The sequence below is a fragment of the Rhizobium sp. T1470 genome (genome assembly GCF_042140505.1).
Classification (GTDB): Bacteria; Pseudomonadota; Alphaproteobacteria; order Rhizobiales; family Rhizobiaceae; genus Rhizobium; species Rhizobium favelukesii.
On sequence record NZ_CP148094.1, the window covers coordinates 741,140 to 798,810 of the forward strand.

General features: G+C 58.8%; 48 protein-coding genes and 3 pseudogenes (2 of these 51 running past the window's edge). 26 read left to right on the forward strand and 25 right to left on the reverse strand.

What is annotated here, in order from left to right:
- The 4 genes and pseudogenes from tnpB to WGT02_RS38055 all read left to right on the forward strand — a co-directional run.
- Nucleotides 1-260 carry the 3' portion of an IS66 family insertion sequence element accessory protein TnpB gene (gene tnpB / locus WGT02_RS38040; RefSeq protein WP_208245196.1) on the forward strand. The gene continues 94 nt to the left of window position 1, outside the view, so only the last 260 of its 354 coding nucleotides appear in the window; the start codon falls outside the window, past its left edge; the stop codon is at nucleotides 258-260.
- A gap of 45 nt (nucleotides 261-305) precedes the next feature.
- Nucleotides 306-1,964, forward strand: coding sequence for an IS66 family transposase (locus WGT02_RS38045; protein ID WP_208245348.1), 1,659 nt, complete (start codon nucleotides 306-308; stop codon nucleotides 1,962-1,964).
- Between the two features lie 2 nt (nucleotides 1,965-1,966).
- Entirely contained in the window at nucleotides 1,967-2,551 is a 585-nt protein-coding gene (locus WGT02_RS38050) for a plasmid pRiA4b ORF-3 family protein (RefSeq protein WP_208245634.1), read from the forward strand.
- A 221-nt stretch (nucleotides 2,552-2,772) separates the two neighbouring features.
- A pseudogene (locus WGT02_RS38055) lies at nucleotides 2,773-3,515 on the forward strand (SDR family oxidoreductase).
- Nucleotides 3,516-3,704: 189 nt separating this feature from the next.
- Here WGT02_RS38055 and WGT02_RS38060 read toward each other — a convergent pair.
- Together WGT02_RS38060 and WGT02_RS38065 are read right to left on the reverse strand one after the other, a co-directional pair.
- Complete coding sequence (locus WGT02_RS38060) at nucleotides 3,705-4,511, reverse strand: MBL fold metallo-hydrolase (protein ID WP_024314177.1); 807 nt, start codon at nucleotides 4,509-4,511, stop codon at nucleotides 3,705-3,707.
- 126 nt (nucleotides 4,512-4,637) lie between these two features.
- Nucleotides 4,638-5,345, reverse strand: coding sequence for a GntR family transcriptional regulator (locus tag WGT02_RS38065; RefSeq protein WP_024314176.1), 708 nt, complete (start codon nucleotides 5,343-5,345; stop codon nucleotides 4,638-4,640).
- Between the two features lie 108 nt (nucleotides 5,346-5,453).
- Here WGT02_RS38065 and WGT02_RS38070 point away from each other — a divergent pair, with 108 nt between their 5' ends.
- The 6 genes from WGT02_RS38070 (at nucleotide 5,454) to WGT02_RS38095 (ending at nucleotide 12,508) form a co-directional block, all read left to right on the forward strand.
- A complete protein-coding gene (locus tag WGT02_RS38070) occupies nucleotides 5,454-5,879 on the forward strand; it encodes a hypothetical protein (protein ID WP_208245512.1) in 426 nt (141 codons plus the stop codon).
- A gap of 128 nt (nucleotides 5,880-6,007) precedes the next feature.
- Nucleotides 6,008-7,516, forward strand: coding sequence for an ABC transporter substrate-binding protein (locus WGT02_RS38075; RefSeq protein WP_208245510.1), 1,509 nt, complete (start codon nucleotides 6,008-6,010; stop codon nucleotides 7,514-7,516).
- Between the two features lie 66 nt (nucleotides 7,517-7,582).
- The gene (locus tag WGT02_RS38080; protein ID WP_024314174.1) at nucleotides 7,583-8,506 is read left to right on the forward strand and encodes an ABC transporter permease; all 924 of its coding nucleotides are present in this window, start codon (nucleotides 7,583-7,585) and stop codon (nucleotides 8,504-8,506) included.
- Nucleotides 8,503-9,450, forward strand: a complete 948-nt coding sequence (locus WGT02_RS38085) for an ABC transporter permease (protein WP_024314173.1) — start codon at nucleotides 8,503-8,505, stop codon at nucleotides 9,448-9,450. Before WGT02_RS38080 ends, WGT02_RS38085 begins: the two co-directional genes overlap by 4 nt.
- Nucleotides 9,447-11,090, forward strand: a complete 1,644-nt coding sequence (locus WGT02_RS38090) for an ABC transporter ATP-binding protein (protein WP_208245508.1) — start codon at nucleotides 9,447-9,449, stop codon at nucleotides 11,088-11,090. Before WGT02_RS38085 ends, WGT02_RS38090 begins: the two co-directional genes overlap by 4 nt.
- A gap of 357 nt (nucleotides 11,091-11,447) precedes the next feature.
- Nucleotides 11,448-12,508, forward strand: a protein-coding gene (locus WGT02_RS38095) for an IS630 family transposase (protein ID WP_112334090.1) whose coding sequence is annotated in 2 segments (ribosomal slippage) — nucleotides 11,448-11,940 and nucleotides 11,940-12,508 — 1,062 coding nt in all. Because the reading frame shifts where the segments join, the coding sequence is not laid out codon by codon here.
- Here WGT02_RS38095 and WGT02_RS38100 read toward each other — a convergent pair.
- From WGT02_RS38100 to araD, 3 genes are read right to left on the reverse strand one after another with little or no spacing between them, the layout of a single operon-like run.
- Nucleotides 12,509-13,444, reverse strand: coding sequence for a 2-hydroxyacid dehydrogenase (locus tag WGT02_RS38100; RefSeq protein WP_208245507.1), 936 nt, complete (start codon nucleotides 13,442-13,444; stop codon nucleotides 12,509-12,511).
- A gap of 9 nt (nucleotides 13,445-13,453) precedes the next feature.
- Nucleotides 13,454-14,179, reverse strand: a complete 726-nt coding sequence (locus tag WGT02_RS38105; protein WP_208245505.1) for a ribonuclease activity regulator RraA — start codon at nucleotides 14,177-14,179, stop codon at nucleotides 13,454-13,456.
- Between the two features lie 29 nt (nucleotides 14,180-14,208).
- Nucleotides 14,209-15,939, reverse strand: coding sequence for an L-arabinonate dehydratase (gene araD / locus WGT02_RS38110; RefSeq protein ID WP_208245502.1), 1,731 nt, complete (start codon nucleotides 15,937-15,939; stop codon nucleotides 14,209-14,211).
- Nucleotides 15,940-16,198: 259 nt separating this feature from the next.
- Here araD and WGT02_RS38115 point away from each other — a divergent pair, with 259 nt between their 5' ends.
- The 4 genes from WGT02_RS38115 to glgB all read left to right on the forward strand — a co-directional run bounded on the left by WGT02_RS38115 (nucleotide 16,199) and on the right by glgB (nucleotide 26,347).
- On the forward strand, nucleotides 16,199-17,176 hold the full coding sequence (locus tag WGT02_RS38115) for a DUF72 domain-containing protein (RefSeq protein ID WP_208245500.1): 978 nt from the start codon (nucleotides 16,199-16,201) through the stop codon (nucleotides 17,174-17,176).
- A gap of 388 nt (nucleotides 17,177-17,564) precedes the next feature.
- Nucleotides 17,565-20,819 carry a maltotransferase domain-containing protein gene (locus WGT02_RS38120; RefSeq protein WP_208245498.1) on the forward strand — a complete coding sequence of 1,085 codons (3,255 nt, stop codon included), beginning with the start codon at nucleotides 17,565-17,567 and terminating at the stop codon, nucleotides 20,817-20,819.
- A 24-nt stretch (nucleotides 20,820-20,843) separates the two neighbouring features.
- Complete coding sequence (gene treS, locus WGT02_RS38125; protein ID WP_225040543.1) at nucleotides 20,844-24,143, forward strand: maltose alpha-D-glucosyltransferase; 3,300 nt, start codon at nucleotides 20,844-20,846, stop codon at nucleotides 24,141-24,143.
- The gene (glgB, locus tag WGT02_RS38130) at nucleotides 24,140-26,347 is read left to right on the forward strand and encodes a 1,4-alpha-glucan branching protein GlgB (protein ID WP_208245494.1); all 2,208 of its coding nucleotides are present in this window, start codon (nucleotides 24,140-24,142) and stop codon (nucleotides 26,345-26,347) included. Before treS ends, glgB begins: the two co-directional genes overlap by 4 nt.
- Before the next feature lie 109 nt (nucleotides 26,348-26,456).
- Here the strand turns inward: glgB and WGT02_RS38135 are convergent, their stop codons facing one another.
- From WGT02_RS38135 to WGT02_RS38155, 5 genes are all read right to left on the reverse strand, one after another.
- Nucleotides 26,457-26,723, reverse strand: coding sequence for a DUF2277 domain-containing protein (locus WGT02_RS38135; protein ID WP_024314165.1), 267 nt, complete (start codon nucleotides 26,721-26,723; stop codon nucleotides 26,457-26,459).
- A 453-nt stretch (nucleotides 26,724-27,176) separates the two neighbouring features.
- Nucleotides 27,177-29,075 carry a DNA/RNA non-specific endonuclease gene (locus WGT02_RS38140; protein ID WP_208245492.1) on the reverse strand — a complete coding sequence of 633 codons (1,899 nt, stop codon included), beginning with the start codon at nucleotides 29,073-29,075 and terminating at the stop codon, nucleotides 27,177-27,179.
- Between the two features lie 48 nt (nucleotides 29,076-29,123).
- Complete coding sequence (locus WGT02_RS38145; protein ID WP_208245490.1) at nucleotides 29,124-30,116, reverse strand: tyrosinase family protein; 993 nt, start codon at nucleotides 30,114-30,116, stop codon at nucleotides 29,124-29,126.
- A 467-nt stretch (nucleotides 30,117-30,583) separates the two neighbouring features.
- A complete protein-coding gene (locus tag WGT02_RS38150; protein WP_244656157.1) occupies nucleotides 30,584-30,787 on the reverse strand; it encodes a hypothetical protein in 204 nt (67 codons plus the stop codon).
- Between the two features lie 266 nt (nucleotides 30,788-31,053).
- On the reverse strand, nucleotides 31,054-31,329 hold the full coding sequence (locus tag WGT02_RS38155) for a hypothetical protein (protein WP_024314161.1): 276 nt from the start codon (nucleotides 31,327-31,329) through the stop codon (nucleotides 31,054-31,056).
- A 577-nt stretch (nucleotides 31,330-31,906) separates the two neighbouring features.
- On the opposite strand from WGT02_RS38155, the gene WGT02_RS38160 reads away from it, so the two are divergent.
- Nucleotides 31,907-32,845 (forward strand): hypothetical protein, encoded by a 939-nt coding sequence (locus tag WGT02_RS38160; RefSeq protein WP_208245488.1) that lies wholly within the window; start codon nucleotides 31,907-31,909, stop codon nucleotides 32,843-32,845.
- A gap of 176 nt (nucleotides 32,846-33,021) precedes the next feature.
- Entirely contained in the window at nucleotides 33,022-33,258 is a 237-nt protein-coding gene (locus tag WGT02_RS38165; RefSeq protein ID WP_024314159.1) for a hypothetical protein, read from the forward strand.
- A gap of 147 nt (nucleotides 33,259-33,405) precedes the next feature.
- On the opposite strand, the pseudogene WGT02_RS38170 reads toward WGT02_RS38165, so the two are convergent.
- The 4 genes and pseudogenes from WGT02_RS38170 to WGT02_RS38185 all read right to left on the reverse strand — a co-directional run.
- Nucleotides 33,406-33,786 (reverse strand): annotated as a pseudogene (locus WGT02_RS38170) (DUF1254 domain-containing protein); the annotation flags it as partial.
- A 184-nt stretch (nucleotides 33,787-33,970) separates the two neighbouring features.
- The gene (locus WGT02_RS38175) at nucleotides 33,971-34,513 is read right to left on the reverse strand and encodes a DUF1643 domain-containing protein (RefSeq protein WP_208245486.1); all 543 of its coding nucleotides are present in this window, start codon (nucleotides 34,511-34,513) and stop codon (nucleotides 33,971-33,973) included.
- A gap of 885 nt (nucleotides 34,514-35,398) precedes the next feature.
- The gene (locus WGT02_RS38180; protein ID WP_024314154.1) at nucleotides 35,399-35,584 is read right to left on the reverse strand and encodes a hypothetical protein; all 186 of its coding nucleotides are present in this window, start codon (nucleotides 35,582-35,584) and stop codon (nucleotides 35,399-35,401) included.
- Entirely contained in the window at nucleotides 35,581-35,748 is a 168-nt protein-coding gene (locus WGT02_RS38185; RefSeq protein WP_167371596.1) for a hypothetical protein, read from the reverse strand. The genes WGT02_RS38180 and WGT02_RS38185 overlap by 4 nt, the downstream gene beginning before the upstream one ends.
- 280 nt (nucleotides 35,749-36,028) lie before the next feature.
- Between WGT02_RS38185 and WGT02_RS38190 the strand changes: the two genes are divergently transcribed.
- The 5 genes from WGT02_RS38190 to WGT02_RS38210 all read left to right on the forward strand — a co-directional run bounded on the left by WGT02_RS38190 (nucleotide 36,029) and on the right by WGT02_RS38210 (nucleotide 42,811).
- Nucleotides 36,029-36,370, forward strand: a complete 342-nt coding sequence (locus WGT02_RS38190; RefSeq protein ID WP_024314153.1) for a hypothetical protein — start codon at nucleotides 36,029-36,031, stop codon at nucleotides 36,368-36,370.
- A 351-nt stretch (nucleotides 36,371-36,721) separates the two neighbouring features.
- Nucleotides 36,722-39,007 (forward strand): PBP1A family penicillin-binding protein, encoded by a 2,286-nt coding sequence (locus WGT02_RS38195; RefSeq protein WP_208245484.1) that lies wholly within the window; start codon nucleotides 36,722-36,724, stop codon nucleotides 39,005-39,007.
- 844 nt (nucleotides 39,008-39,851) lie between these two features.
- The gene (gene istA, locus WGT02_RS38200) at nucleotides 39,852-41,336 is read left to right on the forward strand and encodes an IS21 family transposase (protein ID WP_208244988.1); all 1,485 of its coding nucleotides are present in this window, start codon (nucleotides 39,852-39,854) and stop codon (nucleotides 41,334-41,336) included.
- Nucleotides 41,333-42,172 carry an IS21-like element helper ATPase IstB gene (istB, locus tag WGT02_RS38205; RefSeq protein ID WP_208245483.1) on the forward strand — a complete coding sequence of 280 codons (840 nt, stop codon included), beginning with the start codon at nucleotides 41,333-41,335 and terminating at the stop codon, nucleotides 42,170-42,172. The genes istA and istB overlap by 4 nt, the downstream gene beginning before the upstream one ends.
- Before the next feature lie 504 nt (nucleotides 42,173-42,676).
- Nucleotides 42,677-42,811, forward strand: a complete 135-nt coding sequence (locus tag WGT02_RS38210) for a hypothetical protein (RefSeq protein ID WP_375679983.1) — start codon at nucleotides 42,677-42,679, stop codon at nucleotides 42,809-42,811.
- A 401-nt stretch (nucleotides 42,812-43,212) separates the two neighbouring features.
- Here WGT02_RS38210 and WGT02_RS38215 read toward each other — a convergent pair whose 3' ends face one another.
- On the reverse strand, nucleotides 43,213-44,217 hold the full coding sequence (locus tag WGT02_RS38215) for an inorganic phosphate transporter (protein ID WP_024314151.1): 1,005 nt from the start codon (nucleotides 44,215-44,217) through the stop codon (nucleotides 43,213-43,215).
- Nucleotides 44,217-44,858, reverse strand: coding sequence for a DUF47 domain-containing protein (locus WGT02_RS38220; RefSeq protein ID WP_024314150.1), 642 nt, complete (start codon nucleotides 44,856-44,858; stop codon nucleotides 44,217-44,219). Before WGT02_RS38220 ends, WGT02_RS38215 begins: the two co-directional genes overlap by 1 nt.
- A gap of 121 nt (nucleotides 44,859-44,979) precedes the next feature.
- On the opposite strand from WGT02_RS38220, the pseudogene WGT02_RS38225 reads away from it, so the two are divergent.
- Together WGT02_RS38225 and WGT02_RS38230 are read left to right on the forward strand one after the other, a co-directional pair.
- A pseudogene (locus WGT02_RS38225) lies at nucleotides 44,980-45,159 on the forward strand (LacI family transcriptional regulator); the annotation flags it as partial.
- A gap of 314 nt (nucleotides 45,160-45,473) precedes the next feature.
- On the forward strand, nucleotides 45,474-46,001 hold the full coding sequence (locus WGT02_RS38230; RefSeq protein WP_208245481.1) for an NUDIX hydrolase: 528 nt from the start codon (nucleotides 45,474-45,476) through the stop codon (nucleotides 45,999-46,001).
- Between the two features lie 38 nt (nucleotides 46,002-46,039).
- On the opposite strand, the gene mctP is transcribed toward WGT02_RS38230, so the two are convergent.
- The 9 genes from mctP to WGT02_RS38275 form a co-directional block, all read right to left on the reverse strand.
- Nucleotides 46,040-47,521: a monocarboxylate uptake permease MctP gene (mctP, locus tag WGT02_RS38235; protein WP_024314148.1), complete on the reverse strand. Its 1,482-nt coding sequence runs from the start codon at nucleotides 47,519-47,521 to the stop codon at nucleotides 46,040-46,042.
- Nucleotides 47,511-47,711 carry a DUF3311 domain-containing protein gene (locus tag WGT02_RS38240; RefSeq protein ID WP_024314147.1) on the reverse strand — a complete coding sequence of 67 codons (201 nt, stop codon included), beginning with the start codon at nucleotides 47,709-47,711 and terminating at the stop codon, nucleotides 47,511-47,513. Before WGT02_RS38240 ends, mctP begins: the two co-directional genes overlap by 11 nt.
- A 199-nt stretch (nucleotides 47,712-47,910) precedes the next feature.
- Complete coding sequence (locus WGT02_RS38245) at nucleotides 47,911-48,561, reverse strand: response regulator transcription factor (protein ID WP_208245480.1); 651 nt, start codon at nucleotides 48,559-48,561, stop codon at nucleotides 47,911-47,913.
- Nucleotides 48,558-49,937 (reverse strand): cache domain-containing protein, encoded by a 1,380-nt coding sequence (locus WGT02_RS38250; protein ID WP_208245479.1) that lies wholly within the window; start codon nucleotides 49,935-49,937, stop codon nucleotides 48,558-48,560. The genes WGT02_RS38245 and WGT02_RS38250 overlap by 4 nt, the downstream gene beginning before the upstream one ends.
- A gap of 590 nt (nucleotides 49,938-50,527) precedes the next feature.
- Nucleotides 50,528-51,265 carry an ABC transporter ATP-binding protein gene (locus WGT02_RS38255; protein WP_208245478.1) on the reverse strand — a complete coding sequence of 246 codons (738 nt, stop codon included), beginning with the start codon at nucleotides 51,263-51,265 and terminating at the stop codon, nucleotides 50,528-50,530.
- Nucleotides 51,265-52,107 carry an ABC transporter ATP-binding protein gene (locus WGT02_RS38260; RefSeq protein ID WP_208245477.1) on the reverse strand — a complete coding sequence of 281 codons (843 nt, stop codon included), beginning with the start codon at nucleotides 52,105-52,107 and terminating at the stop codon, nucleotides 51,265-51,267. Before WGT02_RS38260 ends, WGT02_RS38255 begins: the two co-directional genes overlap by 1 nt.
- The gene (locus tag WGT02_RS38265; protein WP_024314142.1) at nucleotides 52,094-52,996 is read right to left on the reverse strand and encodes an ABC transporter permease; all 903 of its coding nucleotides are present in this window, start codon (nucleotides 52,994-52,996) and stop codon (nucleotides 52,094-52,096) included. The genes WGT02_RS38260 and WGT02_RS38265 overlap by 14 nt, the downstream gene beginning before the upstream one ends.
- The gene (locus tag WGT02_RS38270; protein ID WP_024314141.1) at nucleotides 52,993-54,021 is read right to left on the reverse strand and encodes an ABC transporter permease; all 1,029 of its coding nucleotides are present in this window, start codon (nucleotides 54,019-54,021) and stop codon (nucleotides 52,993-52,995) included. Before WGT02_RS38270 ends, WGT02_RS38265 begins: the two co-directional genes overlap by 4 nt.
- A 15-nt stretch (nucleotides 54,022-54,036) precedes the next feature.
- Entirely contained in the window at nucleotides 54,037-55,632 is a 1,596-nt protein-coding gene (locus tag WGT02_RS38275) for an ABC transporter substrate-binding protein (RefSeq protein ID WP_024314140.1), read from the reverse strand.
- A gap of 131 nt (nucleotides 55,633-55,763) precedes the next feature.
- Here WGT02_RS38275 and WGT02_RS38280 point away from each other — a divergent pair, with 131 nt between their 5' ends.
- From WGT02_RS38280 to kdgD, 3 genes are all read left to right on the forward strand, one after another.
- On the forward strand, nucleotides 55,764-56,474 hold the full coding sequence (locus WGT02_RS38280; protein ID WP_024314139.1) for a FadR/GntR family transcriptional regulator: 711 nt from the start codon (nucleotides 55,764-55,766) through the stop codon (nucleotides 56,472-56,474).
- A 66-nt stretch (nucleotides 56,475-56,540) separates the two neighbouring features.
- A complete protein-coding gene (locus tag WGT02_RS38285; RefSeq protein ID WP_024314138.1) occupies nucleotides 56,541-57,521 on the forward strand; it encodes a mannonate dehydratase in 981 nt (326 codons plus the stop codon).
- A 45-nt stretch (nucleotides 57,522-57,566) separates the two neighbouring features.
- A protein-coding gene (kdgD, locus tag WGT02_RS38290) for a 5-dehydro-4-deoxyglucarate dehydratase (protein ID WP_024314137.1) crosses the window boundary here: on the forward strand, nucleotides 57,567-57,671 show its start. 825 nt of this gene lie beyond the right edge of the window; only the first 105 of its 930 coding nucleotides appear in the window; its start codon is at nucleotides 57,567-57,569; its stop codon lies beyond the right edge, outside the window.

The following is a 57,671-nucleotide window of genomic DNA, read 5'->3' on the forward strand; positions in this document are numbered from 1 at the left end:
TGCAGGAGGTCTTGAAGCATGACCCGCTCGGCGGTCATTTGTTTTGCTTCAGGGGCCGGCGCGGTGACCTGATAAAATTGGTTTGGCATGACGGCCAGGGCAGTTGCTTGTTCACAAAAAGATTGGAACGCGGGAAGTTCATATGGCCTTCTGCCGAAGGTGGTGCGGTTGCAATATCACCTGCACAGCTCAGCTATCTCCTGTCTGGCATAGACTGGCGCCATCCGCAGGAAACATGGCGTCCAACGAGGGTTGGATAGCATTATTCCATTGAAAATACAGTGAGAATCTGATCGAATGACTTCATGACTGTGAAGCCTGACGATCTTCCTGCGGACCTTGCCGGCGCCTATATGGCGCTGCTGGCCGAGCGCGAGGTATTGCAGGCTGAACGTGATGTGGCGGTTGCCGAAGCTGCTAATGCGCAAGCCCTGCTGTCCGACCGCGACGCCCTGATCGCCAGTCTTGAATTGAGGATCGACAAGCTCAAGCGCGAACTGCGCGGTCAGAGCAGCGAGCGCACGGCGCGCCTGATCGACCAGTTGGAATTGCAGCTTGAGGAACTGGTCACGGCAGCTACGGAAGATGAGATTGCAGCGCAGGCTGCCGCCGCCCGGACCTCGTCCGTGCGTCCGTTTGTGCGCAAACGGCCGGTGCGAAAGCCCTGGCCGGAGGATATCGAGCGCGAGCGCGTGGTGATCGATCCTCCGATCAATTGTGTATGCTGCGGTGGCTCGCGCCTGTCTAAACTGGGTGAGGACGTCACCGAAACGCTGGAAGAGATCCCGCGCCGGTTCAAAGTGATCGAAACAGTGCGGGAAAAGTTCTCTTGCCGTGATTGTGAGGCGATCAGCCAGCCGCCAGCGCCTTTCCATGCCACGCCGCGCGGCTTTATCGGCCCTCATCTCCTGACGACGATCCTGTTTGACAAGTTCGGCATGCACAGCCCGCTCAACCGCCAGAGCACCCGGTTCAAATGCGAAGGGATCGATCTTTCGACTTCGACGCTAGCCGATCAGGTTGGTTTTGGAACATCCGCTCTCATGCCGGTTGTTGATCTGATCGAGAAGCATGTCTTTGCGGCTGAGCGGCTTTTTGGCGACGACACCACCATTCCCATCCGGGCCAAAAGCAAATGCACGACCGGGCGCATATGGACCTACGTGTGTGATGATAGGCCCTATGGCGGCGGGGCCGCGCCGGCGGCGATCTACTATGCTTCAAGCGACCGTCGGGGCGAGCATCCGCAAAAACATCTGGCCGGATATGGCGGCATTCTACAGACGGATTGTTACAACGGGTTCGAACCGATATCGGTTGCCGAAAAGAAAGAAGTGCCGATCACGTTTGCTTTTTGCCATGCCCATGCGCGGCGGAAATTCTTTGAGCTGGCCGATATCGAGAAAAGCGCCCGCGATAGCAAACGCAACGGCAGGCCGATCTCCCCGATCGCGCTGGAGGCGGTCAAACGATTTGACGCCCTGTTTGAAATCGAACGACAGATCAACGGCTTGAGTGCAGCAGAACGACTGGCCGTGCGGCAGGAAAAGAGCAAGCCTCTGTTCGACGACATGCACGAGTGGCTGAAACGCGAACGTGCCGCGCTCAGCAGATCCTCCGACCTCATCAAAGCCATGGACTACATGCTGAAACGTTGGGATGGTTTTGCCCGCTTCCTCGAAGACGGAAGAGTTTGTCTCACGAATAATGCCGCCGAGCGCGCGCTGAGAGGTATTGCATTGGGAAGGCGGAATTGGACCTTCGCCGGTTCCCCGCGCGGGGCCGATCGTGCCGCCGTCATGCTGACGCTCATTACGACCTGCCGCCTCAACGACATCGACCCGAAAGCCTGGCTCGCCGACGTCCTGGCCCGCATCGCTGATCTTCCCGCCTCTCGCCTGCACGAACTGCTTCCATGGAACTGGAAAAGTGCGTCGGCGACAGCTCATATGCTGGCGGCCTGAAGATGGCTGCCTCCGTCGTCCGCCTGAAGGTCACCCTCGATCAAGTCGATCCAATGGTGATGCGGCGTGTTGTCGTGCCATTCCGTATCAGGCTCAGTCGGCTGCACGAGGTGTTGCAGGCGGCGATGGGCTGGACCAACAGCCATCTTTATGAATTCCGCATGCGTGACGTCGGTTTTGGATTGCCTGACGAGGAATGGGGGGATGGTCCCATCGACGCTCGCAAAGTCTCGCTGCTGTCGGCAGTCCAGGACACCGGCGCGAAATCGTTCAAATACCTTTACGACTTTGGCGACGGCTGGACGCACAGCATCAAGATCGAGCGCACCTTCCCGGCAATCGGCACGGAAGGCCCGATGCTCCTCGAAGCGGCAGGACACTGCCCACCCGAGGACGTCGGTGGCCCATGGGGGTATCAGGAGTTCCGCGAGGCGCTTGTCGATCCGGCACACGAGCGACATGCCGAACTCGTCGAATGGTGGGGCGGCAGCGATTACGATCCTGGCAATGCCAACCTCAGCCAACTCAACAAAGCCGTCGACGATCTGGCTGCCAAATGGGCCCGAAGAGCGCGCCGAAAAATCTGAAGGCATGCAAAAGGACCCAACTTGAACCGTATCACTCGATCATAACCCGGCTGAAGTTCACGCGCGAGCCTTCATCCCGCGTGATTGCTCGGATGCATACAGCTGTGCGAATGCGCGCAAGGATAGGTCGACCGGCGCAGTGCCGCAGCAGCTGCCGGGATGCTATCGACGATGCGAGGAACTGCTGCTTTGAAAGACCTGAAAGGAGAGGAGTAGGACTCATGAGGATTGTTATCATTGGCGGCTCCGGCCTCATCGGGACCAAGGTTGCGGAGCGTTTGAGAAGCCAAGGACACGACGTCCTGCGGGCCTCGCCCTCAACCGGCATCAATTCTGTCACAGGTGAGGGGCTCGCCGAAGCGCTTGCTGGGAGCTGCGGTCGTCGTTGACGTGGCGAATTCCCCTTCGTTTGAAACCGACGCAGTTCTTGCGTTTTTCGAGTGCTCAACGATGAATCTGCTCGAAGCCAAACGGGACGCAGGCGTTCGCCATCACGTGGCGCTTTCAATCGTTGGTATAGAGCGTTCGCCCGATAACGGGTATTTTCGGGCGAAGCTTGCTCAGGAGGGCCTTATCAAAAACGCATTCCATACACGATCGTTCGTTCAACGCAGTTCCTGGAATTCCTTGGCGGCGTTGCCGAGTCTTCGGTTGTCGATGGAACTATTCGCGTGTCGCCCGGCGCGTTCCAACCAATCGCGGCGGATGACGTCGCGAATTTCGTTGCCGAAGCAGCGAGTGCTCGCCCTTTGAGCGGTTCCTTTGACATTGCTGGGCCGCAGCAGAAACCGATGAGTGATTTCTTGTCCCACTATCTCGCCGCGGCCGGAGATGCCCGTAAAGTGTTGCCGATCCTACGGCCAAGTATTTCGGTGCTGCCGTTGATGACGAATCATTGGTGTCCCTTGGGCCCGCCAAATTGGACCAGTTGGACTTCGACACGTGGTTCGCAAAGCGAGGCTAGTCGTTTGCCTAATTGGCCTCCGCCCGGGACGCCACGGGGCAATCTCGTCAGGCAAGGTCCAGGCGGTTTCAGGGGCTACCACAGCAAAGGCGATGGGATTGAGGGTGGGCCAGCGTTAGATTTGCATCCGACTCATCGGGCAGCAGGCACGCCGCGTCCCTTACTGTTCAGGCAAGTCTGAAAAGCTTCTCAGCTTTCAATTGCCCGTATGTACCTTTCCATCGACTGCATAACGGCACGCATGCCATCCTTTTTAATCGTGCGGCCTGCGAAGGCGCCGTAGATTGCCTCAAACGGATAGGGCCGGACTGCTTCTACAATTGCCTCCACCGTTCTGGCGTTGAGCGGGATAAGATTTGGATAGCTGCGCATGAAGCTTACATATTTGCGGTCGAGGGCGATCTGCATTGTGTCGCCCACAAAAAGAGCGCCCCGCCCACCCTCGAGCCAAGGACAGTGAAGCACCGAGCTACCAGGAAAATGACCGCCGCATCGCACAATGGTCGCCTGACCAAGCGGCATTGTGTCATCCTCCCATGAATGCAGCGCTGGATCGGATCTCTGCACCCACTCGCGGTCATCGGCATGAGCGTAGATCGGCACACCGTTAAAGATCGTGCTCCACTCGACCATCGAGGCGTAGAAATGAGGATGCGAGATAACAATCGCCGCCAGTCCGCCTGCTGCCTTGATCCGCGCCACGCATTGCTCGTCAACGAGGCTCAGGCAATCCCAGAGAATGTTGCCTGCTGGTCCATTGACGAAAAAGGCGCGCTGGCCGATCGCGAACGACGGTGAAATTTCGAGGCTGTGTATGCCCTCGGCTTCTTTCTTCCAGATAACTTCATGTGTTCGACCGATGGACGTCATATCCGTGAATTGCTGGCCTGTCTCAGGCACGAACTGCCGCTCATCTTCGCAGATCGGACACCTTTGCGGTGGTTCTTGACGCTCGTCAAACTGGGTGCCGCAAGCGGTACATATAAAGCAGATCATCTTCATATACCTGAGAGTCCAATTTCGTGTGATGTCGTCATAGAGGCGGAGGGGATGAAGATACTGACGACGGCGAAATTCACTCGTCCAACGATCGCGGAACGTTAGTGGTGGCAGGAGGCCGCCTCAGCCCATGTCGATATAGTCCGGATAGCGCTCGGCAATGTCATTGATCATCGAAAGCGTGCCTGACAGATGGATCTTCATCGCTTTTTCTGCGCCTACGGGGTCGCCGGCGGCAATGCCTTCGATGATTGCGTCATGCGCATCGACGACCCGTTGGGTGCCGACATTGAGAAGATTGAGCCGCCGAAGGCGATCGATATGGCCGCTGTGGCGGCGGATGATCGGCCAGATATGCTCAAGCCCGGCTTCTTCATAAATGATGAAATGGAAAGCTCGGTCAAGGACTAGGAAATCCGCATATTCGTTGGATGCGACCAGCGTCTTCAGCTTGGCATTGGCCGAACGCAGGCGATCGGCGACATGGCGCGCGGTTGCGCGCTCGGCGAGATTGAAGACAGCCTCCTGCTCGACGGCGCGCCGCATGAAATGTGTCTGGCGGGCAAGATTGATATCGATCTTGGAAACCAGCGTCGCATATTGCGGATAGACCGTGATGAGGCCTTCCTCCTCCAGTCGCATCAGAGCATCGCGCACCGGCGTCTGGCTGAGACCGAACTGCTTTTGCAGTTCGACGCGCGACAGGGCCGTGCCGGGAGCAAGCTCCAGGGCCAGAATGCGCTCACGAAGATATTCTACGATCTGCGGCGCAATCTGCCTCGTGCGATCAAGCCCACTGCGATGCTTGGCCGTCAGCAAATCCAAGGTCAAAGAACGATCCTTTGTTTTCATCGATCGTGTTAATGCATTAATGTGTTAGTTTAGGTCGCCATGCGCTGCATGTCCATATCGAGAGCATCGCAGAACAAGGAAAAGCTGATGCCGGAGCAGTTTCTTCCCGCAGAAACACGGCCGTCGAGCCATGCCGGCCAGATCCCTGAAGAGACAACCCCACATCCCGACAAGCTCGCGGGCCTTGTTGCGGAGAAGCCAGTGCACTTCGTCAAATACGCGATGGTGCGGCCGAACGCGGCCAACGCTGCCTATCTTAACGTCGGTTCTGCGGTCATCGGAAAGGACTTGGTTGCAAGGGCATCGGTGAATGCCACGTGCAGTTCGGTAAGCGTAAGCTTACGATCTGCACGTCGGGCGTCTGCATTGACCTGCTCGGGCATCGCGATCTGCCATAATCAAGCCTGGATCCGCAGCCGAAGGGGAGCAACTCAACTGCCCGTTGCTGGAGTTCGAGACGGTCCGCGTGCTGCCGCGCCAAAACGTGTGATTGCCGGGCCTTGGCTGAGTTGACAGTCCTGCAGCCGTTGACTAATACATTAGTGCTCTAGTGCGTATAGCCGATGGAGGATCGTAGCGGACCGCAAATCAGCGGTCTGCCGCACAAAGGAATTTTGATTTTTTGTTGAGGAGGAGAGACAATGACCATCGGTTATTCCACTGGCGCAGCAGCGCTGCTTTGCGCAGTTTTGCTTTCCGGTGCGGCGTATGCAGTTGAGGGCGAGGTTAAGATCGTGCTGCCGGAGCAGCCGGCAAACCTCGATCCCTGCCGATCGATCCGCTCCGACATCGGTCGCATCATCAATTCCAACATCACGGAAACGCTGACAGTCATCGAGCCTGAAAAGGGAACGGTCGCGCCTTGGCTCGCCGATAAGTGGGAACGGGTCAACGATCTGACGTGGCGTGTCCATCTGAAGAGAGGCGTCAAGTTCCAGGACGGTGCCGAATTCAATGCCGACGCCGTCGTCAAGTCCATTAACCGTCTCATGAATCCGAAACTCACGTGTGACAGCCGCTCGAAGTTCGGCGACGTCAAGCTGACGCCCAAGGCCGTCGATGCGCAGACCGTCGAGATCGTCTCCGACAGCCCGGTTCCAATCATGCCGACATTGCTTGGCACGGTGCAGATCGTCTCGCCGAACATGCCCTTTGACAAGGAAAGTAACAAGCCAGTCGGGACCGGTCCCTATGTCGTTGAAAGCGCATCGACCGAGGAGATCGTGCTGAAACGCGATGACGGCTATTGGGGCGCCAAACCGGACGTGACGCGTGCCACCTATGTGTGGCGCAACGAGTCGGCAATCCGCGCCGCGATGATCGAATCGGCCGAGGCAGACCTTACCCCGTCGATCGCGGTACAGGACGCCACCAATCCGCAGACCGATTTCGCATACCTCAATTCCGAAACGACGCGCATGCGCATCGATGCGCAGATTCCGCCGCTGGACGACGTGCGCATCCGCAAGGCACTCAACATGGCCATCGACTGGGATGGTATGGGCGAGGCGCTGTTCGGCAAGGACGTACTGCGTGCCTCGCAGATGGTCGTACCGGGCGTGCGCGGCCACAATCCCGACATCAAGGCCTGGACCTACAATCCCGATGAGGCGAAGAAGCTGGTCGAAGAGGCGAAGGCGGCCGGCGCTCCCGTCGACAAAGAGATCGTGCTCATCGGCCGAAACGGCTTCTTCCCCAACTCCTCGGAAAGCCTCGAAGCAATGCGCTCGATGTGGCAAGAGATCGGCCTCAATGTCTCGATCCGCCAGCTCGAGGCCGCCGACTGGGTCCGCTACCTCGACAAGCCGTTCCCGGAAGGCCGTGGCCCGACACTGTTCCAGCAGCAGCATGACAACAATACGGGCGATGCCGGCTTCACGGCACCTGTCATGTATCTGAGCGACGGCCAGTATTCGACGATCGCCGACAAGGATCTTGACGCCAGACTGAAGAAGGCGATGGCCGCGACCGGCGACGATCGTGAAAAGCTCTTCCAGAGCGTATTTGCCAAGGTCCACGACGAGATCGTCGCCGACGTACCGATGTATCATATGATCGGTTATGTCCGTGTCGGGCCGCGCCTCGACTGGAAACCCGATCTGAAGACGAACAGCGAGATCGCGCTCAGCGAAATCCACTTCAAGAACTGACTTCCACAGGGCGTGGCAGGTTTCGCTGCGCCCTTATCATTTCATTCCAGAAGGTAAGGAAACGCGGTGCTCGGCTTCATTCTCAGACGCTCGGCCCAGAGCTTCATTGCAGTGATCGGCCTGCTGATCCTGGTGTTCTTCCTTTCGAGGCTGACGGGCGATCCGGCCTATCTCTATCTGCCGCTCGACTCCTCGCAGGCCCAGCGCCAGGCGTTTTCACAGACGCACGGCTTCAACGACCCGCTGATCGTCCAGTTCGGCCGCTATCTGCTGGAACTCACAAGGCTCGATTTCGGCGAGGCGATGAGCCGCAATCGGCCGGCTATGGAAGTGGCGCTCGAAGCCTTTCCCCAGACGCTGAAGCTGGCAGTTATCGCGGTCGGCCTTTCCCTCTGTCTTGCGATCGTTGTCGGCTCGCTGGCGGCGGCGCGACCGAACAGTCTCTTCGATACGCTGGCCAGCACCGCCTCACTGGCTGGCGCCAGCGCTCCCGATTTCTGGGTCGCGATCGTCGCGATCCTCGTCTTCGCCGTCGGCCTCGGCTGGTTGCCGACGTCAGGCACGGGCACACCACTTCATTGGATCATGCCGATCTTCGTGCTGACGCTCCGTCCTTTCGGCCTGCTGGTGCAGGTGGTGCGCGGCACGATGATCAGCGCGCTCAGCTCCGCCTACGTCAAAACGGCAAGGGCCAAGGGCGTCAAGCGTTCGCAGATCATCTTCAAGCATGCGCTGCGCAATTCGCTGCTGCCGGTCATCACCGTTGCCGGTGACCTGGCCGCAAGCCTCGTCAATGGCGCCGTCGTCGTCGAATCCATCTTCGGCTGGCCGGGTATCGGCAAACTGATGATTGACGCAATCGTGCGTCGCGATTTCGCGCTCATTCAGGCGACGGTGCTGGTCACCGCAGTGGCGATCTTCGTCCTCAATATCGCGATCGACCTGATCTACGCCCGCCTCGATCCCCGCATAAGGTTTCAAACGAGATGAGTATGTCGGCCATGACAACGACCGCCGAGAAAAAACAGCACGATATCGGACGGTTCCACATCCTTCGACTGATTTCGCGCAACCGCCTGGCGCTTGCCGCGGTGATCTTCCTCGTCGTCGTGATCCTCTGCGCCGTGCTCGGACCCTGGTTGATGGGCGACCTCATCGACAAGCCGAATTTCCGCGCTCGCAATATGGCGCCTTTCAGCTTCTCGCAGGGCTGGGCCTATGTGCTCGGCGCCGATACGCTCGGTCGCAGCCTGCTCGCGCGCCTCGTCGTCGGCGCACAGAATACTCTTGGCATCGCCTTTTGCGCCGTCCTCTGCTCGATCGTCATCGGCGGCCTGCTCGGGCTGGTCGCCGGCTATTCCCGCGGCATCGCCAGCGCGATGATCTTGCGCGGCGCCGATATCGTCATGAGTTTCCCGTCGCTGCTGCTTGCGTTGATCGTGCTCTTTAGCCTCGGGCCATCGATCACCAACCTCGTTATCGTTCTCGCCATCACCCGCGTACCGATCTATCTGAGGACAACGCGCGCAGAGGTGCTTGAGGTGCGCGAGCGCATGTTCGTCAGCGCCGCCATGGCGCTCGGTGCCAGCCACAGCCGCATTCTCTTCCGGCATATCGCGCCGATCGTCGTGCCGACGCTTGTCACCATCGGCGCCATCGACTTCGCGACCGTGGTTCTGGCAGAATCCGCGTTGAGCTTCCTTGGCCTCGGCATCCAGGCACCGCAATTCACCTGGGGTGCCATGGTGGCAACTGGACGCGGCTATCTTTCGACCGCGTGGTGGATTGCCTTCTGGCCCGGCCTCGCGATCCTGTTGACCACGCTTTCGCTCAATATCCTTTCGAGCTGGTGGCGAACTTACGCCGATCCGCAGCAGCGCTGGCGCATTGAGCTCGCCCGTTCGAAGAAGGGACTTCAGGAGAAACGCACATGACCGGCACGCATCTGCTTGAGGTCAAGGACCTGACCGTCGACTTCCTGTCGCTTGGCGGCGCCTTCCGCGCGGCAAACGGCGTCAGCTTCCACATTGATGCCGGCGAGACGCTGGTCATTCTCGGCGAATCGGGCTCCGGCAAGTCGGTAAGCGCCAGCGCTGTCATGGGGCTCATCGATACTCCGCCGGGCGATATCTGCGCCGGTTCCGTCACATATCGCGGTCGCGATCTTGAAGCGATGAGCGAGGAAGCGCGCCGCGATCTCAATGGACGCAAGATCGCGATGATCTTCCAAGATCCGCTGTCGCACCTCAACCCCGTTTACACGATCGGTTGGCAGCTCGCCGAGGTCTTCAGCGCCCATGGCGTCGCGACGGGGGCGCAGGCGCGCGAAAAGGCAATCGACATCCTGCGCCGCGTCGGCATTCCCGAACCCGAAAAGCGGATCGACCAGTATCCGCACCAGTTTTCAGGAGGCCAGCGCCAGCGCATCATGATCGGCATGGCGATCGCGCTGAGGCCCGAGATCCTGATCGCCGACGAGCCGACGACGGCGCTCGACGTCAGCGTTCAGGGACAGATCCTCGACCTCCTGAAGAAACTGCAGGCCGAGGATGGCCTGGCGATCATCATGATCACCCATGATCTCGAAGTCGCCGCCAGCATGGCGGACCGGGTGATCGTCATGAATTCGGGGCGCATCGTCGAGGAGGGGGAGGCGCGCACCGTCTTCGAGAACCCGAAGCACAGCTATACCAGGACGCTGATCAACGCGCTGCCGCATGGTGATCAGGACGCGCCGCGGCGGCAGGCCGGCAAGCCGGTCGGCAAACCCATTCTCGAAGTCAAAAACCTCGACAAGTTCTACGCGCTCTCGTCAGGGATATTCTCTGCGCCCGCGCAGCTTCACGCCGTCAAGAATCTGAGCTTCGACGTCGCGGCCGGCGAGACGATCGGCATCGTCGGTGAAAGCGGCTCCGGCAAATCGACGGTGGCGCGCGTACTGCTGCGGCTGAACGATGCCTCGAAGGGGGAGGCGCTGTTTCATGGCCGTGACATTCTGAAGATGGATGGCAATACGTTGCTCGCCTTCCGCCGCAAGGTGCAGATGGTGTTCCAGGATCCCTATAGCTCGATGAATCCCCGCATGACCGTTTTCGAGATCGTTTCCGAACCCTGGCGGATCCATAAGGATATTCTCGACAAGCCGCGATGGCGCGACCGCGTGGTCGAACTGCTGGGGCTCGTCGGGCTAAAGCCGGAGCATGCTGCGCGTTATCCCCACCAGTTCTCCGGGGGGCAGCGGCAGCGCATTGCTATTGCTCGCGCGCTTGCCTGCGAGCCGGAGCTCGTTGTCTGCGATGAGGCTGTCTCGGCCCTCGACGTCTCGGTCCAGGTGCAGGTCATCAATCTACTCGCCGACCTGCGCGATCGGCTTGGGCTTGCCTATATCTTCATCACCCACGACCTGCCGATCGTGCGCCATTTCGCAGATCGGATCATCGTCATGAAGAACGGCGAGATCGTCGAGCATGCGACGACGGAGGAGATCTTCCGCAATCCGCAGCACGACTATACGCGACAGCTCATCAATGCGACACCGAAGCCGAAGTGGCAAAGTGCCGTCGAGGCGGCATGAGACGATAGCCCTGCCGGGGCACCGGTGCCCTGTTCATGTCGGTCGCTTATCGCCTTGCTATCCACGCCGCTGCAGGGGGCCGGCGGATGCTGCGCGGCCAGCTCTCATTTGCAGGCGACGAAACTTGCCGACGCATTGCTGCGCCTCATGGTCGATTTCGTGCGGCTGCCGATCGCCCTCGTCCGGCGGGCCGGTCAGGCAAGGGTCTACGCACCCTGGGAATGAAAAGGCCGCGCAGCTGGCGCGGCCTTTCTCGTCGGTCACCTATGTCTAATACCAGCGAGCGCAGAGTGCGACTCACTTGGGATTCCCGAATCGGTGAAAATCTGAATCCATGGGGCAAACGGGAGGTTTGCAATGGGTTCGGCGATTGCATTGCGCGATGATTTTGATGGTCCTGCTCTGCGGCAGTTCGCGAAAGGGACCAAGGATGCCGCTCAAGCGCGGCGGCTTCTGGCGTTGGCGGAAATTTATGACGGCGGCTCGCGTACAGATGCGGCCCGGATCGGGGGCGTGACCTTGCAGATTGTTCGCGACTGGGTCGTTCGTTTCAATGAGCACGGGTCGGCCGGGCTCCTCAACGGCAAGGCTCCCGGCAATCGGCCCAAGCTGAATGATGATCAGCGCCAGGCCTTGGCCAAGATTGTAGAGCGTGGTCCGATCCCGGCTATCCACGGTGTCGTTCGGTGGCGGCGCAAGGATCTGGTCCAATGGATCTTCCAGGAATTCCGGATCTCGATGGACGAGACCACGGTTGGTCGCGAATTGAAGGCTCTCGGCTTTGCCAAGCTGTCTGCCCGGCCGCGCCACTACGCCCAGAATGAACCCGAAGTGGACGCTTTTAAAAAGAGTTCCCTGCCGCATTGGCAGCCATCAGAAGCAGCCTCCCGAAGAATACCGAGATCGAACTCTGGTGGGCCGACGAGGCGCGCATAGGTCAGAAAAACAAGATCACCCGCCGATGGGCTCGCCGTGGCACCCGACCTTCAGCGCCGCTGGATCAACGGACGATGTGGGCGTACATCTTCGGTGCCATCTGCCCCAAGAAAGGTAAGGGCGCGGGCCTCGTATTGCCCTATTGCGATACCGACGCCATGAATCAACATCTGCTGGAAATCAGCCAGGCAGTCGATGACGGCGCTCACGCGGTCCTCATCCTCGATCAAGCCGGATGGCACGTCACGCCGAAGCTCAGCGTCCCTGACAACATCACATTGCTGTTCTTGCCGCCGCGTTCGCCTGAATTGAACCCTGTCGAAAACGTCTGGCAGTTTATGAGGGACAACTGGCTGTCGAACCGCATCTTCACAGACTACGAGGACATCGTCGCTCACTGCTGTGCCGCCTGGAACAAACTCGTCGCGCAACCCTGGAAGATAATGTCCATTGGACTGCGCGAGTGGGCGCATCGGTTTTGATCAATGCATGTTGGTATAACGTGCGCTGAAATGCGTGACCAACGCCTCGACCAGCCTGTCGCCCATCTGCTGGCGCGTCTCCTGGGTGCCGCTACCCATATGCGGCGACAGCACGACCCGCGGATCGTTCCGCAGCGCATCGGGCACGACTGGTTCCTTCTCGAAGACGTCGAGCGCCGCGCCGGCGATGCCGTCTTTCGCTAATGCAGCGATGAGGGCCGGTTCATTGACGATCGTGCCGCGCGAGATGTTGACGAGGAAACCGCGCGGCCCAAGCTTTTCAAGAACGGACGGGCCGATCAGGCCGATGGTTTCGGGGCTTGCTGGACAGGTGACGATCAACAGGTCGGCCCATTCGGCAAGGTCGTCGATGCTGTCGATATAGAGATGGTCGACAGGCTTCCTGCGCGGCCCGAAATAGGCAACGGGCGCGCCCATGGCGCCCATCCTCGCCGCGATCGCCGAGCCGATATGCCCGAGGCCGACGATGCCGGTGTTGAGCGAGCGCAGCGAGCGGCCGAGCGGGAAGCTCTGCCGGCCCCAGTTTCCGTTGCGCACGAAATCGTGGCCACGCATCAGCCCGCGCGTCGCCGAGATGGAAAGCGCGACGGCGAGGTCCGCCACGTCTTGTGCCAGGATCTTCGAGGTGTTGTGGATGGAAACGCCGCGGCTCGCCGCCGCCTCGACGTCGATGCCGTCGAGACCGGCGCTGTAGCTGGAGATGATCTCCAATGCCGGCAGCTTCTCCAGCATGCGCGCGTCGATATGCGCATGGCGGACGGCCATGCCCCTGATGGCCGCGCCGTGTTCGGCCAGAACCCCGGCGGCTTCCGCCTCACCCTTCGGGAGGCCGATGACGGTAAAGGCTTCCTTCAACTCGCGATCCGTCTTCTCGGGCAGCTCGGCTGCCTGAAGGATGGTGATGTGCTTGAACATGGAGACCGCCTATCGTCCATTGGCCAGTCGCCACCTGGCGAAATCGGCCTTCGTCTCTTCGTGGGTCGCCGGATAGAGGCCGATGATCGACCGGCCCTTCCGCACCGCTTCGGTGACGAAATCCTCGAAGGCGGTCATCTCGACTGCCTCGTCGGCGACTTCCTCGGCGAGATGGGCAGGAACGATGATGACGCCCTCGCGGTCGCCGACCACGACGTCTCCCGGCCAGACCGCGACATCGCCGCAGCCGATCGGCACGTTGATGTCCAGCGCCTGGTGCAGCGTGAGGTTCGTCGGCGCGGAAGGACGGTTGTGATAGGCCGGGATGTCGAGGTCGCCGATCTCGGGACTGTCGCGGAAGCCGCCATCGGTAACCACACCTGCAACACCGCGTACCATCAGCCGCGACACGAGGATCGAACCAGCCGAAGCAGCGCGGGGATCCTTGCGGCTGTCCATGACCATGACAAAGCCTGGCGGGCACTGTTCGACGGCGGCGCGCTGCGGATGCGCGGGATTCTGGAACACAGTGAGCTGGTTCAGGTCTTCGCGCGCCGGGATGTAGCGGAGCGTGAACGCCTGGCCGACCATGTTCTTCGCCTTCGGCAGTACCGGATGGACATCCTGCATGAACTGGTTGCGCAATCCGCGCTTAAAGAGGGCGGTGCAGAGCGTGGCGCAGCTCACGCCTTCGTATTTCTTGCGCGTCGCGTCCGAGAGAACGTAGTTCGTCATGGTTCCTCCAATCCTGAAAATAGCGGCAATCAAAAAATGTCGGGCTCGCCGGCGGCCGCACCGAAATCCTTCTCGAGGAAATCGAAATCGCAGCCGTCATTCGCCTGTTTGATGTGCTTTGAGAACATCCAGCCATAGCCGCGTTCATATTTGTCGGCAGGCACCTGCCATTCGGCACGCCGCTTTGCCAGCGTCTCCTCGTCCACCAGCATGTCGATGGAGCGGTTCGGAACGTCGACGCGAATGATGTCGCCGGTGCGCACCAGCGCAAGCGGCCCGCCTATATGGGATTCGGGCGCCACGTGCAGGATGCAGGCACCATAGCTCGTGCCGCTCATGCGGGCGTCGGAAATGCGCAGCATATCGCGATAGCCCTGCTTCAGGATCTTCTTCGGGATTGGCAGCATCCCCCATTCCGGCATGCCGGGACCACCCTTCGGCCCGGCATTGCGCAGGACCAGGACGTGATCGGCGCTCACGTCGAGATCATCGTCGTCGATCGCCGCCTTCATCTCGGGATAACTGTCGAAGACGAGTGCGGGACCTTCATGCACTCGCAGCCGTTCTTCGCAGGCGGAGGGCTTTATCACACAGCCGTCGGGTGCAAGATTGCCCTTGAGGACGGCAAGTGAACCCTCGTGGTAGATTGGGTCCGACAGCGGTCGGATGACATCCGCGTTGTAAACCACCGCACCCTGGAGTGTTTCGCCGAGCGGAAAGCCGCTCACCGTCATCGCATCGAGATGCAGGCGTTGCTTCATTTCTGCCATCAGAGCCCTCAGCCCCCCGGCATAGTAGAAATCCTCCATCAGATACTGCTTGCCGGAGGGTCGGATATTGGCGATGACCGGCGTCTTACGGCCAGCCTTGTCCAGATCGTCAAGGGTCAAGGGCACGCCGGCGCGACGCGCCATCGCGATCAGGTGCACCACCGCATTGGTGGAACAGCCTGTCGCCATCGCGATCGTCGTGGCATTCTCAACCGACTTCTCGGTGATGATCTTGTCCGGCGTCAGATCCTCGAAGATCATCTCGACGATGCGCCGACCGACGCGCGCACTCATGCGGATATGGTTGGCATCGGCTGCGGGAATCGAGCTTGCGCCCGGCAGCGTCAAGCCGAGGGATTCGGCGATCGCCGTCATGGTGCTTGCGGTGCCGAAGGTCATGCAATGACCGTAGGAGCGTGCAATTCCCTCCTCGACGCCGGTCCATTGATCTTCAGTGATGTTGCCGGCGCGGCGTTCGTCCCAATATTTCCATGCGTCCGAGCCGGAGCCGAGATGTTCGCCCTTATAATTGCCGCGCAACATCGGCCCGGCCGGCAGGAAGATCATCGGAAAACCGGCGCTGATCGCGCCCATGATCAGGGCAGGCGTGGTCTTATCGCAGCCGCCCATCAGCACGGCGCCATCGATGGGATGACCGCGAAGAAGCTCTTCCGCCTCCATGGCAAGAAAGTTGCGATAGAGCATCGTCGTGGGCTTCAGAGCAGTCTCTGATAGAGACTGCACCGGCAGTTCCACCGGAAAGCCGCCTGCCTGCAATACACCGCGTTTCACATCCTCGACGCGGTGCTTGAAATGCGCATGGCATGGATTGAGATCCGACCACGTATTCAGGATGGCGATGATCGGTTTCCTGCCCCAATCCTTCGCGTCATACCCCATCTGCATCAGACGGGAGCGATGGCCGGAAGCGCGTAGATCATCTGGTGCGAACCATCGAGCGCTACGGAGCTGATCTGCATTTTTGGGCATGGGGCACATCCGACTTGGGTTTCGTCGCGACCGTATTACCATCGACAGTTTTCGATTTCAATACACTAATGCATTAGTGTTTCTACGGTTGCCTCAGACGGGCCGAGCGACCGGAAGGCGTTCACTTTGAATACCGGCACGCAGCGCCCGATCACTTAAGGAGCCTCTTTCTACCTGCGGTAACCTCGCTGCAGGCCAGGTTATCTCCGCAAGCTCGGATGGGTGAGGAACAAGTCAGCCTCCGCTCGGTTCCTTCGGCATGGGAAAAACCGGTACCATCCGCATCGGCCTGTCAGGCTGGACCTATGCGCCCTGGCGCGGCGTCTTCTATCCGGCAGGACTGCCGCAAAAGCGGGAATTGGCCTATGCCTCGCGCCACTTCTCCTCGATAGAGATCAACGGAACCTTCTATGGTTTGCAGACACCCGAGGCCTTCGCGCACTGGCGTGAGGAGGTTCCTGACGATTTCGTCTTCTCGGTTAAAGGCTCACGCTATATCACGCACATGCTGCGCCTGAGGGAGAGCAAAACGCCGCTTGCCAATTTCTTCGCCTCCGGTCTGTTGCGACTGGGGCCGAAGCTCGGACCGATCCTCTGGCAGTTTCCGCCGAACCTGAAATTCGATGCGGATCTTTTTGCGTCCTTCCTCGCGATGCTTCCAAAAGATACGGAAGAAGCTGCAGACTTCGCCAAGCGCCACGACACCAGGCTCAACGGACGCGACTGGCTGACAAGCGAGGGCAAGCAGCCCTTGCGCCACGCGCTGGAGATCCGCCACGACAGTTTCCGCGACAAGGCCTTCATCGAGCTCCTCAGGGAGCATGGTGTCGGCCTCGTTTGCGCGGATTCGGTCGAATGGCCACGGCTGATGGATGTGACGGCCGACTTCGTCTATTGCCGCCTGCACGGCTCCAAGGAGCTTTATGTCAGCGGTTATGACGACGAGGCACTGGATATCTGGGCGAAGCGCATCGATGCATGGGCGCATGGGAAGGAGCCCGTCAATGCCGAGCGCATCACGCTGCCGCTGCCGGGATCTGAAAAAGGTCGCGACGTCTATGTCTATTTCGACAATGACGTGAAGGTTCGCGCACCGCTCGATGCGCATTCGCTTGCCGAGCGCCTTGGCGCCGCCGTCGAAGCAGACGAATTCAAGCTGCCGAAACGGTCTCGCAAGAAAAAGCGCGTGGTCGAGTTGGCACGGCGACACTGGCCGTTGACGAGCAGTCGTCATTAATACAGCAACGGGATCTGACTGTAGCCGGCAACAAGAACGGGCCTGTTGTGCCGGTATCCTGAATTCTTTCAGGGCCTCCGAAAATTGCAGATCTCGAGCGCGCAAATCCAATTTAACGGACGCGCGCTATCGCTTGAAACGCTTCAACACGTCGAGGTCTTCGCGACCGAAATTTCCCTCTAATAGCGCGAAAGGCTCGAAGACACGGCATTCTTCCGGATTTTTCGCGAACGAGCGCGGCTAAGGCGCAGATGCGCTCCCTATCGCATCCTTTCTTGTGAGTGCGACAAAAGCGGCTTCAACAAGACGGCCGATTTGCCACGTTTTGAGGGAACAAGTTCCGGTGACCTTCCGTTAGACCCAAAACGCTGCGGCAAGGCATTACCCCATGGATACGCGCTCCCAGTTCGATTCCCGACGCTCCCTCTTGCGGCTGCCGCCGCAGATTTATTACGTGCATCCCTTGATGCTGAAGGGGTGCGATGCCTGGAGAGAGGTCTTTGCGCATGCCAAGGATCTTGGTCTCGACACGGTACTCACTGCCCCCGTTTTCGAACGCGGCCAAAATGCTAGTGTCTTTGTCGTCAGGAATTTCGACCGTCTTGACCCTGAACTGGGACTAGGTGAATCCGTCGAGGACGGGCTCACGGCGTTGGTCCAGGCGGCTCGAGAAAAAGACATCAAGCTGATGCTCGACCTTGTCGTCGACCGGGTAGCCCTCGATGACAAAGCTGCCGAGCCAATTCCGGCCGATCCGCGGGTGACACCGCATGAAAGCCGCAGCCGTCGCATCGATTTCATCAGCGAAGCCAAGCACGTCGAGGATTGGCGCAATCGCATGATTTGGCTTGCCGGCCTCGGCATCGCAGGCTTCCGCTGCTTGGGGATCGGGCGCCTGGCGCCGGAAGCATGGTGCGACCTTATCGCCGCGACCCGGAAATCGGCTCCGCAAACGACCTTTCTTGCCTGGACGCCAGGGAGCGCCTTCGAAGACCGCAACGCACTTGAGGGAACCGGATTCGACGGCAGCTTCTCCTCGCTTGCATGGTGGGACCTTGAGGACCGCTGGATCATGGACGAATACCAGATCCAACGGCAGATCGGCTATCAGATTACCTTCCCGGAAGCACCGTTCGGCAAGCGCGTCGCCAACGGTACCGACAGTTGCGAGGTTCTAGAGCGCAAGGCTGTGCGAGCACTGAAACTGGCTTCCACATTTGCCAGTGGCCTGATGATCCCCATGGGCTTCGAATACGGTGTGGGCACGGCCCTCGATCCAATGCATGGCGACGCAACCGGCTTGCCTGGACTTCGTGAAGTCGGCTCTTTCGATCTCTCAGGCGACATTCGCACTGTGAGCGCGCGAACCAACAAGACCGCAGCCGGCTTCGCCCGGCAGCCGCTCAGGTTGGTTTTTGCAAGTCAGACGCCGACGGTCGCCTTGATGCAGACCGAGCAGGAGGACATCCGCACGTCGCAGAAGGCGCGCGTCGTCGTCCTTAATCGCGACCTGCGGCGGGTGGCGCATGCGCCATTTAACGCGGTCCGCGAAGCGGCCTCCGCTTTTCTGCCGCTGCAGGCACTCGATGCGGAAGACGAAACCTTTACCGCTCAGCTTAAATTGAGGCCGGGTGAACTGCGTCTGTTCGAAGGAACATCATCAATTCCGATCGTTGATGCGGTCGCGGTACCTCGTGTCGAGGATGCAGCGGCTTCTGCAAGGCTGGCTATTGAGAACATCGCGCCGGCGGTCGATGAGGGGCGTTTCGTCGTCAAGCGCGTCGTTGGCGAGACGGTGAAAGTCGAAGCAGATATTTTCGGCGATGGCCACGATCCCTTGTCGGCGGCCCTGCTCTGGCGACCGGCCGACGAGGCGAAATGGAACGAGGTCCCCATGCAGTTGATCGAAAATGATCGGTGGCAGGCGGAATTGACGCCGAAGCGCATGGGGCGGCACGAGTTTTTGGTCGAAGGCTGGCGCAATCCATTCGCCATCTTCCGCTACGAGTTCAGCAAGAAGCACGAGGCGCGGCTCGATCTGCGCCTGGAAATCCAGGAGGGCATCAACCACGTGCTCGATGCGCTCGACAATTCATCCGGTCGGATCAAAAACCGGCTGCGGGCAGTCTTCGACAGGCTGACCGAGGTGCAGGACCCCCAGCGGATCGAAATCCTACTCGCCGCCGAGACGGCCGAACTAATGGCTAAGGCCGATCGCCGTCCGTATCGGGTTCGCTCGCAGACCATCCCGCTCGATGCGGAACGCGCCGCCGCTGCGTTTGCGAGCTGGTACCAGATTTTTCCACGCTCCCAGAGCGGCGATCCAAACCGCCACGGCACCTTTGACGATGTCATCAAACGCCTGCCAGCCATCCGCGCGATGGGCTTTGACGTGCTCTATTTCACGCCCATCCATCCGATCGGCCAGACGAACCGCAAAGGCAAGAACAACAGTCTCCAGGCCGCGCCAGCAGATCCCGGCAGCCCCTATGGGATCGGCTCGGAGGCGGGCGGCCACGAAGCGATCCATCCCGAGCTCGGCACGTTCGACGATTTGCGTCGGTTGATCGAAGCGGCTGGCGACACAGGTCTCGAAATCGCGCTCGACCTAGCAATCCAGTGCTCGCCCGACCATCCCTGGTTGAGTAAACATCCCGGCTGGTTCGATTGGCGGCCGGATGGCACGATCCGCTATGCGGAAAATCCGCCGAAGAAATACGAGGACATCGTCAACGTTGATTTCTACGCCCATGACGCGATCCCCGCACTATGGATTGAGTTGCGCGACATCGTACAAAAATGGGTCGACAACGGTGTCAAGCTCTTCCGCGTCGACAATCCGCACACCAAACCGTTTCCGTTCTGGGAATGGCTAATCGCCGATATCCGCTTGCGGCATCCAGAGGTCGTCTTCCTATCGGAGGCCTTCACCAAGCCGAAGGTCATGTATCGGCTCGCCAAGATCGGCTTTTCACAGTCATACACCTATTTTACATGGCGCAACGCCAAGTGGGAGCTCGAGCAGTACATGCGCGAGATCACCACGCAGGAACCGAAGGAATTCTTCCGGCCCCACTTTTTTGTCAACACGCACGACATCAACCCTGATTTCCTGCAGAACGCGCCGCGCCCTGCCTATCTGGTCCGTGCTGCGCTCGCCGCGACACTGTCTGGACTTTGGGGCGTCTATAATGGTTTTGAGCTTTGCGAAGGCCGGCCCGACGCAAAGCGCAAGGAATATGCCGACTCGGAAAAGTATGAGATTCGCGCCTGGGACTACGACCGGCCGGGGAACATCAAATCCGAGATTGCCATGCTCAACCGGATCCGAAACGAGAACCCGGCTCTGCATTCGCATCTCGGCCTTCAGCTTCTCACAGCCTGGAACGACAACATCATGTTCTATGAGAAGGCAAGCACGAGCCGTGAGAACGCTCTGCTGATTGCCGTCAACCTCGATCCATACAATGCACATGAAGCCGATGTGGAAATTCCACTCTGGTCATGGAACCTGCCGGACGACGGCGCGCTCGACCTCGAGGACTTGATCACCGGTTTGAGATCCAGATGGACCGGCAAGATCCAGCGCATTCGGCTCGATCCGCATGCAGGCCTGCCGTTCGCGATCTGGCGCGTGAGATAAGGGAGGAAAAACGAAATGGACACGATGACCGTAAGCCATGGCCCACTCACTGACACCGACGCGCCCGAGCCCGATCCCCTGTGGTACAAGGACGCGGTCATCTATCAACTTCATATCAAATCGTTCTTCGATGCCAATGGCGATGGTATTGGCGACTTCACGGGCTTGCACGAAAAGCTCGATCATATTGAAGCGCTTGGTGCCAATACGATCTGGCTGCTGCCGTTTTTCCCTTCGCCACGTCGTGACGACGGATATGATATCGCCGACTATACCAATATCAGCTCGGACTACGGCACGACGGAAGAATTCAAAGCCTTCGTCGAAGCGGCTCACCAACGCGGTCTTCGCGTGATCATCGAGCTCGTCATCAATCACACGTCCGACCAGCACCCATGGTTCCAGCGAGCCCGCTTGGCCCCTCCTGGCTCTCGGGAGCGGGAGTTCTATGTCTGGTCGGATACGGATCAGAAATTCCCGGAAACGCGCATCATCTTTCTCGACACCGAAAAGTCCAACTGGACCTGGGACGCAGTGGCTGGCGCGTATTATTGGCACCGGTTCTACTCCCACCAGCCCGACCTCAATTTCGATAATCCGCTGGTCCTGGAGGAACTTCTGGGCGTAATGCGGTTCTGGCTTGAAACCGGCATCGATGGCTTCCGGCTCGACGCCATCCCTTATCTGGTCGAGAGAGAAGGCACGATCAACGAGAACCTTCCGGAGACGCACGCGATCCTGAAGAAAATCCGCTCTGCTCTCGATGCGACACATCCAGGCAAGATGCTCCTTGCCGAAGCCAATCAGTGGCCGGAGGATACGCGCGAATATTTCGGCGACGGCGACGAGTGCCATATGGCATTCCACTTCCCGCTCATGCCGCGCATGTATATGGCGATCGCCAAGGAAGATCGCTTCCCTATCACCGACATCATGCGGCAGACGCCGGAAATCCCTGAGAATTGTCAGTGGGCGATCTTTCTTCGCAACCATGACGAGCTGACGCTCGAAATGGTGACTGATGAAGAGCGCGACTATCTCTGGAACATCTATGCCGCCGACCGCCGCGCCCGCATTAATCTCGGCATCCGGCGCCGTCTTTCACCGCTCATGGAGCGCGACCGTCGCCGCGTCGAGTTGATGAACGCCCTGTTGCTCTCCATGCCGGGTACACCGGTGATCTATTATGGCGACGAGATCGGAATGGGCGACAATATCTATCTTGGCGACCGCGATGGTGTGCGCACGCCGATGCAATGGTCTCCGGACCGCAACGGCGGGTTTTCCCGAGCCGACCCGGCACGGCTCGTGCTGCCGCCTATCATGGATCCTCTTTATGGCTACGAGGCGGTGAACGTCGAGGCGCAAGCAGCCGACGCGCACTCGTTGTTCAACTGGACCCGACACATGCTGGCCTTGCGCAATAGGCACATGGCCTTCGGACGCGGCACCTTGAGGTTCCTGGCGCCTGGCAACCGCAAGATCCTGGCATACTTGCGTGAATACGATAACGAGACGATCCTTTGCGTCGGAAACCTTTCCCGGCTGCCGCAGGCCGTCGAACTCGATCTCGCGCAGTTCGACGGCCGTGTGCCGATTGAGCTGACGGGCATGTCTCCATTCCCGCCGATTGGTCAGCTCACCTACCTGCTCACGCTTCCGCCATACGGGTTCTTCTGGTTCAAGCTCGCTCAGGACGCAGATGGACCTGCCTGGCGCACCGAACCTCCCGAGCAGTTGCAGGACATGATGACCGTAGTGGTGCGGCGCAATCTGCAGGAATTGGTCGACGAGCCAACGCTTTCGCGGACGCTCTCGAACGAGGTTCTGCCGGCCTATCTCGCCAAGCGGCGCTGGTTCGGCGGCAAGGGCGAGCCGTTAAGGCGTGCCTGCCTCGTGGCCGCGACGCCACTTCCCTTTGCCGGCAACCTCCTCTTGGGAGAACTGGAGGCAGAGCTTGATGGGCGCGTCGACACCTATCTCCTGCCGCTTGCGGTTTCGTGGGACGACAGTCAGCCGGCTGCGCTTGCGCAGCAACTGGCTTTTGCCCGCCTCCGTCAAAGCCGACGCGTGGGGTTTTTAACCGACGGTTTTGTAATGGAGGGTCTCGCACGCGGCGTCGTCCGCGGGCTCTGTGAACATGCAGTAATCTCCGGCCGCACCGGCAGACTGGAATTCCTCGGCACGAAGCAGCTGGACTGCATGCACGTCAACGATGACGTGCCGGTGCGGTGGATCTCAGCCGAGCAATCCAACAGTTCCTTGATCATCGGTGACATGGCGATGGTAAAGCTCATCCGCCATATCTTCCCAGGCACCCATCCCGAGGTGGAGATGACCCGCCACCTCACCCAAGTTGGGTACAAAAATACGGCGCAGCTGCTCGGCGAAGTCGCGCGCATTGCCCCGGATGGCAGCAGGTACACGTTCATCATCGTGCAGGCGGCCATCCGCAATCAAGGCGATGCCTGGGACTGGATGCTCAGCAATCTTCGCCGCTCGATCGATGAGATACTGGTTATCGGCCTTGACGAGGAAATGATGGACGAGCATTTCAAACCGCTCGTCGACTTTGTCGCTGCAGCCGGCAAACGCCTCGGCGAATTGCATGCGGCGCTGGCGCAGCCAACCGATGATGAGGCTTTCAAACCGGTCAGGATGTCCAACGCGGATGCCGAAGCACTGGGAAACGCCGTCAAGAAGCAAATCAAGGCCAGCCTCGCCATTCTCGAGGAGACCCGCGACAGCCTGGCTCCGGCGATCGCTCAACAGATCGGGCCGCTCATCGAAGAACGCGAGGACCTGTTGAATGCAGCCAGCCATCTTGCCAAGGCTGCAGCTGGTACCCTCATGATCCGCAATCACGGCGACTTTCATCTTGGCCAGATCCTGGTCTCGGAAGGCGATGCCTACATCATCGATTTTGAGGGCGAACCCACCCGAGATCTTGACGAACGTCGCGCCAAGACCAATCCGCTGCGAGACGTCGCAGGGCTACTGAGATCACTCAGTTATTTGGCGGCGTCAGCAGATCTTGACACAGACGTGGTGAGCCAAGTGGATAGCGAGAGGAATGCGGCGCTCGTGGCACGCTTTATCGAAATGGCCGAAGCAGCATTCCTCCAAGCCTATTTCGACGCGATCGACAACGCCCGAGACCTCAGAATTCCAGCACATTCACGCGGTCGCATCATCGATCTGTTCCTGTTGGAGAAGGCGGCCTATGAGATCGCCTATGAGGCCCATAACCGTCCCAATTGGCTGGCCCTACCGGTTGCCGGTTTGTCGGCCATCGCATCCAGGCTCTTGGAGAACGTCGCATGAGATACGAGCGCGCAGACCTGATGATTGGCACTGTCCAGGAGGCTCTTCAGGAAATCGTCGAAGGCCGCCACGGCGATCCGTTTTCAATTCTTGGACCTCATCAGTACGGCGATCTTACCGTAGTAAGAGCGCTGTTGCCGGCTGCGATCTCCGTGGATGTCGTGGAGGTTGGCACCAATCGCGTGCTGACGCGGCTGGAAACGATACACGCGGGTGGGCTCTTTGCTGGGGCGATCTCCAGCCCGACCAGGTACCTCTTTCGCATCAACTGGCCCGATGCCATGCAGGAGACCGAGGACCCTTACGCGCTCGGCCTGCTGCTCGGCGACCTTGACCTGCATCTGATCGCTCAGGGGACCCACTATGATCTCGGCCGCACACTCGGTGCCCTTCCGATGGAAATTGATGGCGTCCAGGGCGTGCGTTTTGCCCTATGGGCACCGAATGCCCGGCGTGTGTCCGTTATCGGCGACTTCAATTCCTGGGATGGAAGACGCCATCCGATGCGGCTGAGGCCCCAGGCAGGCGTGTGGGAGCTTTTCATCCCCCGCCTCACGCATGGCGAGCGCTATAAGTTCGAACTGATAGACGCTCATGGCAATCTCCTGCCGCAAAAGGCAGACCCGGTTGCCCGTGCCAGCGAAGCCGCACCCTCGACGGCCTCGATCGTCGCCTCCGCGAAACCTTTCCGCTGGAGCGACGAGGATTGGATGCGCACGCACCGCGCGGACCGAGCTCTCGACGGTGCTCTCTCGATCTACGAGGTGCACCTCGGGTCCTGGCTCAGGATCACCGAGGAGAAAAACCGACCGCTCGATTGGGTCGAACTTAGCCAAAGGCTGGTTCCCTATGCCCGAGACCTCGGCTTCACGCACATCGAATTGCTGCCGATCATGGAACATCCGTTCGGCGGTTCCTGGGGCTATCAGCCGCTTGGCCTCTTCGCGCCGACCGGTCGACATGGCACGCCAGAAGACTTCGCCTATTTCGTGGATCGCTGCCATGCCGAAGGCATCGGCGTCATTCTCGATTGGGTGCCAGCCCATTTCCCCACCGATGTCTGGGGGCTCGCCCGCTTCGACGGGACCGCACTTTATGAGCACGAAGACTTGCGGGAGGGGTTTCACAAGGACTGGAACACTTTGATCTACAATCTCGGTCGCAACGAGGTGAAAGGTTTCCTGATTGCCAGCGCCCTCGAATGGCTGGAGCACTACCACGTGGATGGGCTGCGCGTCGACGCAGTCGCCTCGATGCTCTACCGTGACTACAGCCGCAACGAGGGCGAATGGATACCGAACGAGTACGGCGGCCGCGAGAACTTCGAAGCAGTCGAATTCTTGAAACACCTGAACAGCATCATCCATCACCGCTGCCCCCATGCCTTCACAGTCGCCGAAGAGTCCACCGCCTGGCCCGGCGTCACGAAGCGGCTGGACGAGGGCGGCCTCGGTTTTGATTTCAAGTGGAACATGGGGTGGATGCACGACACGCTGCATTACATGCAGGACGACCCGGTCTATCGCAAGTATCACCACTCGGCGATGACCTTCGGCATGATCTACGCCTATTCCGAACGCTTCATTCTGCCACTCTCCCATGACGAGGTGGTGCACGGCAAAGGCTCGCTCTTCGGCAAGATGCCGGGCGATCACTGGCAGAAGCTCGCCAACCTACGCTCCTACTACGGCTTCATGTGGGGGCATCCGGGCAAGAAGCTGCTCTTCATGGGCGGAGAAATCGCCCAAGAGGGCGAATGGAGCCATGACGGCTCCGTACATTGGGATCTGCTCGACCGGCCGGATCATGTGGGCATGCAGCGCCTGATCCGCGACCTGAACAGTCTCTACACGCGAGAGCCGGCATTGCAGTTCAGCGACCTGGATGCCACGGGCTTCGAATGGGTGGTTGCGGATGATGTGGAAAATTCGGTCTACGGCATGCTGCGCAGTGCGAAAGACCGTTCCTCGCATGTCCTGATCATATCCAATCTTACGCCGTTGCCAAGGAAGGATTACCGCGTTGGGGTTCCGGCGGGAGGCCGCTGGGAGGTGATGCTCAACACTGATGCCGCTGTCTATGGAGGAGCTGATCTCGGGCAGATCGAAGCACGAGCGGAGCGCCAGCAGACGCATGGCAAGGAGTTCTCAATCCCGCTCACACTCCCACCGCTTGCGACGGTTTTCCTGGGATGGACGGGTTAAGCATTATTTGTCGCTCGACAGCCAAGCGGCGATTCCCTGTCGCTGACGGGCTTCCGGAATGCGCCAACTTAAGACCTGACTGAGATCTCCTGTGCGTGACGGGACTCTCCTACGCGAACCGGATCGCCGTTCTCGCGCGCGCCTTTGCCGCCACTTCCTCGCGATCGCGAGGAGGTTGAGAAGTCTCCAGCGAATCGAGCAGCTCGCGGGCGCATGCCGCGATCGAACCGACCGCGCGCTCGAACGCGATCTCATTGCGTTTCGACGGTTTGCTCGTTCCGCTCACCTTACGCACGAACTGGAGCGCGGCATCATGGATCTCGTCGTCCGTCGCTGGCGGATCGAAATTGAACAGGGGTTTTATATTTCGGCACATGACTTGCTCCCGGTGATCTTCTCTCTGCCACTGAGGGGAGGGTGGCCAGCATAGCAAATAGTCGCGCGAGCGCTAATTGCAACCGGGCCAAGCCGGGCCACGGCGGAAAGCTGTACACCGCAAGGCAGGGCGCAGCTTTCCGCACTTCGGTACGCGACGTCGGCCGTAGCGGGGCTAGACGCTGCCGGCCCCAAATGCAGCAACCCCAGCCAGCGTAAAGTGGCGTGTTCCTACGGAAGGCCACGACTTCGACAATAAAGGCGTTGAGTTCCACCCGGCTGTTAATGTGCTTCTGCCCGTCGTGGACGGCAAGCTTCATGAACTCGAACTCTTTCGAGCGCGCGAGATTACTTCCTCGATCCGGAGCGAAGTCTCGCGGGTTCGTCCCTCGCGTGCGAGCCGTGTTCGAGGGGCCGCTGGAATCGCGGCCCATTTGTGCGCGGCGGGTCGTCATCAAAGGCGGATGTCTCGTTGTGAGCGGATCTCGATCACGGGCTTGGTCGTGTCAACCAGGGATTCCGGGCCGACTGGCCGTGTCACGAGTTCCGGATGACCAGTGATGTCAGCCGTCGAGTGCGCATCGAAATTGAGCTCGGTCTTCCTAGCGAGCTCGGGCAGCGACACCTGGTAGATCCGGAACGGATCGAGATCCAAGGTTTCAAGATCGTCCAGAAGTTTTTCCTGAGAAAGGATGAATGCGGCGCAACGCAAACTATCGTCTTTGCCGAGATAGGCGATCATCTTCCAGAAAGAGCGCGGGATCAGTGCGTTACGATACCCAATGTCCTCGCTTCCGAAAACTGGACCGCCGAATACCGAGAGCTTGAAGTCCTTGAGGTCTGCCTGATCGAAAACGAGGTTCTCCAGTTCACCCCAAAGCCCTTTTCGAGAGGACTGATTGAAGCGTTCGTGCTGGGGAGCGATATTGGTGAAGTAGAATGAATCGCGGTTGGCTTGCTCTGCCTCCGGTACCGGTCCCCAGCAAACGTCCGCCCGCCTGGCGATATGGCCCCGGTCGACGCGGTTGTCGACGTAGAGATCGTCGCCTAACTGGTACTTGGCCTCGATCCTGGGATCGACGGAAAATCCGCGGCGCGGGAGTGCCACCAACCGGGATCCGTCGATGTTCCAGCCGACATAGCGCGCCATTCGGCGTTTTGCGCTGAGGCAGACCGAAAAATGCGTGTATGGGATCGTCTGAGCGCGCTCGAAATTGACAGCATCACGCTTCTGGGCCGTAGACAGGCCGGGCTCGGGAACGGCTGTTCCAAGGAAGCTCGCATCGTAGCCACTACGGGGGACAACGACTTCCATCCCCGCGCTCGCATCAGTTGCCGCGCCCGTTGGCTCGAGAACGAAGTCGAGCTTCTTCTGAATGGAGCCTGGATAGCAGGCGAGCGCGTGCTCGTCGCTCCTCCTGTCGGTTTCACCGGCGAAGTGAAGGCCGGCGAATATGTCGGTCGCCTTGCCCCTGTCGAAGATGAGCCAAGCGGATCCTGAATCCCCGCCCTTGCTTATTTCTCCGTCTGCGGGAAGGTTCTGGGGATCGGGACCGATTTCGAAGCAGCCGATCGCCTGCTCCCCGGACGGAATCCCATAGTTGATCTTCGCCATGACGTCGACGCGGCGCACGATGCCTCTCGTGATCGCCGTCGTTCGTCCCGATTTGATCACTTTGTCGCCAAGTGCAACGCGCGCCATTCGGGTCGGTACGACGTCGAGTTGATAGACCGAGCGGTCGTAGCCACGTTGGCTGATCCTTGCAAGCGCGCAGTCACCAGCCGCGCCGAGATGGCTGCGCAGAAGCGTGCCTGCGACATTGAGCGCAACGTTGTTGTCGTCGTAGGGGCCAGGCTGCACGATGGTGTCGCCAACCTTTCCGGCGTTGCCATTAAGGACATGCCAGTTGGAGAGCACACAAGGGGCACCTGTCGTGCGGTCGAAGACGATCAGGCCGAGCGTGCCGGCGGTCTCGGCGGGATGAGCGATGCTGACGCCCGGCCGGATCGGGTCGATCCTCTTTCGGCGCAGATCAACTTGTTCCTCCGCAACGATTTCGAAGGAAGGGCGATAGTCGCGCTGCAGGACATCGGTGGGGACCATCTCGCCCTCGACCTCGATTGCTTCCGGAATGCGGCGGCTCCCAAGTGCCTCGATTGCGGAGTCACCCTTCGTGCCCACCGTGAATTGCAGGCAGATTGGTCCGTCTCCGTTCTTCAGTCCGATGCCCACGGATGTAATGTTCGGGTCCTGCAGATAATCGGCGCCTTTGGCACGAATATGCCGGCGCAATGCCTCTTCGGAAATTCCCCCGGTGGATTGCCGTGTTCCGCGCGTCGCCTTGCGTGCCATGATTTGCCTCCCAGTGGGTGTTTCAGTTGATATAGCATTCCATCTCGATCACTTCGGATCGCGCAGAACGTCATAGAAGTTGCGTATGACCTTGCAGGAACCGAGTTTTCGCACGATCGCTTCCATCTCGCGGATGTCTTCGCCGTCCTGTTCGTGCCCGGCATGACCGTGGGCGTGTCCGCCCATCGCTTCCCGACGGACTGAAGCAGTGAGGGCTTCAGGTGCACCGTGCGTCCAGCCCTCTTCGAGCTTGCCGGTCCAGGTCCCTATACAGGCAATTTCGCTCACTCTGTTGGCTGCGGCCCAACGGTCGATGCAGGAATCGACCCATCCATGCAGATACCAGAAGATCGGATTGACATGGCTCGAATTGGTGTCGCCTAAATAGTCGTAACTGGTCGCGTCCCATTTGGGATCAATGTCGCGTGTGTCGTCGAAGTTGGGCGAAGGCATGTAGCCGATCGGCACGCTGGCCCAGCGCATATGCAGATTGTTATGGATGGTCATCTCGAGCAGATTGCCCAACGCTCCGAGCGACAGCTGCGCGAGGTTGGCGGGGTTCGTATAAAATGCCTCCCACGTCACGATCGTGTCGCGGAAGTAGGCGTCTGATTTGACGCGCTGAAGCCTCGCAGTCATAGCCGCATTCGTCGCGGCGCTCTCCGAGGGATCGTCATAGCTCCAGGCCGGCGGAAGCGCAAAGTCGGGGTGTCCACCCGGCTTTGGGATGGAGCGCCAGAATGTGAGCGACTGCTCTTCCAACTGATCGAGGAGTTCACTGACTTCCTTGATCATCTGCCGATGCATATAGAGGAAGTCCTCCCCAGAATGATTGTCCAAGATTAGCTTTATCTTGGCATCCAGAGGCACCCGGTCATTGGGTGGGTCCCAACCCTTGTCCCTGATGAAGGCTTTGACCTCATCGGTAAGCTGAGGATTGTTCCAGGCACTGCGCACCGCATGCCATAGGAAATGGCGCAGACGGTGGCGTCTGGAGGCAAGCATCTCGATGATCTGTGAAGGCAAAACCCGAATTGCCATTGGCCCCCCGGTCAAGACATAGGTTAGTGCACGAAAATATTATACTGGTGTGACGGCCAGCCGCTTTATTCGCACGTCGTCGAGCCTGCTCTTGCGAGATTTTGAATGGCGTCGAGCTCGACGATATTCTCGGATTGATCGCGTGAGTTTTCGGCACATTACAACCGAAAGTCAAGTCGCTCGTTTGAAGCGCTGCCAGCCCTTGCGGAATATCATCGCCGGGGAGGCGACTGCCTCCCGTTCGCAGAGATCATTAATGCTCGGTGTGATCGGTCCTGATCCCGCGTTCGTATATTTCGGAAGTTCGCCAATCAGCATCCGAAACGGCACAGACAGGATCGGGACCGTTCAATGTCCAGCTGTTTTGCCGGTTCGCGCAAATAACGCCCGCTGACCAACCACTTGCGTCGCTGCCTCGGCGCTAAGACGTCACATCGCAGCAAACCGCTTCTTTGACGTTTAGGTCTTTAGTCGTTGATCGGATTCGCGTGGGATGGTGTCTCGATCGCCGTATTCGCCTCTTGTTGAAGGCGCATCGCCCTCAGCCGAGCGGTCTTCTCATTCCTGGCTGTCACGAGCGGGTCGATTTTCGAGCTCTCCCGCGTGCGGGTGAGAAATTGTGTCTGCGTCAATCCGAATGCCGCTTCCGCGCGTTCGCGGCTTTTGCTCATCGGTTCCTTCATAGATGGCTTCCTAGTTTTTATGGGGCTCATTTTCATGGCTGTTTTGGTACTGGCAACGGGCTTAACTACACTTCGCTCAGGCAAGGCCGACCTACATTCAACGTCAGAGGCTGTGTCCGTGACGCAGCGATGAAGTGCGTGCTTCCGGCAGACCTGCTCTATTGACTTCAGGACGATCGATCTTTTCGGTGTTCGGGCTCTGTTGGGAAAAGATCCCTCTAGCGTGAAACGCGTGCTGTCCGAGATGACCGGGGTTAGCGCGGTCGATTATTGGCACTTGCATCCTTCGCCTGGGCCGCTTCAAGTTCCTGTGGCGACACTCGCAGGCGCTGCCTGGTGCCAACGCGTGTTGCAATCGCGGGTATCTCAAGTTGGGTGTTGGTTCTCCTGAAGGCGGAGAACGATAGGCCTTCGATCTCTTCCTCATCGATAATCAGCCGATACGTTCCCGCTTCAAGCGGAACCATTAACGAACCGAGAACGAAGGGATGGGCGAAAGTTATTTCAGTTTCTGTCGTACGTTCCATCATGGGCGACTCCAGCAAGCGGCTTTTATGCTGTCCGGCAGCGACGGCACCAACCGAGGCTGATGCGTGTAGGTCAATTTCAAAATGCTCCTACCAGAGGACTCCCTTGAACGTGACATAAACAATGAACGCCACACTGATTGCCGGTGTCGATTTGATCAGAAGCTCCACATAGCGAAACCGCGCGGCGGCTCGCATCAGATTATTCTTAGGGTAGATACTGGTGGAGGCGGAAGACATCTTGTCCTCCTTTGTTGGGGCTGGAACGCTGTTGGCGTCCGCACCCGGCAGCGCCCGTTTCAGATGCTTCCGATACCACACATATGGGGAGTCTGCCTGTGAATTGCAACGTGCTAAATATTGCGACTTCATCCACCCCGCGCCGATGAACCTATTCCGGTTTTGAATTCGCTGGCGGACGCCGGATTGAGCGCTTCAATTGGCTTCACGTTGAAAATGAGTTTGAAGAGCTTTGATCGCCGAACGGCCTATGATGTAAGCACCGCATGAGCATGAATCATTTAAACGCAAGGCCGAATTGTCACCGAAAGCCGCCCATGAGACGCACCAACTCGGTATAGTGGCGCGAACGCTCGACGAACGCCTGGATGCAACTGGACCGCAATGTTCGGTACGCCCGACTGAAGGGCATTGGCGCATCTACTTGAATGACGCGCCCATGGAAAAAACGTTTGAGACATCTCGAAAGGCGTTGGCGGCCGCCCGTCACTACAAGGCGGATATGCATCAGCGAATTGCCGACGAATTCTTCAAGACAACAGGGCTCTCTGCCGATCAGTGGTCGCTGAATGCCCATGCGCTGGTCAACCGGGTCGATCCGGCAGAATTTGTTGTCTTCTATCGTCGGAGCTATATGGCCCACATTGGCTGCCATGCACTACCTTCACGCAAGACCATGCAGGAAGCGATCAAGCTCATCAATACGACGTTCCACCTTCCCGGTCCCATGCTTTTCGCGCTGGAGCAGGTCTATGGCGGGCAAGGCAAGCGCTTCGGTCCAGGAGCCGTCAACTGGTCGCTGTTCAACGTCTTGCAAGAGAAGGGCTTTATCAGCTTCGACGAAGGCGAGGAAGACAGGCACGTCCATTTGACGGCGGCCGGTCGAGCCGCCCTCACTCGTGATCCTCGCGGACTTTCACTTGAGCTTCGGGAAATCATCTTTACGGGGGCGTTGCCCGAAGAGCGGGAGTTGCGGTCTGTGTGGAACAACCTCATCGGATCCTCCATCTCAGGACAAGTGAACGCGCAAGGACTTCGCGCAGCCTTTGCCAATGGCTACGAACTTCGTGTGGAAGATGGCTCTGACGAAGGCAAGGACATCATTCTTCGCGGTAGCGGTACGGAGCCGGACGGGACGCCGATCACCGATCTGATGGTTGCGTCCTTTCCAAGTCAGTGGGAACCATTCAAGGTCGCCTCGAAAGGTTTGGCAGAGGCGATCGTGCGGCAGCAGTCGATGTTGAAACGGCCGCCTTCCGCACCGGGGACAGTAGGCTGATCTTGTCGCTTCACGATATCCCTCCTTTGGCGGTGGTCGTGATAGCCCTATAGTTCTAGGCATTCATCCGCTAGGTGCGTGCTACGTCATTGTAGTTGGGAGACGGGGCCCAATGTTCGACTGGCCACGTTGACGCCGCAGTCGTAGTTTCTAGATTTCTCTGGACGGAGGCATCTATGACCAAACAGCAGGATTCTGAATTCAGATTGATGTCGGAAGCAGTCCAGGCCTGGTACCGCTTCTACGAAGCGCCACCTGACGATAGAGCCTCCCGCGTCCTCCGCATCGCGGCGATCGACTTGTACAATGAAGGATACAAGACAGCGGAAGACATCGCCTTCGTTCTCATCGGAACATATGTCGGCATCTGTTCGACGAAGATAAACGCCCCGACTTCGGCATCGGTACACTAGCAGTCCCATCGGTAGGCTATCTGTACCTCTACAGCTGGCGCGTCGTGCTGAAGACGAGTTGGCGGCCTACAGGACATTCCGGCGGATGATCCTAAGCCTGGAACGGGGAGAGATGAGGGCTGTTATTTAGGAGTCCCCACCAATCCAAGAATTGAGGCGTGTGTGCCACGAGTACGCGGTTTTCGAGGCGAGGGTTCGAGCACCGGTCGGCGGCAATGGTGCGAAAAGGCCTTCTTTGGTAATCATCGGCGGCGGCGTTTCCAAATTTGCACCACCCTCCCGCAGCATGTTTCCCCACATTGAACCTGGATAGTACAACCAATCTGGATGGGGCTCGCTGAAAAGCCAGCTTAGCGCACGGCTGGCCGCATTTCCAACCGCTGCGGCGTCGGTCAGAATTTTCTTCAACCGGTCGTCCGGCTTGAACTCCTTGCTTTTCACGATGCCGATTACTGCCAATTGCCCAGCAAGCTCAGGATTGTAGGAATCGGCGGCCTCGTCCTGAACATTGGCGTTGATCAGCCCGAAGTTCCTCCGGAAGATCTGACCCCAAAGCGCTGCGCCGGCTTGCTTGCCTCCTTCGGATATCGCCTTGGTACCGGCGCAGAGATCTCGAAGCTGACTGCCGAGAGACGGACCAGTCCTGCTTGCTTCGCCGTGACTTTGGCGGATCTTTCGAAGGCGCTGGATGTCGGCTTCTGATGCAATCACGCTACGGTAGCGCATCGCGAAACATGATGGGCTGCTGGTCGCGCGGAATGCGGTGCCGGCCACGTGACATCGGGTGCTTGGGCGAGCCGTCCCTGTTCGTGCCGAGGCAGATCAGGGCGACGGCGTGAAGGCGGGCGCGCGTAATGAACCATTCGTCGCGACCGAGGTGGTCGCCGCCATTGCCCCACGCGACGAGTAACGGCGTACCCTGATGGCAGGCAAAGGCGAATGCGGCCTCAATGAATTCGCTATTCTTCGGGCCGACGCACGCGGTCTGCGCCATCATCTCGCCAGGATGCGCGGCGCGGAGAGCATTGAGGTTGACGACGCTCAGACCGCCATAGCCCCAGAGCTTCGCGAAGTAGATCAGTTCGTGCAGTGTCGGATCGTCCGTCTCGTCGTCGGCGGTGGACGGATTGAGCATGCAGACGACCAGGAGGCGCTTTCGAGCATCCCAGATGCGGCGCAGCTCATAGCGGTAGCACCTGCAGTCGGAGATGACGGCGCTCTTGTGTACGGAAGGTCCAAGAAGATCGGTCTGCATCAGCATATCCCCATCGTCATCAGGATATAAAACTCGTCGAGTTCCGTCGTAGGTTCGCCTTGCCGGCGATCTGTATCGCGCCATGCGCCAGGGGCTGCAGGTCACCGTAGAGTGCGCATAAAGACGCGCGGACGGAAGCCGCCGAACAACGAGACGCGACCCACCTGGCCGCACGCATGACGCCGGATCAATTCGCCGAAACCAACGAAGTCGGCATTTCCTCCGTGCGCTTGCATCTGCCACGCTACGGTCTTATCGACGTTCTCAGGTCGCCGCCGCGCGCCCCGCAATCGCATTCGCCTGCAGGACGCACTTTCTCAAAGATGTTGATACCGTCGCTCCGACCAAGGTGTATAGTTTTAGCGCTGCCTAGCAAGGAACTCGCGTACACTTGGTAGGCAACCGGCAGGAGACCGCTAGGCCAGTCCCATCGTGAAAATACGATGTCTAGGGTCTCCTCTGGCGATCGGAGCCATCAATACAGGTGGCTTTTAGACAACATCGAAATTGCTGTCGATCGAGAACGCTCGCTCAGTTGCCATGCCCTGTCTCGCGGTCCCGAACGAACGAAAAATCTGGCGGAAAGCACTGCGCTGCATATTTGCAGCCGCCGTCAGCCCCGCCGGAGCCTCCCCAAAAGGAACCTATTGCCGGTGCGGTTCCCGCAGCAGGAACACTTCAATCTCTCGGCGATATTGGCAACGGGCATACGTTTTCCCAACAGCCGGCCAAGTTCCCACCGATCGATTGGCGTGCTATTCAGGCATGAGGGGCAGGCGGCCGCAAGGACAAACATCTCCGGCAGCGATGCGAGTGTCTCGTTCTCCAGGCTGACGGCATGGTTGGCAACTGACGCCAGATCGATGCTCCGGCGGTGGCGCATGTCTATCTCCGTTCGAGCATAGGCTTCCAGCCGCGTGTCATGCCACGACTCATGGCGCGTTCAGTCAAGACAAGCTGCTGACGCAGATGGCGGATATCCTCCAGCAGCGTAGCGATCGTCGCATTCACGTTATCGTCGTGCCACGCCAGGGCGGCCTGTACTTCAAAATCGACGTCTTCCTTTGTCATTGCAAATCCAGACTTAGTTGCTGGCCCTTCAGTGCGGGCAAGGGGCGACCGATCTCGATCTTTCCGAAAACGCGCTTGCGGCGTTCGGCGTCGCGTTCCCGCTCCGCTCGGCTGGCCGCGACCGCTGCTAAAGCATTCGCAATGACTTGCTCGGTGTGAGTCATGAGAACCTCCTTCGTCTGTTCCTATTTTGTTCTCATTGTTGGGAAAGTCAAGACCACCGTCCATTGCCAAGGAATTCCGCGGAATTAGCACCATCAGACTCCTCTGCGCTGAACTCTCGCGATCGTCGCGATCCTAAGAGACAATGGGTTCAGCAGCGCAACGAATATTGCTTTAGGCTCAACGGAATCTGCCACAAGAATTCATCTCATCGAATAAATACAGAAACTTGACCAGTATCCGGGATACGCCCATATTGCCCAGTACACAGGAGCAACGGCCATGTCCGCCAAAGAGCGCATCAAGAGATATAGGGAGACCGGAGGAGCTGCCGATCTCGTGAGGGTAGAAGTGCTGGTGCCAAGAGCACGTCGAGATGAGATCGTGAGTGTTGCCGCAGAATTTCGCTCCAAGCATCGCATCGAAAAGGATCGCCTCGGGGAATTCATCAGGATGGCGACTGAGCGATATGGCCTGAGGGTGTTCGACAACATAGATATCGACAAGTTAAACGATCTGTCGCAGAAGGCGCGCGTTGTCGCCAACGCTCTCATGGAACGGGGTGATGCGCAAGCTTATGCGATGGGACGCAAAATGGTCTCTGAACTCAGAGATGCACGCTGATGGCACTGACGGAGATCCAAAAGAATATCATGGCGTCCATCGCCGGGAACAGGTCCGACACCAGCTACATTGCTGGCGACTTGGTCTTGAATATGGATTGGCCACGACCGACCGAACGCGGCTATCCTTTTTGCTCTTGTCACCGGCCATGATATTCTCCTTCTCACGGTCTCGAACATTCGTGACCGTGGCGCGGTTCCCGCGAGCGTGACGCGTGACTTGGAAGAAAATTGCCACACCGACCCGCATCATTGACAAAGTATCAGCGACAGCTGTTGACGTCGGGGAAACCACCGGGGCTACCTTTTCTCTGCTTCACGAACTTGGTGAGGGTAATCAAAGAGAGCACGCATGGAGGAGACCACAACCGCATCGGGCAGCAGTCCCGAGAGCGAAGCGCCCAACGACCCTCTGTCCAACGAGAAGCCACATGCCGGGTTCGATCGTGCGGCGTTCGCGCGGACGGGAACAGCGCTTGCCGAACTTGGCCGAGCACTGCGGGGCGACTTGGCTGCCGCGTCGCGTCTGGCGGCCAAAAAGCTCCGAGCACTCGGCAGCCAGGCCCTGTCGCGGCTACGGGACATTGATTTTCAAGCCGCGAAGATTAGAGCCGCCGAGACCGCGGGGCGCTCTGCGGCAGTTTGGTCGCGGGTGTGGCTTTGGCGTTTGCGCTCGACTGATCAGCGAGCTGTCGGAGAGAAGCGGTCCCGCTGGCGGCAGTTTGGGTTGCGGACCGTTGCGACAGCAGGTGTCGCATGTCTTGTGCTCCTCGGTGTCCTCTTTTCTTGGGCACTAAGCGACGTGCCGTGGGAACAAATTGCGGATGGCTCGCTCAAGCCGGTAGTGTTGCTCGAAACGGCAGATGGCAAACCGCTGGTAAGACAGGGGCCGATCCAGGGACCCTTTGCGGCGAGAGAAGAATTTCCCCGCTATCTAATCGATGCGGTGCTCACCCGTGAGGATCGGCGATTTTACGAGCATTCAGGCATCGATCTCAAGGGCATTCTTCGCGCTCTGTTTAGGAACATCCGCGCCGGCGAGGTCGTCCAGGGCGGCAGCACAATCACCCAGCAGCTTATAAAAATTCTTTATCTCGAGCAGGACCGTACCTGGAAGCGGAAAATCCAGGAGGCGGTGATCGCATTCTGGCTAGAAAAGAAGCTAGGCAAGGACGAAATTCTTACGCGATATCTCAACAATATCTATCTCGGCGCAGGTGCAACCGGCGTTCCGGCGGCGGCCCGCATCTATTTCGACAAGGAGGTGCGCGACCTAGATCTCGGCGAATCCGCGATGCTTGTAGGCATCATTCGAGCGCCATCACAGCTCAATCCAATCAGCAATCCACAGGGCGCTCGTCGACAGGCAAGCCTTGTGCTCGACGCCATGGTCGAACGCGGCAAGACCACCGCCGAGCAGGCAAAGGTTGCGGTTGCAGAGTTGGCTGACCTTCATCCGATCAAGCCCGCGGCAAGGTCGGGAGGTTGGTTTTCGGACTGGGTGATGCAGGAGGCGCGCGAGCTTGCCGGCCCGTATCGAGGCACGATAAAAATCAGAACCACGATGGTGCCGCGGCTGCAGGTAATTGCCGAAAAGGTAGTCGCCGAAGCGCTCAAGCAGGAAGGTGCGGCAGCGGGCGCATCGCAAGCTGCCTTGGTTGCAATGACGCCTGAAGGCGGCGTGGTTGCCATGGTTGGCGGGCGCGACTACGCCAAGAGTCCGTTCAATCGCGCGACGACAGCGATGCGGCAACCCGGCTCAGCCTTCAAGTTGTTCGTCTACTATGCCGCGCTGAAGGCAGGCCTCACGCCTGGCGACTGGATCGAGGATGCCCCGATTGAGCTTAACGGATGGTCTCCCGAAAACTACGGCGGAGGCTATCACGGACGCGTTACCATTGCGGAGGCATTCGCACGGTCGTTGAACGCGGCGACGGTGGCGCTTGCAATAGAGATCGGGATCGACCAGGTTATTGCTGCGGCGCGGGAATTAGGAATCGATTCAAAGCTGGCGCAGACGCCAAGCTTGGCGCTCGGCTCCTCGGAAGTAAACCTGCTCGACCTTACCAGCGCCTATGCATCTATTAGAGCAGGCATGGCACCGGTGGAGCCGTGGGGAGTTGTCTCCTTTCATGCCGACGGCCAGCCGCGCGCCTTCCGCGTCGGGCCGCCCAAGCGGCCCTCGACAGATCTTCGCCAGTTTCAGCCGGACATGATTGGCCTGCTGAGGCTGGTTGTCGAACGAGGGACGGGTCGCGAAGCTGATTTCGGAGCCTTTGCGGCCGGCAAGACCGGGACTAGCCAGAACCATCGCGACGCCTGGTTTGTCGGCTTCACGGAGTCACTGGTGGTGGGAGTATGGGTCGGCAATGACGACGAGACGCCGATGAACGAGGTGACGGGTGGCAAGCTGCCGGCCAGGATCTGGCGGAATTTTATGCGCGCTGCCACCGCCGTGCATGACGGCGGTGCGCTCTACAGTGAGCCCGACGTCGCTGCGGATAGTTCCTCCGACGATAGCGGTCAAGCATCGGTCACCTGCAATTTTCGAGACTGCGCGGGTGCTTATCGCTCGTTCCGCCCCGCCGACTGTACGTTTCAACCCTACCGTGGGCCGCGTAGGCTGTGTGAGAAATAAGGTCAAACTCGCAAGGGGAGCGTTCAAGCCGACTTCGGTAATCTCGGACTGTCCGATAGGATTCGTGCTTGTGCTACCGAAACACCATAGGACGCCATCAGCCATAGGCTGAGTGCAACGGCACGAGGTATCTGCTGATCCGCCGACGCCCACCGACGGCTCGTGAGTTCATCGACGCCAAAAAGCTCTGCGGCGACGCTTGCGGTCAATCCGGTGACAGCCAGCGCCGCCCTGAATTCGGACGGGTGTCATTTGATGCGTTCCCTGCGCGATTCACGCGCGCTTTATTTCGCTATGCCGCGCCTTTAGCTTCCAATCAATTTCAAGATATCTAATATACGGCATTTGCTGGTCATTTTACGACATGCTCCTTTTGCTTAAAGTTCGAGGCTTCGCAGCGGCCAAAAGCTTCAACTGCGCCGGATCCCGCATGCCTCCACGAAAGAGTTCGATAATCATCCTAGCCACCCGCCGGCAAATCCAATGAGATGTCGTTTCAACCAAGTGCAGACGTCGAGGTCTCCTGAAGCTAACCGATTATCGCGGATCGAATTCCAGTCGCGATTTCATGCGTAGCACTGCCCTACAAGCGGCCCTATTGTCACCGCCACGACCACAGCGCGCCCCTGGACTGCGGCGCGACAATCAGGATGAGAATGCGCGTCAATCAAGATGAGAATCTGTCAGCGCTGCTGGAACGTAGGGAGGGCGTAGCCCGACCGGAGTTCCAGCAGCGCTGATGGCGAGATTTTTCGGCTCGTTTGTGTATCGCGGCCGGCCCAGTATCGAGGTGTATTCCTGAGAGGAGCACCGATTGCCGGGTCGCCATGTAAACGATCATCAAATGAGGCTTTTTATGAAGTTGCGTCAGACGCATTCGGTCACTGTTGCGGCCGCCAAATCCTCCATAAGCGTTGCCACAGCCTACCGCCTTGATAGCGATGCCAGGCTACCATCCCAAAAGAAGCCGGCCCGTGAACGGCGGCGTCCCGATCCACTCGTCGACATCTTCGACGCCGAAGTTGTGCCGATCCTGAAGTCCTCGCCAGGTATTCGATCTGTGGCCCTCTACGAGGAGATGCTGCGGCGTCATCCGGAACTCGGACAGGGAATTCGGCGGACTCTGGAGAGGCGGATCAGTGCATGGCGGTCAATACATGGCCAAGAACAGGAGGTTATCTTTCGGCAGGTTCATGAGCCAGGCAGGCTTGGACTATCCGACTTCACCGATATGGGCAGCATTGGCGTTCGCGTCGCCGCTGCGCCGCTTGATCATCTTCTTTATCACTTTCGTCTTGTCTGGTCCGGCTTTGAGCATGCGCACGTCATCTTGGGCGGAGAGAGCTTTGTCGCCCTGGCGGAAGGTTTGCAGAATGCTTTGTGGTCGGTGGGTGGGGCACCATTGAACCACCGAACGGATAGCCTCTCTGCTGCTTTCCGCAATCTCGACAACGACGCAAAGCGGGATTTGACGCAACGCTACGAGCAGCTCTGCGAGCACTACCTGATGACGCCGACGCGCAACAACAAGGGTATCGCCCATGAGAACGGCTCGATCGAAAGCTCCCATGGCCATCTCAAGAGTGCGATTAAAGACGCACTCTTGATGCGAGGTTCAAATGATTTCGACGACCTCGACAGCTATCGCAGCTTCATCGATGAGATTATCGGCCGTCGCAATGCGCTGAAGGGCAAGCGAACCGATGTGGAACGAACGCATCTGCAACGTTTGCCCGAAAGACGAACGACCGATTTCGAGGAGATCGTTCTGCGTGTCGCGCGCACCGGGGGCTTCACACTGCGTAAAGTCTTCTACACAGTTCCTTCCCGACTGATCGGACACACGCTGCGCATTCGCCTTTTCGACGATCGCCTTGATCTGTTTGTCGGCGGAACACCATTGATGACACTGCCCCGAGGGCGCGCTCACTCCAGTGGCAAGCATAGTCAGATCGTCGACTATCGGCATGTCATTCATTCGCTGCGCCGCAAACCCATGGCTCTGCTCGGCCTTGTTTATCGCGATCAGCTCTTTCCACGGCAATCGTATCGGCAGACCTTCGACCTCTTGATTGAACGGATGCCAGAGAAGCAGGCGTGTAAGTTGATGGTCGAGCTCCTCGCACTTGCGCATGACCGCGGCTGCGAGGCTGAACTCGCCGACCAACTTCAGCTCAGTCTCGACGCCGGTAAACTGCCGAACATGCAGCGCCTGAACGCACTGTTCGCTCCCGATCCGGCCGCGATACCCGGTGTCGTCGTCCAACTGGCTCCTCTTTCCAGCTACGAAGTTCTGCTCGCATCGAACGAGATGGGAGATGCAGCATGAAGAATAGCAGCTCCGTCGACGCCGCACGCCTTTCCCTGCTGCTCAATGAACTCCGCCTGCCAGCGATCAAAGTTCTGTGGCCGCAATTTGCTGAACAGGCCGACAAGGAAGGCTGGCCAGCAGCGCGCTTCCTTGCGGCCATCGCCGAGCACGAGCTCTCGGAACGAGACCGGCGCAGGATTGAACGTCATCTCGCTGAGGCAAGACTGCCGCCCGGCAAGACCATTGACAGCTTCGACTTCGATGCCGTGCCAATGATCTCGAAAGCCCAGGTCATGGCGATCACCGCTGGCGACGCATGGATCGCTAAGGGCGCTAATGTCCTGATGTTCGGCCCACCAGGCGGAGGCAAGAGTCATTTGGCGGCCGCCATCGGGCTGGCACTTGTCGAAAATGGTTGGCGGGTTCTCTTCACGCGCACGACGGAACTTGTTCAAAAGCTTCAGGTCGCTCGCCGCGAACTTCAACTGGAATCCGCGATCAACAAGCTCGAAAGATTCGATCTGCTCATTCTCGATGATCTTGCTTACGTCACCAAGGATCAGGCCGAAACAAGCGTTCTGTTTGAACTGATCTCCGCGCGATACGAGCGTAAATCCATGCTGATTACGGCAAACCAGCCGTTTGGAGAATGGAACCGTGTATTCCCGGATCCGGCGATGACGCTCGCCGCGGTGGACCGGCTTGTTCATCACGCAACGATCTTCGAGATGAACGTCGAAAGTTACAGGCGTCGCTCTGCCATGGAGGCAAAACGCCAACGTGGAAGACCGTCCTCCTACGCGACAATCAACAACACAAACGAGATTGTCGCGGAGCGTCAATCAGACCAATGAATGACGCTTGCGAGCGTCAATCAAACAGATAAACTCACCCAGCCAGCGACACACGGGATTCTCATCCAGATTGTCGCGCGCCTCTCATCCAGATCGCCGCGCTATACCTGGACCTCATCAACCAGCGGGTTTTGTCGCAAGGCAACTCTATATTAGGATATTCTTAACTTTGGCGGTGCAGTCTGCTCATGTCGCAGATGTAATCGGTCGCGACAGGCAACATCGACTATATGTGAATTCGGTCCGTCTCTTTGGAGGCGGACCTTTTTCTTTGAGAAGAGCCCACCGAAAGCTCGAGGAGGGGCGCCGCGGAGGCTCGCACCGGCGGCAGCGCTGAAAAGTTCAGCGATCGATTTGCACAAACCGCCCGCGATCCAGCTCGGCAGCAAAAGCCCGGCGGGAGGGACTCGGCGCCGGGCCTTTGAACGGACCTGCATAAGGGCGATGCTGGCCCACAGCGTGTATTTGAAGCGCTGCACTCCAAAAAACTAGCACGTGGCGCAAATGTTCCAGACCGCGGCAAATAATTTATCGCTGGCGGTGGCATCGGCGGATGTCGCCCATACGCCGATTAACTGCTCGATGGCAGGTCCGGCTGCATCGGGTCTGCGCATCCTGATCGCTTCAGGCACATCCTGATGCTTGAGGATCGCCTGCTCATGCGACTGGCTGGCACGGTTCGTCAGCCGGACTCTCGCCAGCAATGCGGCGCGAATGGCGGTCGCACTTGGCGGTTTACCCAACTCCCACCCCGTCGATGATGGCGGTGTGGAACTCCAGGTCGGCCCTCGCCACATAACCGATGGACATCACGCGACGATATGATCGCAGCTGGAACTGCAGAGCTGGTGTCTTGACCCATCATCGGATCAAACGTGTGCCAATCGTGCACAGCAGAGCGTTTGGCGCCAAAATCTCCTTTCAATCTGGCACGGACCGGCAACCGTTCCTGGCCTGGTCTTACAATCGCTCAACGGTCGCATTGTCAGCACGATGCCGTCGGAGACCGAAGTGTCGACATTGGTTCGGCCGTCTCCGAGTCACCCGATACTGTTCACGATCTGATAGGTTAGTGCCGCAATGGCCGCAGTAGCGGGCAGAGTTATCACCCACGCGACGACGATGTTGCCCGCCAATCCCCACCGTACCGCGGAAAGGCGCCGTGCGGCGCCGACGCCGATGATTGCACCTGTGATCGTATGGGTCGTCGAGACGGGGATACCGAGCCATGTCGCGGCAAACAACGTCAGCGCGCCACCTGTCTCCGCGCAGAAGCCCTGCATTGGATTCAGCCGTGTGATCTTGGAGCCCATCGTATGAACGATCCGCCAGCCGCCGAACAATGTTCCGAGCGCCATTGCGGATTGGCAGGACAGGACGACCCAGAAAGGCACGTGGAATTCCCCTCCGCCGTAACCCTGTGAGTAGAGAAGCACGGCGATGATCCCCATTGTCTTCTGGGCGTCGTTACCACCATGGCCGAGCGAATAGAGGGAAGCGGAGACAAACTGCAGGACGCGAAATGTGCTGTCGACGAAAAAGGGCGTCTGCCGGAGGAAGATCCATGTCACGCACAGGACAAGGAAAAGCGCCAGAACGAAGCCCAGAAGCGGAGATAGCACGATAGCGCCGGCCGTTTTCAATAACCCCGACCATACAATGGCGCTCGTACCGGTTTTGGCCAACCCGGAACCGACCAGGCCACCGACCAGCGCATGCGAGGAACTCGACGGTATGCCGAACATCCAGGTGACGATATTCCAGACGATGGCGCCCATCAGCGCGGCGAAGATGACTTGCGGCGTGACGATACCTGGATCGATGATACCGGTGCCCAGTGTTTCTGCCACATGCAGGCCGAAGAACAGGAAGGCGATGAAATTGAAGAAGGCGGCCCACAATACCGCATATTGCGGCCGCAAGACCCGGGTCGAGACGATGGTGGCAATCGAGTTGGCGGCATCGTGCAGTCCGTTCAAAAAATCGAAAAACAACGCGACCGCGATAAGGCCCGCAAGAAGCGGGAATGCGAGGGTGGCCTCCATCAGACGTTCTCGATCACGATGCCGTTGATTTCATTGGCGACGTCTTCGAAGCGGTCGACGACCTTCTCCAACTCGCCATAGATCTCGCTGCCGATAATGTAGGCCATCGGGTTTGTCGCGCCGTGGCGGCGAAACAGATCCTTCAGGCCTTGGTCGTGCAGTTCATCGGAACGACCTTCAACCTTTACCACCTCTTCGGTCAGGACGCCGAGGTGCTGCGCATTGGCGGCCATGCGATCCAGAAGGGGAATTGCTTCGGCCACGAGCTTGGCGGCCTGAACGATGACGCCGCCCATCTCCTGCATGCCGGGATCGAAACTGGTCTGTTCGAACAATCGGATGGTCTTGACCGTCTTGTGCATCATGTCGATGGCGTCGTCCATCGACATGATGAGATCCTTGATATCTCCCCGGTCGAATGGCGTTATGAAACTTTTCCGGACTGCGAGCAGTACCTCGCGCGTAATGTCGTCCGCCTCGTCTTCGAGCGCGATGATGCGTTCACAATGCTGTTGCGTATCCTTTCCGGCAAGCAAGGCGTTCAGCGCTTCTGCCGCGCTGACCGTTGTGCGCGAATGCCTCGCAAAGAGATCAAAGAACCGATCTTCTCGCGGCATCAGTTTACGAAACCATTTCACTATTGGTGCTCCCAATTCCAGCTGTCATAAATCCGTCATAAAAGACCGAGCACGACATGAAAAGGTGACATGCCTTCGAAACGACGTCCTCAACAGGTTCGCAATGGGATTCGAGCCGCCTACCCCGGATCACCTCTGCGTCGCCGGTTTTGATGATATCGAGCAATCGTCATGGTCGTCCTGCCAGTTGACAACGTTCGCACAGCCGGTCACTGCGATTTGATTGGGAGGTACAGAACTCGATGGGCGTTCGGTGGAATTGCATGCGGATCTGATCTGGCGCGACTCAGTGCGGGCAGGGTGAACACGAGCCTCTCATCCCTAATCGACCAAGAAATCGCTTTCATCGTGAGCGGTTCCCCGACAGACGACAGATGATCGTGGCATTATATATGATTGTTTATATGGGATAAAATTGTTTTTATGACAGTTTTGTGACAATGCGTCTTGCAAACACCATCGTCCTGCAGAAGCATAGTCAGCTAATGAACATTGACGGTCTGTCACTCGTGCCAGATATGCGGTGACGATGTCGGATTGTCATCTTGAGGATTGAACGGGGCGAGCTTCTCCAGAGCCGGACCATTAAGCCGGATGGGAGGCCCGTGGTGGAAACGAATGCCTAAGAAGAAGAATAAAACCTATCTCGGGCAACTGGCGGAAGCGGCAGACAAGCTGTTTCATGGCCAGGCGGTCGATCAGTACGCCGCCATTTGCTACAGACGGCGGCCGGATAACCAGGCGATCGAGGTTCTGTTGATCACGTCGCGTGAGACCGGTCGCTGGGTTATTCCGAAGGGCTGGGCCATGGACAAGCGGCTGCCGCATCAGGTTGCTGAGCGGGAGGCTTGGGAAGAGGCTGGTGTTAAGGGCAAGGCGAAGAAGAAGCCATTTGGTTATTACACGTACCTGAAGACGCTGGACACTGGTGGCAAGGTCCCCTCGATCGTGCAGGTCCACTTGGTCGAAGTCGTTGCACTGCAGACGGAGTTTAAGGAGAAAGGCCAGAGGTCGATTGCCTGGTTCCCGCCTCATGAGGCGGCGACGCACGTTCGGGAACCGGAACTCAAGGGACTGTTGGGAAAGGTCGAGAGCTTATTGGGGCGTCAGGCAACCGGTGGAACGGTGGATCGTAAAGCAAGCTGAGATGGCGGCCGGAAACAAGCCCGGCCGCTGCCCTTTTCTTATTGCTGGGCCAGGGGGCTCGCACGTTTCGCCAGTAGGCTGTTCACAGCAGCGGCTACCACGATGTTTGCAGCGAGAGCGAGAAGCCCGGTGTACATCGTGAAACTCGTGTCGCCGATGGAAACCATATGGAGCGGCTTCCAACCGGCATCCCAGACCAGGAACGTGCCGCCGAAGAAACCCACGAACCACCCTGCGAGCAGGCCCGGCGCACGGAACCAGTTGGTGTAGAGGCCGAAGACCAGCGCCGGAAGCGTCTGCAGGACCCAGATGCCCCCGAGAAGCTGAAGGTCGAGCGCAAACTGCGTCGGCAGGAAGATGATGACGAGAAGCGCGCCGACCTTGACGACGAGCGACGTCACCTTCGCGACCTTGGCTTCACCGGCATCCGTCACCTGCGGATTGACATAGGCCTTCCAGAAATTGCGGGTGAAGAGGTTGGCCGCCCCAATGCTCATCACTGCCGCCGGTACCAGCGCGCCGATGGCAATCGCCGAGAAAGCAAAGCCCGCAAACCAGCTGGGAAACAGCGTCTGGAAGAGTGCCGGAACGACGTCGTTGGCGCTGTCGAGCTTCAAGCCGGCGGCGTGTCCCATGTAGCCGAGCAGCGCCAGAAGGCCGAGCAGCAAAGTATAGGCCGGCAGCAGCACTGCGTTCTTGCGGATCGTGTTGCCGCTGTTGGCGGCGAAGACGCCGGTCAGCGTATGGGGATACATGAAGGCCGCAAGCGCCGAACCGAGCGCCAGCGTCGCGTAGGCGACATACTGGTTGGGTGCCAGGAGCAGGCTGCCGGAGCCCTTCGCCTGGAACGCCGCATCGGCGGCGGCAAAGACATTGGCATAACCACCGAGCTTCGAGGGAATGAGCGCCACGGCGGCGATCACGACGATGTAGATCATGATGTCCTTGACGAAGGCGATCAGCGCCGGCGCCCGCAGGCCTGCCGAATAGGTATAGAGCGCAAGCACGATGAAGGCGATCGCCAGCGGCACCTCGCCGTGCAGACCGAGCGCCTTGAGCGCTGCGGTCATGCCGACCAGCTGCAAGGCGATATAGGGCATCGTGGCGATCACACCGGTTGCAGCGACGGCCAGCTCCAGCCCGCGCGAACCATACTGGCCGTGAACCACATCACCTGCGGTCACGTAGCCGAAATCCCTCGCCCGTTTCCACAGCACAGGCATGACCATGAAGACGAAGGGATAGACGACGATGGTGTAAGGCAGCGCAAAGAAGCCGTAAGCGCCGACGGTATAGACCAGCGCCGGGACGGCGATGACCGTATAAGCGGTGTAGAAGTCGCCGCCGACAAGAAACCAGGTGATCCAGGTGCCAAAGCTGCGGCCGCCAAGACCCCATTCGTCGATATGGGCAAGCGTTTTGGGCTTGCGCCAGCGGGAGGCGACGAAGCCCATGACCGTGACGAGCACGAAGAAGAAGATGAAGACGGCGAGCGCCGTGCCGTTGATCTCAGTCGTCATGGCGCGTGCTCCGGTAGGCGATCCAGGTCAGGAAAGCTGTGATCGGCACCCAGGCGAGCTGGTACCAGTAGAAGAAGGGGAAGCCGAAGATAACCGGGTCGTGAAAGTTATAGAAGGGAACCCAGAGGAGCCCGATATATGGAACGATGAGCAGCCAGAGCGCCGCTCTCCTGGTGGAGTTTGTATTCACAATTGTTTCCTCTCGTCTTGAACGCTCAAGTCGCGAGACTTGACCAGACGGAGATGTGCAAGCCTGCTAGAGTCGGCCACACGTTGGCTCCGACCGCTGGCTTTCCTCCTCTGGGCACAGATCCTCCCCTGTGCGCCAAGACTGGCTAGCTCGGCGGCCGGGCGACAGCAAGAGAGGCAGGAGGCTGTCTTGTTTCGTGCTACCCACCAGTGGGTAGGTCAATCAGGAGGTCCGGATGTTCGAGCACGAAACGTACGAGCTCCGCGGTTGATGACAGACCCAGTTTCCGCTTGATGTGCTTGCGATGGGTCTCGACCGTATTCTCACTGATGGCGAGTTCCGTTGCGATCTCTCGATTGCTTTTCCCGGCGGCGATCAAGACAACAATTTCTTGCTCCCGGCCTGTCAGGCTTACGGATTGCCCCCGGCCATCCAGCAGAAGATCACGGACTCCGCTGGAGAAATAGGTGTCGCCACCCGCAACTTTCGTTATCGCCGTAACGATCTCATCGGTGGCAACGTCCTTGAGGATGTAGCCGGCAGCGCCACGCATGATCGAGGAGGAGATGTATTCTCGGCTGTCATGCATCGACAGCATGATGACTTTGGTCTCAGGACTTTCATTCCGGATCAGCGCAATCGCGTCGATCCCGTTGATCTTCGGCATGTTGATGTCAACGAGAGCCACCTGTGGCCGACGTTCGCGGATGAGGGGAAGGGCCGTCGTCACGTCGTGTGCGAAACCGACCACTTCAATATTTTGATATGTATCCAGGACACCTTTGAGCCCCACCACGACGACCGGATGGTTGTCGATCAAGATCACTTTGATCGGCGAAGCGCTCGTCATGCCGCCTTCCCAATCAACGAGGGATCGCCGCCGGCAGATTTTGGAAGCATCACAAGTAAACTCGTTCCATCGTTTCCGCTGTCGATAATCATTAATCCGCCGAAATGGGCAACACGTTCGCGCATGTTTTGGAGACCAAGGCCCTCAGCCTGTCCCGACGGCTTGGGGCCAAGCCCCCGACCGTTGTCCGATATCTGCATGCGTGCTCGTCCCTTCTCGGTCCACAACCTGATTTGCAACCGAGTGGCCTTCGAGTGGCGCTCCACATTGTTTAACGCCTCTTGGGCAACCCGGAAGATCGCGGTACGCGCGGCAGGTACCAGATCATCGATGAATTGCTGCATGCCCAGCGATAATTCAACACCCGTGCGTGCAGCGAATTTCTCCGCCAGGTTCTTGATCGCGGCCGTCAGCCCCATGTCGTCCAGAGCTCTTGGCCTCAGATCGTGTGATATGCTCCGGATCTCGCGGATCGTGTTGCTCAGAGCTTTCACACTTTCGTCAATTGCCGACTTGAGATCTGCCGTGGCGTCCGTTGTTCGACGTCCAGCCAGTTCCATCGCAAATCGTACGCCGAGCAGTTCCTGCGAGATCCCGTCATGCAATTCGCGAGCGAGGCGGGATCGCTCGGTCTCCTGCGTATCGATGACGCGTTGAGTGAGCTTCTTTAGCAAACCGTCCGCCATCTTCCGCTCGTCGAAGGTGACATAAAGACACGTTGAGAAGACAACCAAGACTGCAGGAACAGCGACCAGTGCGACGATAGCGAAGCTTTCCCGCGTTCGCTCCTGCATGGCAATATTTGCAGCTTTGGTCTGAGCGTAGACATCGTCGAGATACGCGCCGGTCCCAAGGATCCAATTCCATTTGGGAAGAGCCAGAACATAAGAAATCTTGTCTGCAGTCGCCCCCGTTGAGGGCTTTTGCCATTTATATTGATGGAGCCCGCCGCCATCGCGAGCCGTCCTAATCAGCTCGCTGATGACCCGGTCGCCATCGGAGTCGACCAGTTCGAGCCAGTTTTTTCCGTGCCGGAACAATTGTCGTGGGTGAACGACATTGTTGCCATCATAATCGTAAACAAAAAAGTACCCGTCCTTGCCGTAGTCGAGTGAGGCCAATATCTGCGCGACGCGGCTTTTTGCGAGTTCGTCGTCAGAGGAAGCCTGGTCGTAGATCGACTGGATGGATGACAGCGCAACACTTGTCAGATTTGCGATCTCCGCTTCCTTCGATTTCAGCATGTTTTCCTGGAAAGCATCGATATTGCTTTGGGCAAGCCTGGTGGATTGCCATGTCAGAAACAACGTGACGCAGACGGTGACGACGATCAGGGGCACAACTGCAAGCACCAAAAGCTTTTGCCGAAATGTCATCAAACTCCTGTCCTTTCCAATCGCTCCGCCCTGTATAGCCTGAATGCTTCGGCGTTCGATCGTTCGCCGATGGTAATCGCGAGCCCGACCGCCGACCTCTTCTGGAGGCTGTTGTCTAAAAGCATGCGGCAACGGCTAAGTCTCGCTTATCGCGCTCATTGCTCAAGGCACGCAGTTAGCCGTTCGATGCTCAGCCGCAGAGAAACCCTACCCAGTTCTGATCGTGACTCTGCAAGGAAACGGAACCCGTAGCGTTCAAAGTTCTTAGTGCATGAGGGTGGCGCATTGGTCCAGCCCTTTTTCATTCAGACAAGGGCCTGCGCCAGTCGCTCGGCGGCAGCTGCTATTGCCACCAAGATTTCAAACCGTCGATAAAGAGCGCGGTTGCGGCTGTTTCTCCATGACCTTGGTGCGATCGATCCGCAGTGATCCGGTCACAGTGATGGGAGCGAAATGCGCCGCGCCAATTTGAAGCGCAGCAAGATCTGCAATTCAGCCTTGCACCGGGCCGCGCTCTGTACCCTTTGCCAAAGGTAAGATCGCCGTCGAAGAGCGACTTGCCAGCTGGCGATTTGACCGCACAACCGTGCTCAGATGAAGCTTGCCCCGAACAATTCGCGGGCATAGGCGTGGTGGGTCACCCCTGTCTGCAGATCCGCCTTGGTGAGTTCGTCGACGAAGCGGCCGTCCTTCATGATCAAAACGCGATCGCACATATGCGCGATGACGGCGAGATCGTGACTGACAAGCACATAGGTCAGACCTCGCTCGTCACGCTGATCGGCCAGCAGGTTCAGAATTTCCGCTTGTATCGAAACATCGAGCGCCGAGGTTGGTTCATCGAGCAGGAGGATGGGCGGGGACAGTATCAGGGCCCTGGCGATGGCAACGCGCTGGCGCTGCCCACCGGAAAGCTCGTGGGGGAAGCGGTTTGCAAAGCCTGCCGGCAGACCGACCTGACGCAGGGCCTTGTCCACCTTCTGCCAGATATCGACATGGTTCATGGCCTTCAAAGGTTCGGCGAGCGCTGTTCCGATCCGGTGGCGCGGGTGAAGGGAACCGTAGGGATCCTGGAAAACCATCTGCGCACATTTGAGATCTTCGCGGCTGCGCGTCGTGCTGACGACCCTGCCGGCGAGCGCAATCTCTCCCGACCACCCCCGTTCCATGCCGGCAAGGCAGCGCAGCAAGGTGGACTTGCCGCAACCAGACTCGCCGACGATGCCCAGGGTCTCACCGCGTGCCACCTTGAAGCTCACCTCCTTGACCACGTGATTTTCCTGCTTGCCCGAAGCAAACACGACATCAAGATCGCGTACTTCAATCATCATGCATTCTCCAGATCGAGCTTCGTCCGGTCGAGAACAGCAAGGCGCCGCACCGGGTTTTTCGGGTCCGGCATCGCCGCCATAAGTCCTCGCGTATAGGGATGGCGCGCGTCTTCAAGCCGGGTCAGCGTTTCGATCACGCGCCCGGAATACATGACGATAATCCGCTCGCAAAACGCTGCGACCATGCGGATGTCGTGGCTGATCAACAGCAGACCGGAATTATTCTCCCGGACGAGCTCATCGAGCAGCGTCAGCACATCCTTCCTGACGCTGACATCGAGGGCCGACGTCGGCTCGTCGGCAATGACCAGTTTCGGCTTCGCAAGAAGCATCATGGCAATCATCACGCGTTGCCCCATGCCGCCGGAAATCTGATGCGGATAAAGCGTCATCACGCGTTCCGGGTCGTTGATCCGCACGCGCTCGAGTGCTGCTCTTGCGGCCGCAAGTGCGGCCGGGCCGCGCAGATCAAGATGCAGGCGGGGGGCCTCGGCGATCTGCTTGCCGACCGTCAGCACCGGATTAAGCGAGTAGCGAGGATCCTGCATGATCAACGCGATGTCCTTGCCCCGTATCTTGCCCATCTGCCGCTCGGGCAGCGACAGAAGGGGGCGCCCGTCAAGGTCGAGACGGGCCGCCGTGACGTTCGCACTCGGCGGCAGAAGGCGCATGATCGCGCGTCCCGTCGTCGATTTGCCGGAGCCGGACTCGCCGACGATCCCGACGCGCTCACGCCCGACGTCGAAGCTTACATCGGATACGGCTCGAACCGCGCTCCTGCCAAAACTCACGTTCAATTCCTGGATGGAAAGTACGGGTTTCATCTCATGATCTTGCATGGCGAGGATCCAGAATGTCGCGAAGCGCATCGCCCGCGATATTGAAGGCAAGACTGGAAATCAGGATAGCCAAGCCAGGCATGACGGCAACCCACCAGTAGTCCAGCATGAACTTGCGTCCGTTCGAGATCATTGCACCCCACTCCGGCGCCGGAGGTTGCGCACCCAGTCCAAGAAAGCCGAGTGAGGCTGCCGTCAAGATGATCCCGGCCATGTTTAATGTCAGGCGAACGATCACCGAGGGGATGCACATGGGCGCGATGTAGACGAACAGGATGCGCGGCGGCGAGGCGCCGTAAAGCTGCGCAGCGGCGACGTAGTCGGCGTTTCTGACGACCAGAGCCTCGGCGCGCGCCAGCCGGGCAATCGGGGGCCAGGCCGTCAGGGAAATGGCGATGATCGCCGTCGTCAGACCGGCGCCAAGGGCAGCGGCAAATGCGAGCGCCAGGATCAGCGAAGGAAACGAAAGAACGATGTCTGTCGCTCGCATCAGCAGCGCATCCGTGCGGCCACCGAAGAAGCCGGCAACCACGCCGATCAGGAGACCGATGGGACCAACAATCAGAGAAATCGAGAGTACCGTCTGGACGGTGATCCGCGTTCCGTAAATCAGCCGGCTAAGAATATCGCGCCCGAACTCGTCGGTGCCGGCCAAATGCGCAGCGCTCGGCGGCTGCAAGGCGTCGGAAAGAACTTGGATATTCGGCTCGTAGGGCGCAAGCCAGGGGGCAATAATCGCAACGATGCAGAGCAGCCCGAGAATAACGAAGCCTGCAAGACCGAGCGGCTCCTGCACAAGCTTCGAGACGATACGCGCCGAAGATGTTGTAATCCGTACTGGAAGGCTCGGTGGACGTACAGGAAGATTGGTGTCAATTGCCTCGCTCATCGCGCTGCCTCTCTCGTGCGCGGATCGAAGATCGCATAAGCGATATCCGCGAGGAAATTTAGAAACATGAAGATGAAACCGATAATGATCGTGCCTGCAACGACGGCATTCATGTCGCCGATCATCAGTGCGTTCGTCATGTATTGGCCGATGCCGGGCCATGAAAAGACGATCTCGGTCACGACCGCGCCTTCAAGAAGCCCACCGTAGGAAATCGCCAAAATGGTGATGAGCTGTACGGCAATGTTGGGAAGAACGTGGCTGATGACGGTCCTTGCCGGGCCTACGCCTTTTGCGCGCGCGGCAATCACATAGTCCTGGCTTAGCTGTTCCAGCGTGAAGCTGCGTGTCATCCTGGTAATGTAGGCCATGGCCGCATAGGCAAGGATGACAGCTGGAAGAATGATGTGGCCGAGTGCGTTCCAGAAGATTTCGGTCTCGCCCTGCAAAAGGCTGTCGACCAGCAAGAGGCCCGTCTGCGGCGTGACCAGGCCCTCGTAAAAAACATCGATACGTCCCGGGCCACCAACCCAGTTCAAACCCGCATAGAAGATGACCAGGCCGACAATTCCGAACCAGAAAACCGGGATCGAATGACCGACAAGCGCGATCACGCGCGCAATCTTGTCGATGAAACTGTCGCGAAAAAGGGCTGCAGTCAGACCAAGCGGTACACCAACGAATGTCGAGATCAGGATTGCCAGGGTGGCAAGTTCGAATGTTGCAGGAAATGCCTGGGCGAGATCGGCCGATACCGGATTGCCGGTCAGAACCGCCGTCCCGAAATCGCCTTGAGCCAGCCCCTTCAGATAGATCAGAAATTGCTGGTAGATCGGCAGGTCAAGGCCAAGCTTCTGGCGCATGGCGGCGTAGGCAGCCGGATCTGCAAGCTCGCCGACGATTGCCCCGACAGGGTCGGCCGGCAAGACGCGGCCGATCACGAAAGTGACGCACAGCAGGATCAACAGGCTGAGAGCGAGATGCCAAAGCCGCCGTCCCAGTTCGGTTACGGACAGTTCTTTCATGATCGGCGACCTTGTTTATTCGGTCTCGGCCTTGGTCACGCCTTCAAGGCGCGTAATCAGATTGGGATGGCCGACATAGCCCTGAACCTTGCTGTTCAGGACGATCGGTTCGAAACGCTCGAACATCGGCAGCACCGCGGGCTTTTGGTCGATGAACATCTTCTGCATCTCAACGTAAAGCTCGCCGCGTTTTTTGGGGTCAGGCTCCATCGACGCCTTTGCCGTCACTGCGGTCAATTCCGGAATGTCCCAGGCCGAGCGCCACACGAAGTTGCCGGCATTGTTGGCTTCAAGCGAATTGTCCGGATTGGATGCAAACTGCTCCATCGAGCCAAGGACGTTCGGCATGTAGGCACCCGTCTGCGGGATCAGGAGATCAAAGTTTCTCGCCCGGTGCGCCGAAATAATGTCGGAGCCATTTCCCTGCTGGACATCGACCTTGATGCCGATCTGGCCGAGTGAGGCCTGAATCGCGGTTGCCAGATCGACACGGGGTGTTTGAGCAATCGTCTTCAGCGTCAGCGAAAAACCATCCTTGAAACCTGCGTCGGCCAACAGCTGCTTTGCCTTGGCCACATCGAGGTGCCAGTCCGGGCTCGGTACTGCATCCTCATAATTCTCTGGTACCGGGACCGTCCTGACCCGGCCGTACGGCCCCATGATCGTCTTTTCGATACCCTGATAATCGATGCCGTACGCGATTGCTTCGCGCACCTTCGGATTGGCGAGATACTTGTTGCCCGCGTTCATCGCCAAAACATAGAAACCGCCCGTGGGGACGCGCTGAACCTCAAAGCCCTTTTTGCCGTTGAAAATCGCCAGATCAGATGCGGTCAGGGCGCTGGCGAGATCGATGTCGCCGCGCTCCAGCATCAGGCGTTCGACCTGGCTTTCAGGCACATGCCGGACAATCACACGACGCATCTTCGGCGCACCAGCGACATAGCCCTTATTGGCGTCAAGAATGACGAGCTCGTTCGGCGACCAGCGATTGAGCGTGAACGGTCCGGAACCCGCAGAATGGGTTCTAAGCCAGGCGTTTCCATAGTCGTCGTTGACGACGTGCTTCTGCACCTCGACGCTGTCGACGACACTCGCAATCGCCATGGCGAGCCGGTAAAGCAGAAGTTCCGACGTTACCGCATCGGAAAGATCGATGCGCACGGTCTTGTCGTCGATCGCTTTGACCAGCTCGTCGACATTGTCTTTCGTGTAGCCGACACGCTTCAGGTTTGCTGCCGCAGCCTGGTCGAGCTTTAGAAGCCGCCCTAAAGAATAGACAACGTCCTTCGACGTGATCGGATTGCCTGAGGCAAAGGCTGCGTCACGCAGCTTGAAGGTGATCCCCTTGTCATCGACCTGCCAGCTTTCTGCAAGCTGCGGCACGATCTTTCCGTCCGGCGTCGTCGCCACCAGCCGATCGTAGAGGTTTGACATGATCTCGACGGCCTTGCCTTCCGTCGCCTGCTGCGGGTCGAGCGACAACACCTGGGCCAGCGATGTCCCGATCACAAGCTGGTCAGCGGGCGTGGCCGCCTTGAGCTCCTGGGCCGCCATGGTCAGTGCGCTTAAGGCGACGCTTACAAACAGACTTCTGGAAAAATACTTCATTGCAACTCCTCCCTGAGTTACTATACGAGACATAATATGTCGTCCGTATGTCGTATTATGATTTATCGAAGATCAGAGCGCTTTGCAAGCGTCATGCGGACGAGGCCGGATGGAAATTGGGGACGGGCACGATGGTAACGATCAATCGCGGCAGACAGCGGCTGGCACAGCAGGTCATCGATCAACTGCGCTTGCAGATCGAGACGGGTAAGCTGCGAGAGGGGGATCAACTGCCAACCGAGCCGCAGCTTGAGGCTGCCTTCGGCGTCAGCAGGACTGTCGTCAGGGAGGCAATTGCCGACCTGCGCGCGGCAGGCTTTGTCCAACCGGTTCAAGGCAAGGGCGTCTTTGTCGCCGATCCGAAAACCAAGACGGGTCTGTCGCTCACGCCGATCGAAGTAAAAAGCATCCCGGAAACCCTTGAATTGCTGGAATTTCGAATGGCTGCCGAAGGCGAGGCCGCGGCCATCGCAGCCTATCGCAGGACAGCCGAGCAAGAGGCTGCCATTCGCGCGGCCAACAGGAAAATGGCGAATTTGATCGAGGCGGGACTGCCGACCGTCGAGGCCGACTACGAGTTTCACATGGCCATCGCTGCTGCTACGAACAACCGGTTTTACGTCGACGTTCTCCGCCACTTCGGTCCTCGTGCGATACCGCGTGGACAGTTTCCAACCTTGCCTGAAGCCAATGACCGCGCCTACCTCGAAAAGGTTCATGCCGAGCATGGGGAGATTCTGTCGGCCATCGCAGATCAGGATCCGGATCGGGCCCGCCAGGCCATGCGCGCCCACATGATGGCAAGCCAGCGGCGCTACCGAATGCTCGCAGAGCAGCAATAGTGCTCGACAGTCTCCAAAATTCATATTATGTCATATGATACGGTTGAATCATTCGGGAGGATGAGCGTGTATTTGGGAACGCAGGTCGCAGTGCGCGACGATGACGATTTTCGTGTTTTTGCTCAGCTGGGGGTGAAGCACATTTCGGCCGATCCGCCAGGCGCCCCGTCGAGCTGGACGCTGGATGATCTCGAGCGTCATCGCGATCATGTGGAAAGCTTCGGGCTTGTGCTCGACATGATCCAGCTTCCTCTGCCGTCGAAACCGATCGAGAAAGCATCCTATCCCGATATCCTCTTGGCCGGGCCCGAGCGCGACCGGCAGATCGATGCTGTCTGCCAGATGATCGAGAACTGCGCCAAGGCGGGCATACCTGCGACCAAATACAATCTCAATTTGATCGGCATCCCACGCACCGAGCTCGAAAAAGGCCGCGGCGGATCGCTCAACGAAGCATTCCGCTGGGAAAAGGCAGACCAGGAGGCGGCACCAGGGCTCGCGGGAGTGTTGCGTGAGGACGAAAACTGGGAGCGCATCGACTATTTTCTCGAACGCGTCGTTCCCGTTGCCGAAAGCAACCGCATCCGCCTTGCCTGCCATCCCCACGATCCCTACACGCCGCCCGGTTATCGTGGCGTCACCCGCGTGCTTGGGACGGTCGACGGGCTCAAGACGTTCGTCCAGATGCGGGAAAGCCCCTATCACGGTTTGAACTTCTGCCAAGGGTCGATCGGCGAGATGCTCGATAATCCGCGCGAGGAGATCGACGACATCATTCGCTGGTTCGGCACACGCGGCAAGATCTTCAACCTGCACTTCCGCAACATTCGCGGCGGCGCGCTCTCCTTCATGGAAACCTTCCCCGACGAGGGTGACATGGACATGGTCCGGTCGCTGAAAGTGTATAAGGAGGTCGGCTACAAATACATGGTCATGCCGGATCATGTACCGGCCATCAGCGGCCGCGATGCCAACGGTGTCGCCTTCAGCTTTTGCTATGGCTATATCGCCGCGCTGCTTGAGGCCATGGAAGCCGGGCATCTGTGATCGCCCCCAAATCCTTCGATAGCGCAATAACTCAAGGACATTGACATGGAACCCGATGCCATCAAGAAAGCCGTCGGCGACGGCTTGCTTTCCTTTCCCGTCACGCATTTCGACAGCGACAACAAGTTCGACGAGGCGGCATACCGCAAA

Excerpts from the sequence above, each read along its gene's own strand:
- WGT02_RS38045 (WP_208245348.1), top strand. The coding sequence starts at position 306 with ATGACTGTGAAGCCTGACGATCTTCCTGCGGACCTTGCCGGCGCCTAT.
- WGT02_RS38050 (WP_208245634.1), top strand. The coding sequence starts at position 1,967 with ATGGCTGCCTCCGTCGTCCGCCTGAAGGTCACCCTCGATCAAGTCGAT.
- WGT02_RS38060 (WP_024314177.1), bottom strand. The coding sequence starts at position 4,511 with ATGATCTGCTTTATATGTACCGCTTGCGGCACCCAGTTTGACGAGCGT.
- WGT02_RS38070 (WP_208245512.1), top strand. The coding sequence starts at position 5,454 with ATGCCGGAGCAGTTTCTTCCCGCAGAAACACGGCCGTCGAGCCATGCC.
- WGT02_RS38075 (WP_208245510.1), top strand. The coding sequence starts at position 6,008 with ATGACCATCGGTTATTCCACTGGCGCAGCAGCGCTGCTTTGCGCAGTT.
- WGT02_RS38085 (WP_024314173.1), top strand. The coding sequence starts at position 8,503 with ATGAGTATGTCGGCCATGACAACGACCGCCGAGAAAAAACAGCACGAT.
- WGT02_RS38090 (WP_208245508.1), top strand. The coding sequence starts at position 9,447 with ATGACCGGCACGCATCTGCTTGAGGTCAAGGACCTGACCGTCGACTTC.
- WGT02_RS38100 (WP_208245507.1), bottom strand. The coding sequence starts at position 13,444 with ATGTTCAAGCACATCACCATCCTTCAGGCAGCCGAGCTGCCCGAGAAG.
- WGT02_RS38105 (WP_208245505.1), bottom strand. The coding sequence starts at position 14,179 with ATGACGAACTACGTTCTCTCGGACGCGACGCGCAAGAAATACGAAGGC.
- araD (WP_208245502.1), bottom strand. The coding sequence starts at position 15,939 with ATGCCCAAAAATGCAGATCAGCTCCGTAGCGCTCGATGGTTCGCACCA.
- WGT02_RS38115 (WP_208245500.1), top strand. The coding sequence starts at position 16,199 with ATGGGAAAAACCGGTACCATCCGCATCGGCCTGTCAGGCTGGACCTAT.
- WGT02_RS38120 (WP_208245498.1), top strand. The coding sequence starts at position 17,565 with ATGGATACGCGCTCCCAGTTCGATTCCCGACGCTCCCTCTTGCGGCTG.
- treS (WP_225040543.1), top strand. The coding sequence starts at position 20,844 with ATGACCGTAAGCCATGGCCCACTCACTGACACCGACGCGCCCGAGCCC.
- glgB (WP_208245494.1), top strand. The coding sequence starts at position 24,140 with ATGAGATACGAGCGCGCAGACCTGATGATTGGCACTGTCCAGGAGGCT.
- WGT02_RS38135 (WP_024314165.1), bottom strand. The coding sequence starts at position 26,723 with ATGTGCCGAAATATAAAACCCCTGTTCAATTTCGATCCGCCAGCGACG.
- WGT02_RS38140 (WP_208245492.1), bottom strand. The coding sequence starts at position 29,075 with ATGGCACGCAAGGCGACGCGCGGAACACGGCAATCCACCGGGGGAATT.
- WGT02_RS38145 (WP_208245490.1), bottom strand. The coding sequence starts at position 30,116 with ATGGCAATTCGGGTTTTGCCTTCACAGATCATCGAGATGCTTGCCTCC.
- WGT02_RS38150 (WP_244656157.1), bottom strand. The coding sequence starts at position 30,787 with ATGAGCAAAAGCCGCGAACGCGCGGAAGCGGCATTCGGATTGACGCAG.
- WGT02_RS38155 (WP_024314161.1), bottom strand. The coding sequence starts at position 31,329 with ATGATGGAACGTACGACAGAAACTGAAATAACTTTCGCCCATCCCTTC.
- WGT02_RS38165 (WP_024314159.1), top strand. The coding sequence starts at position 33,022 with ATGACCAAACAGCAGGATTCTGAATTCAGATTGATGTCGGAAGCAGTC.
- WGT02_RS38175 (WP_208245486.1), bottom strand. The coding sequence starts at position 34,513 with ATGCAGACCGATCTTCTTGGACCTTCCGTACACAAGAGCGCCGTCATC.
- WGT02_RS38180 (WP_024314154.1), bottom strand. The coding sequence starts at position 35,584 with ATGACAAAGGAAGACGTCGATTTTGAAGTACAGGCCGCCCTGGCGTGG.
- WGT02_RS38185 (WP_167371596.1), bottom strand. The coding sequence starts at position 35,748 with ATGACTCACACCGAGCAAGTCATTGCGAATGCTTTAGCAGCGGTCGCG.
- WGT02_RS38190 (WP_024314153.1), top strand. The coding sequence starts at position 36,029 with ATGTCCGCCAAAGAGCGCATCAAGAGATATAGGGAGACCGGAGGAGCT.
- WGT02_RS38195 (WP_208245484.1), top strand. The coding sequence starts at position 36,722 with ATGGAGGAGACCACAACCGCATCGGGCAGCAGTCCCGAGAGCGAAGCG.
- istA (WP_208244988.1), top strand. The coding sequence starts at position 39,852 with ATGAGGCTTTTTATGAAGTTGCGTCAGACGCATTCGGTCACTGTTGCG.
- istB (WP_208245483.1), top strand. The coding sequence starts at position 41,333 with ATGAAGAATAGCAGCTCCGTCGACGCCGCACGCCTTTCCCTGCTGCTC.
- WGT02_RS38210 (WP_375679983.1), top strand. The coding sequence starts at position 42,677 with ATGTTCCAGACCGCGGCAAATAATTTATCGCTGGCGGTGGCATCGGCG.
- WGT02_RS38215 (WP_024314151.1), bottom strand. The coding sequence starts at position 44,217 with ATGGAGGCCACCCTCGCATTCCCGCTTCTTGCGGGCCTTATCGCGGTC.
- WGT02_RS38230 (WP_208245481.1), top strand. The coding sequence starts at position 45,474 with ATGCCTAAGAAGAAGAATAAAACCTATCTCGGGCAACTGGCGGAAGCG.
- mctP (WP_024314148.1), bottom strand. The coding sequence starts at position 47,521 with ATGACGACTGAGATCAACGGCACGGCGCTCGCCGTCTTCATCTTCTTC.
- WGT02_RS38245 (WP_208245480.1), bottom strand. The coding sequence starts at position 48,561 with ATGACGAGCGCTTCGCCGATCAAAGTGATCTTGATCGACAACCATCCG.
- WGT02_RS38250 (WP_208245479.1), bottom strand. The coding sequence starts at position 49,937 with ATGACATTTCGGCAAAAGCTTTTGGTGCTTGCAGTTGTGCCCCTGATC.
- WGT02_RS38255 (WP_208245478.1), bottom strand. The coding sequence starts at position 51,265 with ATGATTGAAGTACGCGATCTTGATGTCGTGTTTGCTTCGGGCAAGCAG.
- WGT02_RS38260 (WP_208245477.1), bottom strand. The coding sequence starts at position 52,107 with ATGCAAGATCATGAGATGAAACCCGTACTTTCCATCCAGGAATTGAAC.
- WGT02_RS38265 (WP_024314142.1), bottom strand. The coding sequence starts at position 52,996 with ATGAGCGAGGCAATTGACACCAATCTTCCTGTACGTCCACCGAGCCTT.
- WGT02_RS38270 (WP_024314141.1), bottom strand. The coding sequence starts at position 54,021 with ATGAAAGAACTGTCCGTAACCGAACTGGGACGGCGGCTTTGGCATCTC.
- WGT02_RS38275 (WP_024314140.1), bottom strand. The coding sequence starts at position 55,632 with ATGAAGTATTTTTCCAGAAGTCTGTTTGTAAGCGTCGCCTTAAGCGCA.
- WGT02_RS38280 (WP_024314139.1), top strand. The coding sequence starts at position 55,764 with ATGGTAACGATCAATCGCGGCAGACAGCGGCTGGCACAGCAGGTCATC.